Source organism: Streptomyces sp. A0642, from assembly GCF_004795105.1.
GTDB lineage: Bacteria > Actinomycetota > Actinomycetes > Streptomycetales > Streptomycetaceae > Streptomyces.
Map to the genome: position 1 here is coordinate 55,869 of NZ_SSBL01000016.1, position 57,671 is coordinate 113,539.

Below are 57,671 nucleotides of genomic sequence, written 5' to 3' on the forward strand. Positions count from 1 at the left end.
GGGAACCTGGCGACCGTGCTGATGTACACCGACCTCATGTACGCGGCCGTGCTGTACGGGACCCCGGCGGCAGCCCGCCGCATCCCGGTGACCACGTTCCTGATCACGGTCGGTGTCACCATCGGCTTCCTCGCCTGGCTCCGCGACGCCGAGGCCGTGCTCATCGGCATCGTCACCGGGCTGGTCTCGTTCGCGCCCGCGCTCACCGGCGTCAGCGTGCGCAACCACCGCGACGCCGCGGAGACCGCCCGGCTGCGCGCCGATCAGACCGCCCTGCTGGCCGAGATGGACCGCGTACAGGCGGTGACCGCCGAACGCGCCCGGATGGCACGCGAACTGCACGACATGGTCGCCAACCACCTCTCCGCCATCGCCATTCACTCCACCGCCGCGCTCTCCATCGACGATCCGGCGACGTCCCGCGACGCCCTCGGCGTCATCCGCGAGAACAGCGTCGACGGTCTGGCCGAAATGCGCCGTCTGATCGGGCTGTTGCGCACCGGCGCGCGGGACGCGGTGCCGAGCAGCTCGCCGACACTGGCCTCGCTGGACGCCCTCGTCGAGCAGCATCGTACGAACGCCGCGTCCAGCGGACTGACCTGCACTCTGGACGACGCCCGCACCGATTCCGGCCGGCTGCCCGCCCCCGTCGAGCTGGCTGCGTACCGCATCGTCCAGGAGTCCCTCACCAACGCGCTCAAGCACGCCGCGCCCGGACCGGTCACGGTACGGCTGGGGCAGACGGGAGAGCTGCTGACGGTGGAGGTGGCCAGCGTCCTCGGGGACCGGCCGGGGCCCCGCGCGCCGGGGTCGGGGGCCGGGCTGATCGGGATGCGGGAGCGCGTCGCGCTGCTCGGCGGGGAGTTCGAGGCGGGCCCGGCGCCCCCGGACGACGGGCGGAAGATCTGGCGGGTACGGGCCCACCTGCCCGTGACGGAAGGAAGCGTGAGGGAATGACGATCCGGGTTCTGGTGGCCGAGGACCAGTCGGCCGTACGGGCGGGGCTGGTGCTCATCCTGGGCAGCGCACCGGACATCGAGGTCGTCGCGGAGGCGGGCGATGGCGAGGAGGCCGTCAAGCTGGCCCGCGAACTGCGCCCGGATCTGGTGCTGATGGACATCCAGATGCCCCGGCTCGACGGGGTTTCCGCGACGAAGCAGGTGGTCGCGGAGGGGCTGGCGGACGTCCTGGTGCTGACGACGTTCGACCTGGACGCGTACGTGTTCGGCGCGCTGCGGGCGGGGGCGTCGGGCTTCCTGCTGAAGGACACCGAGGCGCGCGGGCTGATCGAGGCGGTCCGTACGGTGGCGCGCGGCGAGGGCCTGATCGCCCCGTCGGTGACGCGCCGGCTGATCGCGGAGTTCGCCGGGACCGCCGCGGCCGCGCAGTCGGCCAGTGCCGACCGGGCGGTGCTGGACGCGCTCACCCGGCGTGAGCGCGAGGTGCTCGGCTGTCTCGGGGAGGGCATGGCGAACGCGGAGATCGCGGTCCGGCTGTCGATGGCCGAGGCGACGGTGAAGACGCACGTCAGCCGGTTGCTGGGGAAGCTGGGGCTGCGCAGCCGGGTCCAGGCGGCGGTCCTGGCGCAGGAGTTGGGCGTCTGAGGTTTATCCGGGCACGACTCCGAACTTTGGTCTGGACCTCTTGACGATTGGTCCAGACCTTCCTAATCTCACCGAGCACACTGCGGTGAGCCCGCCATGACAAGCCGGGCTCTGGGCGGCGCAGGGTTTGCAGTCCACGGATCACCCCCCATATCTGGCCGGACCTCACCCGAGGAGCACCGTTGAGCACTGAGACCCCCCGCCGGACCCGATTCAGAATCGGGGCCGGAAAAGCCACCAGATCCCGAGCAGTCGCGGGCCTCACCGCCCTGCTCCTCCCGCTGGCCGCGCTGGTCGGCATGGCCTCCCCCGCCGAGGCAGCCACCTCCGCCACCGCCACGTACGTCAAGAAGTCCGACTGGGGCAGTGGCTTCGAGGGCCAGTGGACGGTGAAGAACACCGGCACCACCTCCCTGTCCTCCTGGACCATCGAGTGGGACTTCCCCTCCGGCACCGCGGTCGGCTCCGCCTGGGACGCCACCGTCACCAGCTCCGGAACCCACTGGACGGCCAAGAACCTCGGCTGGAACGGCACCGTCGCACCCGGAGCCAGCGTCAGCTTCGGCTTCAACGGCACCGGCTCCGGCTCCCCCAGCGGCTGCAAGCTGAACGGCGCGTCCTGCGACGGCGGCAGCGTCCCCGGCGACAACGCCCCCTCGGCGCCGGGCACGCCCACCGCCAGCGGGATCACCGACACCTCCGCGAAGATCAGCTGGAGCGCCGCCACCGACGACCACGGCATCAAGAACTACGACGTCCTGCGGGACGGCGCCGTCGTCGCCACGGTCACCGGCACCACGTACACGAACTCCGGCCTCACCGCGGGCACCGACTACTCGTACACCGTCCGGGCCCGGGACACCGCCGACCAGACCGGCCCCGCCAGCGGCGCGGTCAAGGTGCACACCACCGGCGGCGGAGGCACCGACCCCGGCACGGGCACCGGTGACAAGGTCAACCTCGGCTACTTCGCCGAGTGGGGCGTCTACGGCCGGAACTACCACGTCAAGAACCTGGACACCTCCGGCTCCGCCGCGAAGATCACGCACATCAACTACGCCTTCGGCAACGTCCAGAACGGCAAGTGCACCATCGGCGACTCCTACGCCGACTACGACAAGGCGTACACCGCCGACCAGTCCGTCGACGGCGTCGCCGACACCTGGGACCAGCCGCTGCGCGGCAGCTTCAACCAGCTGCGCAAGCTGAAGGCGAAGTACCCGCACATCAAGGTCCTGTGGTCGTTCGGCGGCTGGACCTGGTCGGGCGGCTTCGGCCAGGCCGCCCAGAACCCGGCCGCGTTCGCCCAGTCCTGCTACGACCTGGTCGAGGACCCCCGTTGGGCCGATGTCTTCGACGGCATCGACATCGACTGGGAGTACCCCAACGCCTGCGGCCTGACCTGTGACACCAGCGGTCCGGCCTCGCTGAAGGCCCTCACCTCCGCACTGCGTACGAAGTTCGGCAGCAGCAACCTGGTGACCGCGGCCATCACGGCCGACGGCTCGGCGGGCGGCAAGATCGACCTCGCGGACTACGCGGGCGCCGCTCAGTCGCTGAACTGGTACAACGTGATGACGTACGACTTCTTCGGCGCCTGGGATGCGAAGGGCCCGACCGCCCCGCACTCCCCGCTCACCTCGTACAGCGGCATCCCGAAGGCCGGCTTCACCGCGACCGAGGCCATCGCCAAGCTGAAGGCCCAGGGCGTCCCCGCCTCGAAGCTGCTGCTCGGCATCGGCTTCTACGGCCGCGGCTGGACCGGCGTCACCCAGGACGCGCCCGGCGGCACCGCCACCGGCGCGGCGCCCGGCACGTACGAGGCCGGGATCGAGGACTACAAGGTCCTCAAGAACAGCTGCCCCTCCACCGGCACGATCGCGGGCACGGCGTACGCGCACTGCGGCACCAACTGGTGGAGCTACGACACCCCGGCCACCATCACGTCCAAGATGACGTGGGCGAAGAACCAGGGCCTGGGAGGCGCGTTCTTCTGGGAGTTCAGCGGAGACACCAGCAACGGTGAGCTCGTGAGCGCGATGAACAACGGTCTCAAGTAGTCCCGGCCGCACAGCTCGTCGCGTAACCCCCCGGAAAAAGCACCGGGGAGACAGGTCCGCCCCCTGTCTCCCCGGTTTTCGTCTGTCCCGCGGCCGCAGGCCACGTGGGCCCTCCCCCGGACGCAGTCCGGGGGCCCCAACCAGCGACAGCCCTCTGCTCAGGCCACATCGACTCTCCCCCAGACTCCGTCCGGGGGGACCCCCAACCAGCGACAGCCCTCTGTTCAGGCCACATTGACTCTCCCCCAGACTCCGTCCGGGGGGACCCCCAACCAGCGACAGCCTTCTATTCAGGCCACATCGACTCTCCCCCAGACTCCGTCCGGGGGGACCCCCAACCAGCGACAGCCCTCTGCTCAGGCCACATTGACTCGCTGGCCGGGCGGGGCTGCCTCCAGCCAGGCGAGGAATCCGGTGAGAGCGTCCTCGGTCATCGCTAGCTCCAGGCGGGTCTCCCGGTGGAGGCAGCCGAGGATGACGGCGTCGGAGAGCAGCGCGAGCTCCTCCTCGCCCTCGGGCAGCCGGCGGGCGACCACCTCGATCGAGGCGCGCTCCAGCACCCGGCGGGGTCGCGGGGAGTAGCTGAAGACCCGGAACCAGTTCAGCTTGTCGCCGCTGTACCGGGCGACTCCGTAGACCCAGCCCTTGCCCGAGAGATCGGGCTCCGCCGGCACGTCCCACCGCAGGCTGCAGTCGAAGGTCCCGCCGGAGCGCTGAATCAGCCGCCGGCGCAGACCGAAGACGAAGAGCCCCAACAGGACCAGTGCGACGACGAGCCCGCCCACCCACAGCGCGAGGACCATCTCCACCGACCTCCTCGCGTCATCGAGTAAACGGATACCGCACGAACCGCACCTGCACCTGCATCGCCTCAGCCGCGACACGGTCTGGAGAGGTCTCCAGCTCGGGCCGCGGCTGAGGGTAAAGCCGTTTCGCGGGGTGGCTAGTGAACCGCCACCGCACGCAGTCGCACATCGGCGCGGCGCTCGGCAGCGCTGTCCGTGTCCGACTTCGCACGCTCGAACGCACGCTCCGCGCGCTCGACATCGATCTCGTCCGCCAGCTCGGCGATCTCCGCCAGGAGCGACAGCTTGTCGTCCGCGAAGGAGATGAAACCGCCGTGCACGGCGGCGACGACAGTGGAGCCGTCGCTCGTACGGATCGTCACCGGGCCCGATTCCAGCACACCCAGGAGCGGCTGGTGACCGGGCATGACGCCGATGTCGCCGGACGTGGTACGTGCGACAACGAGGGTGGCCTCGCCGGACCAGACACTGCGGTCCGCGGCGACCAGCTCGACATGCAGCTCAGCAGCCAAGGGTGGCTCCTCGGGTCACCACCCGGCGGTCGTGCCGGGTGTTGGGTCAATTCTACGGGGCGTGGTGAGGGGGGCGGGACACACCCACCCCCCTCGGTGAGCCGGAGGCTCAGGAGACGCCGAGCTCCTTGGCGTTGGCCTTGAGGTCCTCGATGCCACCGCACATGAAGAACGCCTGCTCGGGGAAGTGGTCGTACTCCCCGTCACAGATCGCGTTGAACGCGGCGATCGACTCGTCGAGCGGAACGTCCGAACCGTCCAGGCCGGTGAACTGCTTCGCGGCGTGGGTGTTCTGCGACAGGAAGCGCTCGACGCGACGGGCACGGTGGACAACGAGCTTGTCCTCCTCGCCCAGCTCGTCGATACCGAGGATCGCGATGATGTCCTGGAGGTCCTTGTACTTCTGCAGGATCCCCTTGACGCGGCTGGCCGTGTCGTAGTGGTCCTGCGCGATGTAGCGCGGGTCCAGGATGCGGGACGTGGAGTCCAGCGGGTCCACGGCCGGGTAGATGCCCTTCTCGGAGATCGGACGGGAGAGAACCGTCGTCGCGTCGAGGTGGGCGAACGTGGTGGCCGGGGCCGGGTCGGTCAGGTCGTCCGCGGGGACGTAGATCGCCTGCATCGAGGTGATCGAGTGACCACGCGTCGAGGTGATGCGCTCCTGGAGCACACCCATCTCGTCGGCCAGGGTCGGCTGGTAACCCACCGCGGACGGCATGCGGCCGAGCAGCGTGGAGACCTCGGAACCGGCCTGCGTGAAGCGGAAGATGTTGTCGATGAAGAGCAGCACGTCCTGCTTCTGCACATCGCGGAAGTACTCCGCCATGGTCAGGGCGGACAGGGCCACGCGAAGACGCGTGCCCGGCGGCTCGTCCATCTGGCCGAAGACCAGCGCGGTCTTCTCCAGAACGCCCGAGTCCGTCATCTCGTCGATGAGGTCGTTGCCCTCACGGGTGCGCTCACCGACGCCGGCGAACACCGACACACCGTCGTGCAGCTTCGCCACACGCATGATCATTTCCTGGATGAGGACCGTCTTGCCGACGCCCGCACCACCGAACAGACCGATCTTGCCGCCCTTGACGTACGGGGTCAGCAGGTCGACGACCTTCAGGCCGGTCTCGAACATCTCGGTCTTCGACTCGAGCTGGTCGAAGGCCGGGGCCTTGCGGTGGATCGGCCAGCGCTCGGTGATCTGCGCCTCGGCCTCCGGCTCGTTCAGGATCTGGCCGAGGGTGTTGAACACCTTGCCCTTGGTGATGTCACCGACGGGGACGGTGATGCCCGCACCCGTGTCGGTCACCGGGGCCTGGCGGACCAGACCGTCGGTGGGCTGCATCGAGATCGCGCGGACCACGCCGTCACCCAGGTGCTGGGCGACCTCGAGGGTCAGCGTCTTACGAGCGCCGGCCTCGGCCGGGTCGTCGACCTCGACGTGCAGGGCGTTGTAGATCTCCGGCATCGCGTCGACGGGGAACTCCACGTCGACGACCGGGCCGATGACCCGGGCGACGCGGCCCGTGGCAGCGGCCGTCTCAACTGTCGTCGTCATTACTTGTCACTCCCCGCGGACGCGTCGGCCAGCGCACCTGCACCGCCGACGATCTCGCTGATTTCCTGGGTGATTTCGGCCTGGCGGGCCGCGTTGGCAAGCCGGGAGAGGCTCTTGATCAGGTCCCCGGCGTTGTCGGTCGCCGACTTCATCGCGCGGCGGCGGGCGGCGTGCTCGGAAGCGGCCGCCTGCAGCAGTGCGTTGTAGATACGGCTCTCGACGTAGCGCGGCAGGAGGGCGTCGAGGACGTCCTCCGCCGACGGCTCGAAGTCGAACAGCGGAAGGATCTCGTCCTTCGCGCGGCTCTCCGTCGCGACCTCGTCGAGCGAGAGCGGCAGCATCCGGCCGTCGACCGCGTTCTGCGTCATCATCGACACGAACTCCGTGAAGACGATGTGCAGCTCGTCGACGCCACCCTCGGCCGTGTCCTTGGTGATGGACTCGATCAAGGGCGCGGCGATCTTCTTGGCGTCCGCGTACTCCGGGCTGTCCGTGAAGCCGGTCCACGACTCCACGACCTTGCGCTCGCGGAAGCCGTAGTAGGCGACACCCTTACGGCCGACGATGTACGTGTCGACCTCCTTGCCCTCGGCCGCCAGCCGCTCCCGCAGCTTCTCCGCGGCCTTGATGGCGTTGGAGGAGTAGCCGCCGGCCAGACCGCGGTCGCTCGTGAGGAGCAGGACCGCGGCCCGCACCGGGGCCTCGGCCTCGGTGGTGAGCGGGTGCTTGGTGTTGGAGCCGGTCGCCACCGCGGTCACCGCACGGGTGAGCTCGGTCGCGTACGGCATCGACGCCGCCACCTTGCGCTGCGCCTTGACGATGCGCGAGGCGGCGATCATCTCCATCGCCTTGGTGATCTTCTTGGTCGCGGTGACGGCTTGGATGCGGCGCTTGTAAACGCGAAGCTGAGCGCCCATCGATCAGCCCTCGCCCAGGAGCTTGCCGTCCGAGGTCTCGAACTGCTGCTTGAAGGCGGCGATCGCGTCGGCGATCGACTGCAGCGTGTCGTCGGACATCTTGCCGCCCTCGGCGATGCTGGTCAGGAGGTCCTTGCGCTCGCGGCGCAGGTACTCCAGCAGCTCGCTCTCGAAGCGACGGATGTCCTCGACCGGGACGTCGTCCATCTTGCCCGTGGTGCCGGCCCAGACGGAGACGACCTGCTCCTCCATCGGGAACGGGGCGTACTGGGGCTGCTTCAGCAGTTCGACCATGCGCTTACCGCGCTCCAGCGACGCCTTGGAGGCCGCGTCCAGGTCGGAACCGAAGGCGGCGAACGCCTCCAGCTCACGGAACTGGGCGAGGTCCACGCGCAGACGGCCGGAGACCTGCTTCATGGCCTTGTGCTGGGCGGAGCCACCGACGCGGGAGACCGAGATACCGACGTTGAGCGCCGGACGCTGACCCGCGTTGAACAGGTCGGACTCCAGGAAGCACTGGCCGTCGGTGATGGAGATGACGTTGGTCGGAATGAACGCCGACACGTCGTTCGCCTTGGTCTCGACGATCGGGAGGCCCGTCATCGAACCGGCGCCCATGTCGTCGGAGAGCTTGGCGCAGCGCTCCAGCAGACGCGAGTGCAGGTAGAAGACGTCGCCCGGGTAGGCCTCACGGCCCGGCGGACGGCGCAGCAGAAGCGACACGGCGCGGTAGGCGTCGGCCTGCTTCGAGAGGTCGTCGAAGATGATGAGGACGTGCTTGCCGTCGTACATCCAGTGCTGGCCGATGGCCGAACCGGTGTACGGCGCCAGGTACTTGAAGCCGGCCGGGTCGGACGCCGGGGCGGCGACGATGGTCGTGTACTCGAGCGCGCCGGCCTCTTCCAGGGCACCTCGCACGGAGGCGATGGTGGAGCCCTTCTGACCGATGGCGACGTAGATGCAGCGCACCTGCTTGTTCACGTCGCCCGAGCGCCAGTTGTCGCGCTGGTTGATGATCGTGTCGACGGCCAGCGCGGTCTTACCCGTCTGACGGTCGCCGATGATCAGCTGACGCTGGCCGCGGCCGATCGGCACCATGGCGTCGACGGCCTTGTAGCCGGTCTGCATCGGCTCGTGCACCGACTTGCGGACCATGACGCCAGGGGCCTGCAGTTCGAGGGCGCGACGACCTTCGGTCGCGATCTCGCCGAGGCCGTCGATCGGGTTGCCGAGCGGGTCGACGACGCGGCCGAGGTAACCCTCGCCGACGCCGACGGAGAGCACCTCACCGGTGCGCTGCACCGGCTGGCCCTCCTCGATTCCGCTGAACTCGCCGAGGACGATCGCACCGATCTCGCGCTCTTCGAGGTTGAGGGCGAGACCGAGGGTTCCGTCCTCGAACTTCAGCAGTTCGTTCGCCATGGCGGAGGGCAGGCCCTCCACCTTTGCGATGCCGTCGCCGGCAACGCTGACCGTTCCGACCTCCTCGCGCGAGGCCGCGTCCGGCTGGTACGACTGGACAAAGTTCTCCAGTGCGTCCCGGATCTCCTCCGGCCGGATCGTGAGCTCCGCCATCTGGGTTCCCTGCTCTCCTTGTTGGGCCCGAAGTTTCTTAAGGGGGTCTGGGGGCCGACCCCCAGGAATCTTCTGCAATTTCTGCACGGCCCAACCGGGCCGCTGGTCTTGCTCTGGTTCTGTTGGGTACGTCGCGCTGCGTCAGCCGGCCATGCGACGGGTCGCCTCGTCGAGGCGCTCCGCGATGGTGCCGTTGATGACCTCGTCGCCGACCCGCACCGCGATCCCGCCGAGGACCTCGGGGTCCACGTCGAGGCTCAGGTGCATCTGCCGGCCGTAGATCTTCGCCAGGGCGGCGCCGAGGCGCTGCTTCTGGCGGTCACTGAGCGGCACGGCCGAGGTGACGACTGCGACCACGCGGTCCCGGCGGTCCGCGGCGAGCTTGGAGAGGGACTCGAGTCCCGCTTCCAGGCTACGTCCCCGGGGCTGGGTGACAAGCCGCACGACGATGCGCTCGGTGGTGGGCCGCGCCTTTCCGCCGAGCAGGCTGCGGAGCAGCTCGCCCTTGGCGGCGGCGGACGCGGTCCGGCTGGTCAGCGCGGAGCGCAGCTCGGTGTCCGAGGCCACGATCCGGCCGAACCGGAACAGCTCGTCCTCGACGTCGTCGAGGTCTCCGCTGCGCTGGGCGGCGGTGAGGTCGGCGGTGTTCGCCAGCTCCTCGACCGAGTCGACCAGGTCACGCGACTGCGACCAGCGCGAGCGGACCATGCCGGAGACCAGGTCGACGGCTTCGCCGCCCACCTGACCGCGCAGCAGCCGCCCGGCCAGCTCGGCCCTGGCCTCGCCGGCCTGCGCCGGGTCGGTCAGGACCCGGCGCAGCGACACCTCGCGGTGCAGCAGCGCCGTGACGCCGGCCAGGTCCTCGGCGAGCTTCGCCGCGTCGACCGACGTGTTGTCGGTCAGTGCGTCGAGGCGCTCGCGTGCGGCAGCCAGTGCCTCGCGGCTCGCGCTGTTCATCGGACTGCCTCGGCCTTCGCCTCGAGCTCGTCGAGGAACCGGTCGACGGTGCCGCTCTGCCGGGCGTGGTCCTCGAGGGACTCGCCGACGAGCTTGCCGGCCAGGTCGGTGGCGAGCTTGCCCACGTCCTGGCGCAGCGCGGACGCCGCGGCCTTGCGGTCGGCCTCGATCTGGGCGTGGCCGGCAGCGACGATCTCCTCGCGCTGCCGCTGGCCCTCGGCCCTCATCTCCTGCAGGATCACGGCGCCCTGCTCCTGCGCCTCCTGGCGCAGACGAGCGGCTTCGTGGCGGGCCTCGGCGAGCTGAGCCTTGTACTGCTCAAGAACGCTCTGGGCCTCGGTCTGGGCCGCATCGGCCTTTTCGATACCGCCTTCGATGGCCTCGCGGCGCTCTTCCAGAACCTTGTTGATGTTCGGGAGGAGCTTCTTGGCGAGGAAGCCGAAGACGATGACGAAAGCGATGAGGCCAATGACGAGCTCAGGGATCGGCGGGATGAGCGGGTTTTCCGCTTCCTCCGCCGCGAGCTGAACCAGGGGGTTCACGTCAGTGCCTTCCGTCGAATGGGCTGTTCGCGACCGGTCAGGAGGTCGGGTAGACGAACGGCATGACCAGACCGATCAGGGCGAGCGCCTCACAGAAGGCGAAGCCGAGGATCTGGTTGGCGCGGATGAGGCCGGCGGCCTCGGGCTGACGGGCCAGCGCCTGGGTGCCGTTACCGAAGATGATGCCGATGCCGACGCCGGGGCCGATCGCGGCGAGGCCGTAACCGATCGAGCCGAGGTTGCCCTTGATTTCGACGCCGGCGGCGAGGGTCTGGAGAGCGGACATGCCGGTTCTTCCTTCTCTTTCAATGTCCGGTGGGGGTTGGCCACCGGGTGCTTCAGGAGGGAGGTGCTCAGTGCCCCTTGGCGAGAGCGCCCTGGATGTAGCTGCAGGCCAGCAGCACGAACACGTAGGCCTGGACAGCCTGGATGAAGAGCTCGAAGGCCGTCATCACGAGGACCATCACGAACGACACGCCCGCGTAGGCGATACCGATGCCGTTGAGCATGTACCAGCTGGCGATCGTGAAGAGCAGCAGGAGCGTGTGGCCCGCGAACATGTTGGCGAAGAGTCGGACCGCGTGCGTGAACGGCCGGACCAGCAGGTTCGAGAACAACTCGATGGTCATCGAGAGCGGCAGGACCCCGCCGAGGCTCTTGTCGTAGCCCGTGAAGTTCTTGAAGGCTCCGACGAAACCGTGCTTCTTGAAGGTCAGGCTGACCCACAGGATGTAGACGATCCCGGCCAGAACGGCGGGGTACGAAATGATCGCCGTCACGGGGAACTGCGCGATCGGGATGATGGACCAGAGGTTCATCATCCAGATGACGAAGAACAGCGAGACCATCAGCGGCACGTACTTCTCGCCGTCGCGCTTGCCGATCGTCTCGTAGACGATGCCGCGACGGATGAAGTCGTAACCGGCCTCGGCGGTCATCTGGAGCTTGCCGGGCACCAACTTCGGCTTACGGAAGGCGGCCCAGAAGAAGCCGACGATGATGACCGAGCCGAGCAGGGCCAGCAGCATCGTCTTGTTGAAGTACACGTTGCTGTCCGCGTCGCCCCAGAGGGGCTCGAACAGGAACGAGTGCAGGCCGGGTGCCGGAAAGCCACAACCGTCGAAGAGGTGGCAGTCGGTCTCGAAGGCGAGCACCTGTGTCGGGTCAGCACTCACCGCGGGCTCCTTCAGCGTGGCGCATAGGTACGGCAACCTCGTTGTGTCGGCGCGGCGCGCAGCCGCGGTTCGGCACTGGACTGGTGTTTCGGATGTGTGGGCGGCAGTCAGGCATGTGAGCCTCGCGATCGGGCAGGCGTCAGCTCACATGCCCGCGCCCGCAGTGCCGCAGTTGGAACCGGACGATAGCAGGGTCCTGAACCCGCACTTATTCCGCCCCTACCCTTCACGCTCCGGACCCCGGATTCTTGGGCTTCTCGTCCTTGTCGGACTCGGGTTCCACGTAAAGGATCTTGGCCTTCATGTGCGCACGCGCCTGTGCGCCGATCCATACGAGGGTCGTCGCGACCAGAGTGATCGCGAAGGCCTTCGGGTTGAACAGCGAGGTGTTCTTGAATACGGCGACAAAGATGAACAGCAGCAGGAGTTGCGCCGTGTACAGCGCGAGTCCCATCGCCTGGAAGAGGTGAGGCATGGACCGGGCGGTCCGTTGCAGGACCATCAGTCCGATCCCCATGAAGAGGATGACCACGATCGTCGCAACGATCGCGCCCAGGGCTCCCTTGCCGCCCGCGACGCCGCCGCTGATCGCGGCGGCGACCGCGCCTGCGACAGCGGTGGGTACGGCGGCCTGGAGGAGAGTCCGGACGTCGTTGGACGGCATGGCGGCAGCTCCGCTTACTGGGGGGTGGGCAGTGTGTCGTCATGGACGAGCGTAGGCCCGGTCCGAGTCGAAGCCTCGGGGCCAAAGGACCGTGCTACTCAGGTCCTTCGGCTCTGTCACCGGGTTCGTGAACGGTATCACAAACTATTTGATGAGGTCTTTACCTAGAAAGTGTGCTTGCTGTCACACGTGAGAGCTAATCAGCGCGTGTGAGCAAGACAACTCAACAGCTTGTCTGGTATTGCCCCTTGATGACCGAATCAACGACGCGTCGAATCAGCCTTGCGCCGATCCGCGAAGCGCGAACGGTGGCCGATCGCTGTCGCTCCGTTGACGCCGGACACTCCCGCGGCGATCGGGGCCTGCGGCGCGGGGTCGTGACCATTGTGCCCCATCTGATCATCCAGGGGCCCCTGTTGGCTCTCCAGCGCCTGCGAAGGGTCCACCTGGGACTCCGCCCCGCGGCGGCGCCGGCGGCGGTAGCGCGGCGGCACGAACCGCTCGGCCCAGCGCGGGGCCCGCGGGGTGAAGCGGGGCATCAGCAGCAGGATCAGGCCGAGCGCGCTCAGTCCCACGATCAGGAGCACGATCCACATCGACGTCGAGTGCACCGAGTAGCCGACGGCTCCGAAGGCGATCAGGGCCGACCAGAAGTACATGATCAGCACCGACCGGCTGTGCGAATGGCCGATCTCCAGCAGCCGGTGGTGCAGATGGCCGCGGTCCGCGGCGAACGGCGACTGCCCGTTCCAGGTGCGCCGCACGATCGCCAGGACCAGGTCCGCCGCCGGGATGGCGATGATCGTCAGCGGCAGGAGCAGCGGGATGAAGACCGGCAGCATCGCGTGCGTCGCCTGCCGTTCGCTTCCCGCGAAGAGCTTCATCGCGTCCGGGTCGACCTGTCCCGTGACGGAGATCGCGCCGGCCGCGAGGACCAGACCGATCAGCATCGACCCGGAGTCGCCCATGAAGATCCGCGCGGGGTGCATGTTGTGCGGCAGGAACCCGAGGCACATGCCCATCAGGATCGCCGTGAAGAGCGTCGCGGGGGCGGCCGCCTCGATCCCGTACCCGTACCAGAGCCGGTAGGTGTACAGGAACAGCGCGGCCGAGGCGATGCACACCATGCCGGCCGCCAGGCCGTCCAGACCGTCGACGAAGTTGACCGCGTTGATGGTGATGACGACGAGGGCGACCGTCAGCAGCGTGCCCTGCCACTGGGTGAGCGGGACCGTGCCGACACCCGGGATCGGCAGCCACAGGATCGTGAGGCCCTGGAGCACCATGACGGCGGCGGCGATCATCTGCCCGCCGAGCTTGATCAGGGCGTCGATCTCGAACTTGTCGTCCAGGACGCCGATCAGCCAGATCAGGGCCGCCCCGGAGAGCAGCGCCCGCGGTTCGCTGGAGAGCTCGAAGACGCCGTCGAGGTTGGCCAGGTGATCGGCGACGATCAGCCCGGCGCACAGCCCGCCGAACATGGCGATGCCACCGAGCCTCGGTGTCGGTTCGCGGTGGACGTCGCGCGCACGGATCGCGGGCATCGCCCCCACCGCGATGGCGAACTTGCGCACCGGGCCGGTGAGCAGATACGTCACCGCTGCCGTGACACAGAGCGTCAGCAAGTAATCACGCACGGGCTGCCCCACAAATGTCGCCGGCCATCTCAGCCCACACCTTAGCCCGACCGGCGTGCCGGTCGGGCCTCACCAGGTCGGCCTCATGGTTGAGGACACGCAGGCCCTCCCGATGGTTGCAGCAGCTGCCGCCCATACGGACATGAGGGCCATTTCACCCCGGGTACGGCGGGTGCTTCGCCGCCATCTCCCGCACCTCGGTGAGCACGTCGCCCTCCTCGCGGACCGCGGCCCCGAACAGCGCGGCGAGGCGGGCCATGTCGGACTCGTCCAGGCCCTGGGTGGTGACGGCCGCGGTGCCGAGCCTGATGCCGCGGGCGTCTCCGTACGGAAGCGCGCAGGTGTCCAGGACCAGACCGGCGGCGGCCAGCCGGGCCCGGGCCGTGGGGCCGTCGACGCCGAGCGGGGCCGGGTCCGCGACGATGAGGTGGGTGTCCGTGCCGCCGGTGGTGACGTCGAAGCCCTCGGCCTCCAGGCCGGCGGCCAGGGCCCGGGCGTGCGCCACCACCTGGTGGGCGTACGCGGCGAAGGCGGGAGCGGCGGCCTCACCGAAGGCGACGGCCTTGGCAGCCACGGTGTGCATCTGGGCGCCGCCCTGCGTGAAGGGGAAGACGGCCCGGTCGATCCGCTCCGCCAGCTCCGCGCCGCACAGGATCATGCCGCCGCGCGGCCCGCGCAGCACCTTGTGCGTGGTGGCGCAGACCACGTCCGCGTACGGCACGGGACTGGGCGCCGCTCCCCCGGCGATCAGACCCATCGGGTGGGCGGAGTCGGCGATGAGGTAGGCGCCGACCTCGTCGCAGATCTCCCGGAACAGTTCGTGGTCGGGGTGGCGGGGGTAGGAGATCGAGCCGCTGACGATCGCCTTGGGCCGATGCGTGCGGGCCAGGGTGCGGACCTGGTGGTAGTCGATCAGACCGCTCTCGGAGTCCACCCCGTAGCCGATGAACTCGAACCAGCGGCCGGAGAAGTTGGCGGGCGAGCCGTGCGTGAGGTGTCCGCCGTACGGGAGTCCCATCGCGAGCACCGTGTCACCGGGCCGCAGCAGCGCCGCGTACGCCGCGAGGACGGCGGAGGAGCCGGAGTGGGGCTGCACGTTGGCGTGCTCGGCGCCGAAGAGCGAGGTGGCGCGGGCGATCGCGATGCGCTCGGCCGCGTCCGCCTGTTCGCAGCCGCCATGGTGGCGGGCACCGGGATAGCCCTCGGCGTACTTGTTGGCCAGCGGGGAGCCGAGGGCGGCCAGGACGGCGGGCGAGGTGAAGTTCTCAGCCGCGGTCAGCTGCAGGGTGCCGGACTGCCGGCGGAGCTCCCCCACCAGCACGTCGGCGATCTCCGGATCCTCGCGGAGCAGGGCGCCGAAGTCCTGGGGCAGGGCGGTGACGGCGGAGGGTGCGGCGGCTGTGGTGACCGGCATCGGGGGCTCCGGACCTGGGAAGGGGCGACGCCTGGGGGGTGACGTCAGCTCCAATGTAGGCCCGTGACGGGTCCGCTGCCCGCTCTCGTGGGCCGTGGCGCACCCGACCGGCCCAGGAGTCCCGGCCCCGGCCGATCGTCCGTCAGCGCGGGGCCGGTGGCTCCCCGCTCAGCGCGGCGCGGAGACGCCGGTCAGCGCGGTGACGACCGGGTCCAGGGCCTGGTTGATCTCGTCGCCGATGGACCGGAAGAAGGTGATGGGGGCGCCGTAGGGGTCGTAGACCTCGTCGGCCTCGGCGGTCGGGGCGAGCAGCCAGCCGCGCAGCGCCGCGGCGGCGCGGACCAGGGCGCGGGCGCGCTCGACGACGCCCTCGTCGCGCGCGTCGGGCAGCGTGGCGGGGTCTATCGCCCGGACCAGCCGGGTGAACTCCTTGAGCGTGAAGGTGCGCAGTCCGGCCGAGTGCCCCATCGAGATCACCTGCGCCCGGTGGTCACGGGTGGCGGTGAGCACCAGGTCGGCGCGGATCACGTGCTCGTCGAGCAGTTCCCGGCCGGTGAATCCGGTGGCGTCGGCGCCGAAGTCGGCGAGGACCACCTCCGCGTTGGCCTCCATCGGAGCACCCTCGTGCCCCCAGGTGCCGGCGCTCTCCACGATCAGCCCGCCCAGGAGCGGGTCGCCCAGGCGGTCCACGAGGGCATGCCGCGTCAGCCGCTCGGTGATCGGTGAGCGGCAGACGTTGCCGGTGCTGACGTGGAGGATGCGGAAGGTGTCGGTCCGCCCCGCTATGCCACGCCCCTCAGGGGCGGTCAATTGGCCACCTCGAGGTCGGGTACCACCTTGCGCAGCTCCTCCGCGGAGAGCGCGCCGGCGCGCAGCAGGACCGGCACCTTGCCGGTGACGTCGACGATCGAGGACGGGACGATGCCCGGGGTCGGACCGCCGTCGAGGTACACGGACACGGAGTCGCCGAGCATCTCCTGGGCGGCGTCGCAGTCCTCCGGCGACGGGTGTCCGGTGAGGTTGGCGCTGGAGACGGCCATCGGGCCGACCTCCGTGAGCAGCTCGATGGCGACCGGGTGCAGCGGCATCCGGACGGCGACGGTGCCGCGGGTGTCGCCGAGGTCCCACTGGAGCGAGGGCTGGTGCTTGGCGACGAGCGTGAGCGCTCCCGGCCAGAACGCGTCCACCAGCTCCCACGCCTGCTCCGAGAAGTCGGTGACCAGGCCGTGGAGGGTGTTCGGCGAGCCGATGAGGACGGGCGTCGGCATGTTGCGGCCCCGGCCCTTGGCGGCCAGGAGGTCGACGACGCCCTCGGAACTGAAGGCGTCCGCACCGATCCCGTACACGGTGTCGGTGGGCAGCACGACCAGTTCGCCGCGGCGGACGGCGGACGCGGCCTCGCGCAGACCCGTCGTACGGTCCGTGGCGTCGTTGCAGTCGTATCGCCGTGCCATCAGCCGGCCTCCTCAAGCGTGTACGGGTAGGGCTGGTACGGGTCGTCGCCGCGGGTCACGGCATGGCCTTGCGGGCCGTGGCGAAGCGGGGCCGCCGGTTCAGGTCGGGGTGGTCGGCCGCGTCGGCCCAGCCCCGCTCCTCGGTGAAGATCCACGGCACCTGGCCGCCCTGGGTGTCGGCGTGCTCGATGACGACGAGGCCGCCGGGACGCAGCAGACGGTGGGCGGTGCGCTCGATGCCGCGGATGGTGTCGAGGCCGTCCTCACCAGAGAACAGAGCCATCTCGGGGTCGTGGTCGCGGGCCTCCGGCGCCACGTACTCCCATTCGGTGAGCGGGATGTACGGCGGGTTGGAGATGACCAGGTCGACCTGGCCGTCGAGCTCGGGAAGGGCCGTCAGGGCGTCGCCGCGATGCACGGTGACCCTGGAGTCCTCGGCGTTCTTCCTGGTCCACTTGAGGGCGTCCTCGGACAGCTCCACGGCGTGCACGCGTGAGCGCGGCACCTCCTGGGCCATGGCGAGGGCGATGGCGCCCGATCCGGTGCACAGGTCGACGATCAGCGGCTCGACGACGTCCATCGCGCGGACGGCGTCTATCGCCCAGCCGACGACCGACTCGGTCTCGGGGCGGGGGACGAAGACGCCGGGGCCCACCTGGAGCTCCAGGTAGCGGAAGAAGGCGCGGCCGGTGATGTGCTGGAGCGGTTCGCGGGCCTCGCGCCGGGCGATGGTCTCCCAGTAGCGGGCGTCGAAGTCGGCGTCCGGCACGTTGTGCAGCTCGCCCCGCTTGACGCCGTGCACGAAAGCGGCGAGTTCCTCCGCGTCGAATCGCGGTGAAGGGACACCGGCGTCGGCCAGCCGCTGGGTGGCCTGGGCCACCTCGGCGAGCAGCAGGTTCATCGCGGTTCTCCGTACGGGTTCACGAGCGGGGCGGGGCGGTGGCTCTTATGCGGCGGCGAGCTTGGCCGCCGAGTCGGCGTCGACACAGGCCTGGATCACCGCGTCCAGGTCCCCGTCGAGCACCTGGTCCAAGTTGTACGCCTTGAAGCCGACGCGGTGGTCCGAGATCCGGTTTTCCGGGTAGTTGTACGTACGGATCTTCTCGGACCGGTCGACCGTCCGCACCTGGCTGCGGCGCACGTCCGACGCTTCCTGTTCGGCGGCCTCCTGGGCGGCGGCGAGGAGCCGTGAACGCAGGATACGCATGGCCTGCTCCTTGTTCTGGAGCTGGCTCTTCTCGTTCTGGCAGGAGGCGACGACACCGGTGGGCAGGTGCGTGATGCGGACCGCGGAGTCGGTGGTGTTGACGGACTGTCCGCCGGGGCCCGAGGAGCGGTACACGTCGATACGGAGATCGTTGGCGTGGATCTCGACGTCGACCTCCTCGGCCTCGGGCGTGACGAGCACACCGGCGGCGGAGGTGTGGATGCGGCCCTGGGACTCGGTGGAGGGCACGCGCTGCACGCGGTGCACGCCGCCCTCGTACTTCATGCGGGCCCAGACGCCCTGGCCGGGCTCGGTGGCCCCGTTGCCGCCCTTGGTCTTCACGGCGACCTGGACGTCCTTGTAGCCGCCCAGCTCGGACTCGGTGGAGTCGATGATCTCGGTCTTCCAGCCGACGCGCTCGGCGTAGCGCAGGTACATGCGCAGCAGGTCACCGGCGAACAGGGCGGACTCGTCGCCGCCGGCGCCCGCCTTGATCTCCAGGAGCACGTCCTTGTCGTCGCTGGGGTCGCGGGGAACGAGCAGGAGGCGGAGCTTCTCGGTGAGCTCCTCGCGCTCCTTCTCCAGTTCCTTGACCTCGGCGGCGAAGTCCGGGTCGTCGGCGGCGAACTCGCGGGCGGTCTCGATGTCGTCGCCGGTCTGCTTCCAGGAGCGGTAGGTCGCGACGATCGGAGTCAGCTCGGCGTAGCGCTTGTTGAGCTTGCGCGCGTTCGCCTGGTCGGCGTGGACCGACGGATCCGCGAGCTTCTTCTCGAGATCGGACTGTTCGCCGATCAGTTCCTCGACCGCCTCGAACATCTACGGGCTCCTGGTTTCTTCGCTCATCGTGCCTGCCGGCCGGCGGGTGCCTGCCGGGCGGGATACGGGGTTCGCCGTCGTCCCGGCCGGAAAAAAACGCCGGTCCCGGCGCCCCCGGGAAGAGGGCGCCAAGGACCGGCGCAGTGGCTCGCTACTTGCTGGCGGAGCCGGCGGCCTTGCCGAAGCGGGCCTCGAAGCGGGCCACGCGGCCACCGGTGTCGAGGATCTTCTGCTTGCCCGTGTAGAACGGGTGGCACTCGGAGCAGACGTCGGCACGGATGGCGCCGCTGTCCAGGGTGGACCGGGTGGTGAACGACGCGCCACAGGTGCAGCTGACCTGCGTCTCGACGTACTGGGGGTGAATGTCGCGCTTCAAGGGTTTCTCCTAGGTTCGGGAGGGCGCCGGGTCGTACGCGCGGATTGCGCGTCCGTGAACCGGGGCCGACGTACCAGTCTGCCAGGACTGGCCGTATCTCCCAAAACGAGGGTCGGCCGCCCGCTATTCCCGGTGCCGGTCGCGCGTCGGGTCGTCACTGCACGATCTGTCCGGCGGCGCCCTTGTCGCCCGCCGACTTCTCGGTGGCGGAGGCGGGGATCGGCCGGTCGTCGAGGAGCGCCTTCCACACCTGTCGGCCGGCCTCCTCCTGCGGGACGACCCGGTTGGGGTCGGCCGGGTCGTACTCCACGGGGAGCGTCACCATCTGGACGTCGTCGGAGCCCAGCCCCTTGAGGCCGCTCGCGAACCCGGCGAGCTTCTTGACCGAGCCGAGGTCGGAGTCGGTGGTGATGGCCTTGGTGGCGGTGTCGGCGATGCCGTACAGCTTGGTGCCGCCCAGGACGCCCACGCTCTTGGCCTGCTTCATCAGGGCCTTGATGAAGGACTGCTGGAGCTGGATGCGGCCGAGGTCGCTGCCGTCGCCGACGCTCTTGCGGGTGCGGACGAGGCCGAGCGACTGTTCACCGTCGAGGGTGTGGGTGCCGGGTTCGAGGTTCAGATGGCTCTTGGAGTCGTTGATCGCCTGCTTGGTGGTGATCTCGACCCCGCCGAGCTTGTCGATCAGATGCTTGAAGCCGGTGAAGTCGACCTCGATGTAGTGGTCCATGCGGATCCCGGACATCGACTCGACGGTCTTGACCGCGCAGGCCGGTCCGCCGACCTCGTACGCCGTGTTGAACATCGCGCGCTGCTCGCCGGCGACTGGCTGTCCGCTCTCGTCACCGGTGCATCCGGGCCGGCTCACGAGGGTGTCGCGCGGGATCGAGACGACACTCGCCGTCTTGTGGCCCTTGTTGACGTGCACGACCATCGCGGTGTCCGAGCGGGCGCCGCCCTGGTCCTCGCCGTACGCGGAGTTCGCGCCGGAGCGGGAGTCCGAGCCGAGCACGAGGATGTCCTCGGAGCCGTTGTCGACGTTGTCGGGGCGGTCCTTGCCGAGGGCGTTGTTGATGTCGACGGCCTTGAGGTTGCCGTTGAGGTGGACGTACGCGTAACCGAGCCCGGCCCCGCCCACGACGATCACACCGGCGAGGCTCCACGCGGCGACCACGGTTGCCCTGCGGCGGCGGGACGGCTTCCTCCGGCGTCTGCCGGTGGCCCGTATTCGGCTGTTGCTCCCGCTCTGCTCGCTCATCCGGCTCCCTCGTTCCTCAGCTGCTCCCGGCTGCCCCCAGCAGTGGTGTGCGGGCCTGTGTGCCGCTCGTCGCTCCTCAGTGGTGACGCGGCGGCGACAAGAAGGGTTGCACAGGGCCCTGGGGCCCCCGGGTGGGACGGAGGGCCGTTCCACGAGGTGCGGAGACGGCCGGTGACCCGGCGCTCACCTGCGGTTTCGTGCCCGTTGCAGGCACTATGGCGCGGCTTCCCGGCCGGCCGGCCGTGTGGCGAAGGTCTCGGGCCGGGGCGTACGGCACAGGGCCGCCCCCGGCACCGGAGTGGCGGGGGCGGCCCTGTGTACGGCCGAGCGGCTACGACTAGTCGTTGTTGCCCGGGGCCGGGGTCGTCTTCTGGATCTGGAGCAGGAACTCCGCGTTGGACTGGGTCTTCTTCATCCGGTCCAGGAGGAGCTCGATCGCCTGCTGCTGGTCCAGCGCGTGGAGCACCCGGCGCAGCTTCCAGACAATCGCCAACTCGTCGCTGCCGAGCAGGATTTCTTCCTTACGGGTGCTGGACGCGTCGACGTCCACCGCCGGGAAGATGCGCTTGTCGGAGAGCTTGCGGTCGAGCTTGAGCTCCATGTTGCCGGTGCCCTTGAACTCCTCGAAGATCACCTCGTCCATGCGCGAGCCGGTCTCGACGAGCGCGGTGGCCAGGATGGTCAGCGAACCGCCGTCCTCGATGTTGCGCGCCGCACCGAAGAAGCGCTTCGGCGGGTAGAGCGCGGTCGAGTCGACACCACCGGACAGGATGCGTCCGGAGGCCGGGGCGGCGAGGTTGTACGCACGTCCCAGACGGGTGATCGAGTCCAGCAGGACGACGACGTCGTGACCCAACTCCACGAGACGCTTGGCGCGCTCGATGGCCAGCTCGGCGACGGTCGTGTGGTCCTCGGCGGGACGGTCGAAGGTCGAGGAGATGACCTCGCCCTTCACCGACCGCTGCATGTCGGTGACCTCTTCCGGACGCTCGTCGACCAGGACGACCATCAGGTGGCACTCGGGGCTGTTGACCGTGATCGCGTTGGCGATCGCCTGCAGGATCATGGTCTTACCGGTCTTCGGCGGGGCCACGATCAGGCCTCGCTGGCCCTTGCCGATGGGCGCGACCATGTCGATGATCCGCGTCGTCAGGACGTTGGAGTCGGTCTCCAGACGGAGTCTGTCCTGCGGGTACAGCGGGGTCAGCTTCTGGAACTCGGGCCGGCCCCGGCCGGACTCCATGCCGTTGACCGAGTCGAGGCGGACCAGCGCGTTGAACTTCTCGCGGCGCTCGCCGTCCTTGGGCTGGCGGACGGCACCGGTGACGTGGTCGCCCTTGCGCAGGCCGCTCTTGCGGACCTGGGCGAGGGAGACGTACACGTCGTTCGGGCCCGGCAGGTAGCCGGAGGTCCGGATGAACGCGTAGTTGTCGAGGATGTCCAGGATGCCCGCGACGGGGATCAGGACGTCGTCGTCGGTGACCGGCGGTGCGTCGCTCGCGAAGTCGTCGCGCCCGCGACGGCCGCGGCGGTCGCGGTAGCGGCCCCGGCGGCCACGACGGCCGCCCTCGTCGTCGAAGCCGTCGTCCTGCGGTCCGCCGCCGCCCTGCTGGCCCTGGTTCTGCCCCTGGCCGCCCTGGCCGCCGCCCTGGCCACCCTGGCCGCCGCCCTGACGCCGGCCCTGGCCGCCCTGGCCGCCGCCCTGCTCGTCGCCCTTGCCGCGACGGTCGCGCTGGCGCTCGCGGCGCTCGCCGCGTTCGCCCCGCTCACCGCGCTGGCCGCGGTCCTGGCGGTCGCCCCGACGCCCCTCGGCGTTGTCGGCGGCTGCTTCGGCCCTGGACTCGGAACGGTCCTCGGCAGGAGCCTCGTGTTTCGGCTCGTCCTGCACGCGCTCCTTGACCTGCACCTTGGCGTCCGCCTTGGTGTCCGGGCTGCCCGCCTGCGCGGTCGCACGGCGCCGACGACGCTCGCCCGCGGGCTGGTCGTCGCTGGCCGGCTGGCCCGGGATGTCGATCTGCTGCTGGGCCGTGGCCTTCTCGGCGGGTGCGGCGGCCGGGGTCTCGTCCCCGGCGCCGGTGCGCGCCTTGGAGGTGGCCCGGCGCTTCGGCTTGGTCTCCGCCTCTTCGGCGGGGGCCGCGGTGGCCTTGGCCTTGGGGGCGGAGGAGCCGCCGGCCTGGGTCTCCTTGATGACCTCGATCAGCTGGCTCTTGCGCATCCGCGCAGTGCCCTTGATGCCGAGGCCGGACGCGACCTGCTGCAGCTCGGCCAGGACCATGCCGTCAAGGCCGGTGCCGGAGCGGCGGCGCCGTGCGGTGGTGCCAGTGGCAGCACCTTCGGCGGGCGCGGCGCTGTCGACGCTCTTGTCGGCAGTCACGCCCATCAGATCGGTGGTGTCGCTCACGAAGGGTCCTTCCCTGGAGCGGACGTCGGCCTTCTGGCTCGGCGACCGGTTGTGCTGTCCGACTGCGGTCTTCGGTGCGGACCGTGCCGGGGCGGTGGTCCGCCGGATAGGTACGGCGGAGAGATGAAGGTGTGCTGGGGCCCGGCGCGAGCATCCCCCTGCTCGGCCCACTCCTGGACGAGCGAGGGGTGTCGTGCCGGTTCCGGAGCGTGCTCGAAACTGCTCAGGCAGGCTGCTCAGGCAGTTGGGGAGGCTCCCGGAAGAAATGGTGGTCCCGGAAAGGGACACGAAGCAACGCGCCACATAGACGTCGATTGCAGACTTGAGGTTAACACTACCGGCTCCAACAAACATTCCCCCTCTCACTCACCGGCAATCACTTCGCGCCGAGGCGCGAGAGCAATCACTTGGTGCTAAGGCGCGAGCGGCAGGACGCTCGCACCCTGGGCGTCGAGGGCGAGCCTGTTGGCCGCCCATCCTTCGCCCGCCAGCCGTGCGACCTTGTCGGCCGCACCGTCCTCGGCCAGCGCGAGCACGGTGGGCCCGGCGCCGGAGATGACCGCGGGGACCCCGTCCGCGCGCAGCCTGTTCACGAGTTCCACGCTCTGCGGCATCGCCGGAGCGCGGTACTCCTGGTGGAGCCGGTCCTCGGTGGCCGTGAGCAGCAGCTCGGGGCGCCTGGTCAGGGCCTCGACGAGGAGGGCTGCGCGGCCGGCGTTGAAGGCGGCGTCGACGTGCGGGACGGTGCGCGGCAGCAGTCCGCGGGCGGTCTCGGTGAGCACCGGCTTGCCGGGGACGAAGACCACCGGAACGATGGAGTCAGCGGGGTCCATCCTCAGCGCGCGGGCCGATCCGCCGTCCATCCACGCCAGCGTGAACCCGCCGAGCAGGCAGGCCGCGACGTTGTCCGGGTGGCCCTCGATCTCGGTGGCGAGCTCCAGGAGGGCCGCGTCGTCCAGCCGGGCGTCACCGCCGGTCGTCACCGCGCGGGCGGCGACGATGCCGGCGCAGATGGCGGCGGAGGACGAGCCGAGGCCGCGGCCGTGCGGGATGCGGTTGGCGCAGACGATCTCCAGCCCGCGGGGCTGTCCGCCGAGCAGGTCGAAGGCGGTGCGCAGGGACCGTACGAGGAGGTGCTTCTCGTCGCGGGGCAGCGTGTCCGCGCCCTCGCCGGCGATGTCGATGTGCAGCCCGGAGTCGGCGACCCGGACGACGACGTCGTCGTACAGACCCAGCGACAGGCCGAGGGCGTCGAAACCGGGGCCCAGGTTGGCGCTGGTTGCGGGGACGCGCACCCGGACGGCGGCGGCTCGGAAGGCGGGACCGGCCATCGCTCTGACGACTCTCCTTGTGAGGCGGCGGGGAACGGGAGGAGCTGCGGGGTCTTTCGGGGCTCTCGCGGCTCTTCGGGTTCTGCTTCTTCTGTACGGCTCTGCTGGTGGTGCGGTGGTGCGTGACTGCTCGGGGATTCCGGGGACTGGGGGTGTGCGGGGATTCTTCGGGGCGGTGCGGCGGCGGGTGCTGCCCGACCCCGGAGAGGAAGCGGCGGCCGCAACGGCCCGAGCACCCCGGCATATGCGGCGGGGGCGGGTTGGGTACAGCTTATCGAAGGAAGGTTCTGTCGCGACATAGGGCGCACAGGAGGCGCACGATGCGTGTCGCACCCCTTCGGTGCGCTCTCGCCCCCAAAAGGGGCGTTTGAGCCGTCCCTCTGACGAACCGTTGCCGCGGCCGCACCCGGGGCCCGTCGTCCGGACCGGGGGTGCGGCCGCCCTGCGGCGGGGTGGGACTACGCGAGGCCCAGCTTCTCGGCGGCGGCGGCCGCGTCGACCGGGACGGTGACCGGCTGGGGTGCGCCGGCGACGGCCCAGTCCGGGTCCTTGAGCCCGTTGCCCGTGACCGTGCAGACGATCTTCTGGCCGGGGTCGACCTTGCCCTCTTCGGCGGCCTTGAGCAGACCGGCGACGGACGCGGCCGACGCGGGCTCCACGAAGACGCCCTCCTGAGAGGCCAACAGGCGGTAAGCGGCGAGGATCTGCCGGTCCGTCACCTCGTCGATGAAGCCGCCCGACTCGTCCCGCGCGGCCAGCGCGTACTGCCAGGAGGCCGGGTTGCCGATCCGGATCGCGGTGGCGATGGTCGACGGGTCCTTGACGATCTCGCCGCGCACGATGGGCGCGGACCCGGAGGCCTGGAAGCCCCACATCCGCGGCTTGTGCGTGGAGAGGCCGTCCCCCGCGTACTCGGTGTATCCCTTCCAGTACGCGGTGATGTTGCCCGCGTTGCCGACCGGGAGGACGTGGATGTCCGGGGCGTCGCCGAGCGCGTCGACGATCTCGAAGGCCGCGGTCTTCTGCCCCTCGATGCGCACCGGGTTGACCGAATTGACCAGCGCCACCGGGTAGTTGTCCGAGAGCGAGCGGGCCAGCGTCAGACAGTCGTCGAAGTTGCCGTCGACCTGGAGGATCTTGGCGCCGTGGATGAGCGCCTGGCCCATCTTGCCGAGTGCGATCTTGCCCTGCGGCACGAGGACGGCGCAGACCATTCCGGCCCGTACCGCGTACGCGGCGGCGGAGGCGGAGGTGTTGCCGGTGGAGGCGCAGATGACGGCCTGCGCACCTTCCTCCTTGGCCCGGGTGATGGCCATGGTCATGCCGCGGTCCTTGAAGGAACCGGTGGGGTTGGCGCCCTCGACCTTGAGGTGCACCTCGCAGCCCGTGCGCTCGGAGAGGACCTGAGCGGGAACGAGCGGCGTGCCGCCCTCACGGAGCGTGACGACAGGCGTCGCGCTCGTGACCGGCAGACGGTCCCGGTACTCCTCGATGATGCCGCGCCACTGGTGGGTGCCCTTGGTGGTCATGGGTCCTTACTCCCCTTCAACACGCATGATGCTGGCGACACCGCGCACGGTGTCGAGCTTGCGCAGCGCCTCGACGGTCCCGGAAAGGGCGGCGTCGGGCGCGCGGTGGGTGACGACGACGAGCGAAGCCTCGCCGCCGTCCTGCTCGATGCCGGCTTCGTCGCCGCCGCTCGAGTTCCGGCTCTGCTGGCGGACCGTATCGATCGATACGCCCTGTTCGGCGAAGACCGTCGCGACCTGGGCGAGAACGCCAGGCTTGTCGGCCACGTCGAGGCTGATGTGGTACCGCGTGACGACGTCGCCCATGGGGCTCACCGGCAGACGCGTGTACGCGGACTCCCCGGGCCCGGGGGCCTCGTTGAGCTTGTTGCGGCAGACCGCGACGAGGTCGCCGAGGACCGCGGAGGCGGTCGGGGCGCCACCGGCGCCGGGGCCGTAGAACATCAGCTGCCCGGCGGCCTCGGCCTCGACGAACACCGCGTTGTACGCCTCGCGGACGGAGGCCAGCGGGTGGCTGAGGGGGATCATCGCGGGGTGCACGCGGGCGGTGACGGACCGGCCGTCGGCGGCGCGCTCGCAGATGGCGAGGAGTTTGACGGTGCAGCCCATGCGGCGGGCCGAGGCGATGTCGGCGGCGGTGACCTCGGTGATGCCCTCGCGGTGCACGTCGCCGATCCTCACCCGGGTGTGGAACGCGATTCCGGCGAGGATCGCGGCCTTCGCCGCGGCGTCGAAGCCCTCGACGTCGGCGGTCGGGTCGGCCTCGGCGTACCCGAGGGCGGTGGCCTCGTCGAGCGCCTCGGAGTAGCCGGCGCCGCTCGTGTCCATCTTGTCGAGGATGAAGTTAGTGGTGCCGTTGACGATGCCGAGGACCCGGTTGACCTTGTCGCCGGCGAGGGACTCGCGCAGCGGCCGTACGAGCGGGATGGCGCCGGCCACGGCGGCCTCGTAGTAGAGGTCCCGGCCGTGCCGCTCGGCGGCGGCGTGCAGGGCGGCGCCGTCCTCGGCGAGCAGCGCCTTGTTGGCGGAGACGACGCTCGCGCCGTGCTCGAAGGCGGTGGTGATGAGGGTGCGGGCGGGCTCGATGCCCCCGATCACCTCGATGACCACATCGATGTCGCCCCGTTTGACCAGGGCGGTCGCGTCCGTGGTGATCAGCGCGGGGTCGATGCCCGCACGGACCTTGGAGGGCCGGCGCACGGCGACGCCGGCGAGCTCCACCGGTGCGCCGATGCGCGCGGCGAGGTCGTCGGCGTGCGTCGTCATGATGCGGGCCACCTCTGAGCCGACGACTCCACAGCCCAGCAGCGCCACCTTCAGCGGACGCGTACGCATCATCCGACCTCGTTTCCTTTACATCTGATGTGTGAACCAGTCTCACTCACCGGACGGGGGTTTCCGCCACCCGTCCGGATCCTGAGATGTTTGGTGGGATCCCGGGGTCTCCCCCGGGAAATAAGGCATCACCCGACGTCGAGACGCAGAAGATCTTCCTCCGTTTCGCGCCGGACGATGACGCGCGCCTGCCCGTCGCGCACCGCGACGACGGGCGGGCGCAGGGCGTGGTTGTAGTTGCTCGCCATGGAACGGCAGTACGCGCCGGTGGCGGGTACCGCGATCAGGTCGCCGGGGGCCAGGTCCGACGGCAGGAACGCGTCCTTGACCACGATGTCGCCGCTCTCGCAGTGCTTGCCGACGACCCGGACGAGCATGGGCTCGGCGTCCGAGGTCCGCGAGACGAGCGAGACGCTGTACTCGGCGTCGTACAGCGCGGTGCGGATGTTGTCGGACATGCCGCCGTCGACGCTGACGTAGGTGCGCAGCCCCTCCAGGGGCTTGATGGTGCCGACCTCGTACAGCGTGAAGGCCGTGGGTCCGACGATGGCGCGGCCGGGCTCGACGGAGATCCGGGGGGTGGCGAGGCCGGCGGCCTCGCACTCGCGGGTCACGATGTCGCCGAGCGCCTTGGCGATCTCGTGCGGCTCGCGCGGGTCGTCCTCGGAGGTGTACGCGATGCCGAGGCCGCCGCCGAGGTCGATCTCGGGCAGTTCCACGCCGTGCTCGTCGCGCACCTCGGCGAGCAGCTGGACCACGCGCCGGGCGGAGACCTCGAAGCCGGCCATGTCGAAGATCTGCGAGCCGATGTGGGAGTGGATGCCGATGAGTTCGAGCCCGTCGAGGGTGAGGGCGCGCCGGACGGCCTCGGCGGCCTGCCCGCCGGCCAGCGCGATGCCGAACTTCTGGTCCTCGTGCGCGGTGGCGATGAACTCGTGGGTGTGCGCCTCGACGCCGACGGTCACCCGGATCTGTACGCGCTGGCGCTTGCCGAGGCGCTGCGCGATGTGGGCGACGCGGACGATCTCCTGGAAGGAGTCGAGGACGATCCTGCCGACGCCGGCCGCGACGGCCCGCTCGATCTCGTCGACCGACTTGTTGTTCCCGTGGAAGGCGATGCGCTCGGCGGGCATTCCCGCGTCCAGCGCGGTGGTCAGCTCGCCGCCGGAGCAGACGTCGAGGTTGAGGCCCTCCTCCTTGAGCCAGCGGACGACCGCGCGGGAGAGGAAGGCCTTGCCGGCGTAGAAGACGTCGGCGCCGGGTCCGAAGGCGTCGGACCAGGCGCGGCAGCGGGCCCGGAAGTCGGACTCGTCGAGGAAGTACGCCGGGGTGCCGAACTCCTCGGCCAGCTTGGCTACTTCGAGCCCTCCGACGGTCAGGGCGCCGTGTTCGTCGCGGGCGACGGTACGGGCCCACACCTTCTCGTCGAGGACGTTGAGGTCCTCGGCGGGGGCGGTGTAGTGGCCCTCGGTCATGACGTCGGCGTGACGGGGCCCGGCGGGGTGTGCGGATCGGCTCATGGTGGTGCTCTGCTCTCTCGGGTCTCTCAGAGGTATAGGGGTGCGCTGATACCGAGCAGGGACAGGCCGCCGGCCAGCACCGTCCCGGCGGCCTCGGCGAGGGCGAGCCGGGAGCGGTGGGCGGCCGAGGGTTTCTCGTCCCCGACGGGAAGCGGTGAGGCGGCGTCGTGGAAGTCGAAGAACGCCTGCGCGACCGCTTCGAGGTGCCGGGCGAGCCGGTCGGGGGCGCGGTGGCGCGCGGCGGCGAGGAGCACGGCGGGATGGTCGGCGAGGAGGGTGAGGAGGGCCCGCGTCCGGGGCGCCGGGGTGGGGCCGGCGGGCTCCTCGCCGGGGGCGCTCGTGATGCCGAGGAGGGTCGCGCCGCGGGTCAGCGCATGGGTGCGGGCGTGCGCGTAACGGACCAGGAACAGCGGGTTGGCCTCGCCCTGGACGAGCAGCTCGCCGCCGAGCGGGGCCCGGTCGTGACCGGCGGGCCGCAGCAGCCCCCAGCGGGACGCGTCGGGCCCGAGCCGGTCGAGCAGCTCCCCGGCGGTGGCGCCCGCGGGCACCGGCCGGATCTCCGTCACGGGGGCGGTCGGCCGTCCCGGGGCGTCGGCGGGAATGCCCAGCCGCGCCCACTCCGGGTCGGCCGCCCCGTCGCACAGGACGTCCACGTGCGCGCCCTGGGCCCGGGCGAGCGCGCCGACGGTGTGAGCGGTGACCGCGGCCCGGACCTCGGGTGCGTGGCGGAGCGCGGTCGCTTCCCCGGCGAGGGCGTCCCCGTGCCCGTACCGCAGGCCCTGTTCGCGCACCCGGTGCAGGAGCCCGCGTACGTCGGCGGATGCGTCGAGCGTGAAGTTCAGGAACCCGGGCCCGGTGATCTCGACACGCCCGATGCCGGGCGCCCCGGCCATCCGCTCCCGCAGGATCTCGGCGACCTCGCGCGCGGTCAGGGCGGCGGGCCCGGCCAGCTGGAGGGCGACGGCGCTGGCGTAGTCGCCGCGTCCGCCGGGCCGCGTCCTCTCCACTCGCACGCGCGCGGGCACGGGCGCGCGCAAGGCGTTCTCGTCGACCGCGCGGCGCACTGCGCGCAGCACGGTCAGGGAGAGATCGGCGGGGGTCACGGGACAAGCGTAGGGGAGGGAGGGGGGCCTTTCGCGAACGCGTTTCGCCATCCGGTCAGCCGGCGGCACTCTCCGCCCGGCCGGCTCCCCGTCTGCCGTCGAGCACGGGCGGGCGCCCGCGCTCCGTCAACTCCCGTACGACCCGCACGAGCTCGCTCGGCTCGAAGGGCTTGGCGAGGAACGCGTCGACCCCTGCGGCCACGCCGTTGTCCACCTCGTACGGCGTGCAGGCGCTGACGATCGCCACGGGCAGATGCCGGGTGCGCGGATCGGAGCGCAGTCTGGTGGCCGTCTGCAGACCGTCCATCCGGGGCATCACGACATCGAGGGTGATCACGTCCGGGCTGACCCGATGGACCAGATCCAGACACTCGACACCATCGGCCGCGGTCACGACCTCGAAGCCCTCCAGCTCGAGATTGACCCTGATCAACTGCCGGATGACCTTGTTGTCGTCGACAACAAGCACGCGGCCGGACGCCCCAGACACCCTTCGAGAGTAGGCGCGGCGGAGTGGCTGCGTCCGGGTTTTGCCCACTTCCGTCCCCGGGGCGGGTGGCGGCAGGGTGGCCGGATGTGTGTACGAGCGGCAGGGGCGGGCCCGCGGCGCCCGGCGGAGCGTGGAAATACCTGTTCACGGGCACCCGGCGGAAGCTGGTAGTGTTTCACCCGTCGCAGAGCAGCACAGCGACACGCCCCCGTAGCTCAGGGGATAGAGCATCGGCCTCCGGAGCCGGGTGCGCAGGTTCGAATCCTGCCGGGGGCACTTCGCAGGAAGTGCCGAAAAGACCCTCTCGCCAGTGGAAACACCAGGCAGAGGGTCTTTTTCTTATGCCGTCCTTGCCGCGCCGGGCCGATCGGGCGGGAGGGGCCGGCACCGGGGCGTCCCGGTGCCGGCCCGCCCGCGGGTCAGGCCACCGGCAGCCCCGGCGCCGGGTAGCCGTCCATCAGCGCCTTCACCTCGGCACGCACCGCGGTGACGGTGGACTCGTCGCCGGTGCGGGCCGCTCCGACCACGCGGTCGATCCAGTTCGCGACCGTGGCCATCTCGGAGGCGGGGATGCCGCGCGAGGTCAGGGCCGGGGTGCCGATGCGGATGCCGGAGGGGTCGAAGGGCTTACGGGGGTCGTACGGGACGGTGTTGTAGTTGACGACGATGCCGGCACGGTCCAGCGCCTTGGCCGCGGTCTTGCCGGGGACGTCCTTGTTCGTGAGGTCGATCAGCAGCAGGTGGTTGTCGGTGCCGCCGGAGACGAGGTCGAAGCCGCGGACCGCCAGCTCCTCCCCCAGGGTCCGGGCGTTGGTGACCACGTCGTGGGCGTAGGTCCGGAAGTCCGGGGTGGCGGCTTCCCGGAGGGCCACGCCGATGGCTGCCGTGGTCTGGTTGTGCGGGCCGCCCTGGAGGCCGGGGAAGACGGCTCGGTCGAGGGCGCGGGCATGCTCGGCGCGGCTCAGCAGCATCGCGCCGCGCGGGCCGCGCAGGGTCTTGTGGGTGGTGGTGGAGACGACGTCGACGTGCGGGGCGGGCGAGGGGTGCGCACCTCCGGCGATCAGGCCGGCGATGTGGGCGACGTCCGCGACCAGGACCGCCCCCACCTCGCGGGCGATCTCGGCGAAGCCGGCGAAGTCGATCTCCCGGGGGACCGCGGTGCCGCCGCAGAAGATCAGCTTCGGGCGCTCGGCGAGGGCCAGGTCGCGGACCTCGTCCAGGTCGACGCGTCCGGTGTCGCGCCGCACCCCGTACTGGACGCCGTTGAACCAGGTGCCGGTGGCCGAGACGCCCCAGCCGTGCGTGAGGTGGCCGCCCATGGGGAGCGACATGCCGAGCACGGTGTCGCCGGGCTTGAGGAAGGCCAGGTACACGGCGAGGTTGGCCGGTGAGCCCGAGTACGGCTGCACTTGGCGTGGTCCATGCCGAAGAGGGTCCTGGCCCGCTCGGCCGTGAGGGTCTCGACCTGGTCGATGATCTGCTGGCCCTCGTAGTACCGCTTGCCGGGGTAGCCCTCGGAGTACTTGTTCTGGAGCACGGTCCCCGAGGCTTCGAGCACGGCTGCCGAGACGTAGTTCTCGCTGGGGATCAGGCGGAGGGTGTCGGCCTGGAGCTGCTCCTCGGCGGCCACCAGGGCGGCCAGCTCCGGATCGGCTGCCGCCAGGGCGGGGTGGCGGGGGTGCGAGGGTACGGATGCGGTCACGGGATCCTCCCGGGTCGGTCGCATTGCTGCGGCGTGGACCCGGATGCCCAGGCGGACGGCTCTCCGGCGATGACGCCCCCGGGCGGGCCCGGGGTGTGCCGCTCCCTCGTGGTCGATTCCACTGAGCACCCCGTGGGGGCGCGCGCCAGTCGCAGCGATGCGTACCTTACCGGGCGCGGCCGTCCGGGCGCCCGCCCGGCGTTGCCGCGAGTGTCAACTTCCGTCCTTGTTTCCACCCCTTCGCGGGCGCATGGGCGGTGATGAACGGGGGCAGATTCACCGGGGAAGACGTGGGCTCGACGGTTGGGGGACCGATGGAGTCGGGGGATCAGGGGACGGCCGGGGACTCTGCGGAACGGCCGGGTGGGGTGCCACCGGTGCCGGGGTACGCGCCGCGGGCAGGAGGGACGCCGGACCAGGCGCCGCCAGGTCCTGTCCCGGCGGTACCACCGTCCGGGCCGGTGCCGCCGGGCGCGGCGGTGCGGGCCTTGGCTGTCGCGTTGCTCAACCTCACCGGTCTCGGCCTTGGATATGTGCTGATGGGCCGGTGGTTGCGGGCCATTCTGTGCGGGGTGGCGACGGGCTGGATGCTGTTCGCGGCGCTGCCCGCCGACCCTGACGGGGTGTCCGGGGGCCTGGTCGCCGGCTATCTGCTGGTGCTGGCCGTCGCCGCCCTCGACGGGGCGTGGACGGCACGGCGGGCGGCGGTGGGCGGATCGTGGCGGCCCGTGGTGGCGGCGTGCGCGGGGCTGGTCCTGCTGGCCGTTCCGGCGGGCGGTGCGGTGTATTACGACTCCGCGCGGGACGAGGCGGTCGAGCAGATGCTGCTCGACCGGCTGGACGAGGGAGACCGGGCGGTGGAGACCGCGTCGGCGAAGTCCTTCGACGCGGGGCGGACGGACTACCGTTCGGCCCTCGCCGTCTACCGCGAGCTCGGTGAGGACCATCCGGGATCACGGGCCGGGAAACTCGTGCCCGGGCGGCTGGACGCGTTCTACAAGGCCATAGCGGCGCCTTACCGGCAGAAGAAGCACTGCGAAGCCATCGAACCGCTGACCTATCTGCGCTCCGTGCCCGATTCGATCGATGCCGCGCTGCTGGGCAAGCTGGCCCGGTATCCCGACGAGCCGCTGGCCGATTCGATGTACGCGTGCGGTGTCTCACAGCTGCGGGACGGGACGGCCGAGCTCAGCGGCGGGGCACTGGGTGAGCTGCTGCGCACCTTCCCGGGGTCACCGCAGGCCGGGAAGGTCGGATCCGCCGTCTCGGAGGAGATCACGGCGCGGACGGACGCGGTGCGCGGAAGCGATCCCTGCGCGGCGACGGAGGATCTCCGCCAACTGCGTTCCTCGGTGGCCGCGTTGCAGGACAAGGACATCTCGGCGCTGGCACTGACCGCGGACGGGGGCATCAGGAACGGGGTGTACGCCTGCGGTCTGGACGAGTTCAAGGACAAGCAGTTCGAAGAGGCCCGCAAGACGCTGACCGGCTTCGCCGACACCTACAGGAAGGACGAACGCAGGGCACGGGCCAAGGACATCGCGATCGCCGCCGAGATAGCCGACACCCGCGCGGCAGCCGGAAAACGGCTGCCTCCCGCGCACGCGCCGGGCGGTTCCCGCATGGAGCTCGTCATCTCCAACGACGCTCCGGACGGGGTCGAGGTCCTGTACACCGGACCGGTCACGGGCCGGGTGGACATCAAGGGGTGCGGCAGTTGCACGCCGTACTCCTGGTCCTTGGGGGCGCTGCGTGCCTGCAAGGCGGCGGGCAAGAGCTATCCGCAGGTGACGCTGCGGCTGCCCGCCGGTGAGTACCACTTCCTGTACAAGCACCGGGTCGGCTCCGGGGGTTCCGGGATCACCGGAGCCGGTGTCAGCAGTTACGCGGACGGTTCGACGATCCAGCCCGGCTACCGGTACACCGGCTGTACCTACGTGACCAGTTCGCCTTCGTTCGGCGGCGGCCTGACGGACACCGTCTCCACCGGCTGACACGGCCCCGGCCTTCCGCGGGCCCTGACGAGCCGTCGCGAGGCTCCCGGGATGCCACCGGCGTGGCCCGGGGGTGCCGCCGGGATGCGGCCAACAGGCCCACCGGCAGGGCGGCATGCCGCGGAGGCAGAGGTCTCGCGGCCCGCCGGGCAGGACCTGCCGGGCCGCCGGGGTCGCTCGGGTGCCAGGGCGCCGGGTCGCCACAGTCGCTCGGGTGCCGGGGCGCCGGGCCGCGCCGAGGGGCCGAGGTCACCGGACCGCCACTCCCCGGGGTCGCTCAGGCCGCCGGGCCGCCGGACCTCCGCACCCCCGGACCGCCTGGCCTCCCGACCTCCGCGCCCCCGGACCGCCTGGCCTCCCGACCTCCGGGCCTCCGAGCCGCCGGGCCTCCGGGCCGCCTGGCCTCGCGCCTCCGGATCGCCGGGGTCGCTCAGGCCGCCGGACCTCCGGGCCGCCAAACCGCCGGGACCTCCGGGCCTCCGGGCCTCGCGCCCCCGGACCGCCTGGCCACCAGGCCTCCAGGCCACCTGGCAAGGGCTCCGGCGTCTCCAAGGCTGTCGGCAAACGTGGTCCGCTCCGGCGATTCCGTACGAACCGGCCGCTGTCCGGCTCCCCTTGGCCGAGTCTTGGGGAACGCATGCCCCCTACATGAGGTGTTCCTCGCCAGAGTGGCGCATTACATGTGCACATCATCCGGCACATGCTCCACACGCGAGACCCACATCGCAGGGGGTTGTTTTGAGAATCAGCCGCGCCCGACGACGCGCCGCGCTGAGCATGGCGGCGACACTGCCGCTGCTCGCCGGTGCGCTCGCCCTCGGGATACCCGACGCCAGCGCGGATTCCGCGCCCGGCGGAAGGGACGCGCTGCAGGGCTCCAAACCGGCCTGGGCCACCGCCTCGGCCGATCAGGGGGCCACGGCCGACAGCGCGAAGGTCAGCGTCCGGGTCCACCTCGCCGGACGGGACGCGAAGGGCCTGGCCGCCTACGCGTCCGCCGTGTCGGACCCGCGGTCGCCCTCGTACGGGAAGTACCTGAGCGCCGCACAGGCGCAGGCCCGGTTCGGGGCCACGCAGGATCAGATCGACCGGGTCAGCAGGTGGCTGGAGTCCAGTGGGCTGACCGTCACCGGAGCCAACCGCCACTACGTCTCGGCGACCGGCGAAGCGGCCCGGGCGGAGAAGGCGTTCAGCACCCGGCTGCGCAACTACCGCAGGGGCGGCCACACCTACCGTGCCCCGTCCTCCACGGCCTCGGTGCCGGCCGCGCTGAGCGAGGCCGTGCTTGCCGTCTCCGGCCTGGACAACGCACCGCACAAGTCGACGCACGACGAGGTGCTGCCGCCGCCGGACTCGGTGTTCCGCAACTCGGGGCCGTTCTCCTCCTCCTTCGGGTCGGCGACCGCTTCCACCCTGCCGAGCGCGTACGGGGCCAAGGTTCCGTACGCGATCAAGGGCTACACGGGCAGGCAGTTGCGTGCCGCGTACGGGGCCGGAGACTTCACCGGCAAGGGGGTGACCGTCGCCATCACCGACGCGTACGCCTCCCCCACCATCGCGAAGGACGCCGCCGAGTACGCGAAGCGCAACGGCGACGCGCCCTACCGGCGCGGGCAGCTCAGCCAGGTGCTGCCGGACGACTACACGAAGACCGAGGAGTGCGGAGCCTCCGGCTGGTACGGCGAGGAGACCCTCGACGTCGAGGCCGTGCACGCGCTCGCGCCGGACGCCGGCATCGTCTACGTGGGCGGCGCGTCCTGCTACGACAACGATCTGCTGGACTCGCTGAACAAGGTCGTCGACTCCCGGCTCGCGGACATCGTCTCCAACTCGTGGGGCGACATCGAGGCCAACCAGACCCCCGACCTGGCGCTCGCCTACGACCAGGTGTTCAAGATGGGCGCGGTCGAGGGCATCGGCTTCTACTTCTCCTCGGGCGACGACGGCGACAACGTCGCGTCCACGGGCACCAAGCAGATCGACGTTCCCTCCAACTCCGCCTGGGTGACCTCGGTCGGCGGCACGTCACTGGCTGTCGGCAAGAACAACACGTACCAGTGGGAGACCGGCTGGGGCACCCTGAACGCTCCGCTGGCGGCGGACGGCACGAGTTGGACGGGCTTCCCCGGCGCGTACACCTCGGGCGCGGGCGGCGGCACCAGCTCCACCGTGAAGCAGCCGTTCTACCAGCGCGGCGTCGTGCCGGACTCGCTGGCGAAGGCGAACGGGAAGACACGGATGCGTACGGCCCCGGACATCGCGGCCGTCGCCGACCCGAACACCGGCTTCCTGGTGGGGCAGACCCAGACGCTGCCGGACGGATCACTGGGCTACGACGAGTACCGCATCGGCGGTACGTCGCTGGCGGCGCCGGTCATCGCCGGTGTCCAGGCCCTGGCGCAGCAGGCGCGGCACGGGTGGCCGATCGGCTTCGCCAACCCGGCGATCTACGCCCGCTACGACACGAAGGCGTACCACGACGTGACGGACCACCCGCTGGGCGCCGACCGTGATCTCGCGGTCGCCCGGGTGGACTTCATCAACGGCTACGACGCGACGGACGGCCTGCGGACCTCGGTGCGCAGCCTGGGCAAGGACGCCTCGCTGGCGGCGGTGAGCGGGTACGACGACGTCACGGGTGTCGGCACGCCGGCCTCCGGCTATGTGAGCTCCTACCGCAGGCGCTGACCCCTCCGCGGGCAGGGGGACGGGGGGCGGGCCGGCCGTCGCGGGGCTACAGCCCCGTGACGGCCGGCCCGTCACGCGGAGGCCCGCTTCCGCGGGGCGCTCTTGGTCCCGCCCTGCTTCTTGGCCGCAGTCGTCTTCCCGGACGCGGCGCTCTTGGACGTGCCGGCCCCGGTCTCGGTCTTCTTCGCGCCCGACCGGCTGCCGGACGCCTTCTTCCTCGCCGGTCCGCTCCCGCCCGCCGTGGACTTCCTGGCTGGTTCGCTCCCGCCCGCCGTGGACTTCTTCGCCCCCGAGGACTTGGGCGAGGAGGCGGACTTCCGGGCGCCGCCGCCGTCCGGTCCGGAGGAGGAGCGCGACACCGACTTGCCCGTGGGGGTCTTGCGGGTGGTGGAGCCCGACGGTTTGCGGTCCGCGAGCGAGGTGACCTTCGCGACCGATTCCCCCTGGTGGTCCCCCTCGTCCTCGCCGCGCGCCTCCTTCGCCGCCCGGACGCTGTTCTCCAGAGCCGCGAGCAGGTCGATGACCTTGCCGCCGGAGTCGCCGGGCTCCGGTGGGCTCAGCGTCTCGCCGGACGCCTTGGCCGCGATGAGTTCCTCGACCGCCTCGCGGTAGTCGTCGTGCAGCGAGTCCAGGTCGACCTCGCCGAGCGTGTTCATCAGGGCGTCCACCAGGTCGAGTTCGGCGTCGCGGACCGAGACGTCGCCCTCCGGGGCGACCCCTTCGGGTGCGCGGATCTCGTCGGGCCAGAGCAGTCCGTGCATCGCGATCACGTCGTCGACGACCCGCAGCATCCCCAGGCGCTCGCGCCCACGCAGCGCGTACTTGGCCAGGGCGACCTTCCGGCTCCGCTTCAGGGCCTCGCGCAGCAGTGTGTACGGCTTGGCGGCCGGCACCCCGTTGGCGGAGAGGTAGTAGGCCGCGTCCATCTGGAGCGGGTCGATGGAATCGGCCGGTACGAAGGCGACGATCTCGATCGTCTTGGCGGTGGGCAGCGGAAGCGAGCCGAGGTCCTCGTCGGTGATCGGGATCATCGAGCCGTCCGCGTCCTCGTACGCCTTGCCGATCTCGCCGGAGGCCACCTCCTCGCCGTCCAGTTCGCACACCTTGCGGTAGCGGATGCGGCCGCCGTCGGCGAGGTGGACCTGGCGGAAGGAGACCGAGTGGTTCTCGGTGGCGTTGATCAGCTTGATCGGAATGCTGACCAGCCCGAAGGAGATGGCACCGTTCCATATGGACCTCACCGGTCACCCCTTGTGTGCGTTCTGTACCTATGAATCCCGTTTTCGTGTGATTCTTATCGTATGACGCCGATCACAGTGGTGGAGGGGCGGCGGGTGTCGCTCAGCAACCTGGACAAGGTGCTGTATCCGGCCACCGGCACCACCAAGGGCGAGGTTCTGCACTACTACGCGGCCACGGCCACCGAGGTGCTGCTGGCGCATCTGCGGGACCGGCCCCTGTCCTTCCTCCGCTATCCGGACGGGCCGGACGGGCAGCAGTTCTTCACGAAGAGCCCGCCGCCCGGTACGCCGTCCTGGGTACACACCGCCCCCGTGCCGCACCACGAGAAGGAGGAGGCCAGGCAGGTCGTCGTGCAGGACCTCCCCTCGCTGATGTGGGCGGCCAATCTGGTGGTGGAGTTCCACACGCCGCAGTGGCGCGCCGGCGCTCCGGGGGTGGCCGACCGGATGGTGTTCGACCTGGACCCGGGGGCGCCCGCCACCGTCGTGGAGTGCTGCGCGGTCGCGCTCTGGCTGCGGGAGCGACTGGCCGCCGACGGACTGGAGGCGTACGGGAAGACGTCCGGGTCCAAGGGCCTGCATCTGCTCGTACCCGTGGAGCCCACCGCCTCCGCGCAGGTGTCGGCCTACGCCAAGCGGCTCGCCGTCCGGGCGGAGAAGGAGCTTCCGGAGCTGGTGGTGCACCGGATGAAGCGGGCCCTGCGGCCGGGCAAGGTGTTCGTCGATTTCAGCCAGAACGCGGCGGCGAAGACCACGGCCACGCCCTACACCCTGCGCGCACGGGCCGAACCGGCCGTCTCCGCTCCGGTCACCTGGGAGGAGATCGAGACCTGCCGCTCGCCCGGGGACCTCGCCTTCCTGGCCGGTGACATGGCGGAGCGGCTCCACCGGTACGGTGATCTGCTCGCGCCGCTCAACGACCCGGGCCAGGGACGGCCGGTTCCCGGCAGTCCGTAGAACCGCGCCGGGGGCAGCCGAGTCGCCGCAGTCCGCAGAACCGCGCCGGGGAGCCGCTTCCGGACACCCGGCAGGGGCCCCTGGCCGGGACATACCGCATCGGTGGCGGTGTTGTCATGTCCAAGAGCAAAAGGCGCGATGGGGCGGGTGGATTGTCCGAGCGGTGGTGCACACTCTGCGCAGACACTGCTTCGTGGGAAACCGTGGGGAGGCGATGGCGTGTTCGCGGGGATCGACGAGGTCGACTGGGCCTCGATGGAGCATGCGTACGGGCCTGCGGACGATGTGCCGGACCTGTTGCGGGGGCTGGCGTCCGCCGATCCGTCGGAGCGGGAGGCCGCGCTGGACGGAATGTACGGAGCGGTCCACCACCAGGGTGACGTCTACGCCTGCACGCTCGCCTGCATCCCCTTCCTCTTCGAGCTGGTCGTCGATCCGGCCGTGCCGGACCGCGGGGGCATCGTCGAGCTGCTGACCAGCATCGGCGGCATCGACATAGACGAGGACGACATCGGCGAGGCGGAGGACGAAGCGGAGGCCGAGGGCGCCGCGAACTACGCGATGGCGGCGGCGGCCGTCAGCGCGGGCGCCGGGGTCTTCTTCGCCCTGATGGCCGATGACGATCCGGGGGTGCGGGTCTCCGCCCCGCTGGCGCTGGCCACCCTCCACGGCAGTCCGGCCCGCGTCCTGGCCCTGCTGCGTGAGCGGCTGACGGCCGAACCGGACGACGAGGTGCGGCTCGCCCTGATCGAGGCGGCGGGGCGGCTGGCCCTGCGGCACGGCCCACTGACCGGCCGGATCGCCGACTGGCTGAGCCGGCTGGCCGCCGAGGCGAACCCGCCCGGGCTGCGGCTGGCGGCCCTGGCCCAGCTGGCGCGGTGTGCGCCCGGGGCCTTGCCGGGTGATGTGGTGCGGGTGGTGGCGGGGCTGCTGCGGCAGCTGCGTTCTGCCGCCGGGACGCCGGAGGTTTCCGCCGCAGGCTCCCGGGCGCTCGGGGCAGCGGCGGATCCCGCCCCCGCCGAGGCCGCGCCGGTGGCGCTGGTGGGGCAGCTGCGGGCCCTGTCGGCCGAGGACAGGGCCGGGCGCACGGCGCCCTGGACGGCCGATCTGCTGCGCACGCTGCACGTCGGCCTCGACGACCGGGTCGCCGACCGGACGGCGCTGCTGGCCGACCAGCTGTGCAGCCCCGACCCGGGACAGCGCATCGACGCCGTCCGGATGACCGGCGGACTGATACGGGCCTGGCGCGGTTCCTACGGGGAGCTCGTCCGCCTCGTGGGCGAGCAGCTCGTCTCGAAGGAGCCGAGACTGGCCGAGGCCGCCTCGCACGTCCTGGAGGAGCTCTTCGGCCTCGCCGCCCCGGCGGGGGACGCGCTGGCGGCCCGGGTGGCGGCCGATCCGGGCGCGTGGGTGAAGGAGTGGGCGAGCGGGCCTCCGGGGCTCGGCAGTGCGGTGAAGGCGCTGGCCCGGCTGGGCGACGCACGGGCGGTGCCGGCCCTGGCGGCGGCGCTGGAGCGGCCCGAGGTGCCGCACGACGCGGGATACGCCATCGGGCACCTGGGTCCGGCCGCCGCACCGCTGGCCGGGGTGCTGCGCCGCCGGCTGAGCGAGGTCCGGCTGGACGAGGAGGCGTACGACCGGGCGAGCCCGCTCCTCGCCGGGCTGACCGCGCTCCGGGCGGGCGAGGCGGCTCCGGAGGTGCTGCGCATCCTGCGCGGGGCGCCCGAGTACCGGGGCGAGTGGCTGCGTACGGCGGCGTTGCGGGCGCTCGGCGCGTTCGGTCCGGCGGCGCACTGCGCGGTACCGGACCTGCGGGCCCTGGTCCGCCGCCCCGGGACGGCGGGGGCCGTGGAGGCCGCCGAGGCGCTGTGGGCCGTCGACGGGGACGCCGCGGCGGTGCTGCCGGTCCTGATCGAGGGGCTCCAGGCGGAGCACGCGCGCGAACGGCGGGCGGCGGCGAGCGCCCTGGGCCGGCTCGGCCCCCACGCGGCGGTGACCGCGCCGCGGCTGCGGGCGCTGCTGCTCCATGAGGAGCTGTGGCTGCGGGTGGACGCGGCGATCGCTCTGTGGGAGGTTTCCGGACGGGCCGCGGAGTCCGTTCCGGTACTCCTCGCGGCCTGGGAGAAGAACCGTCACGTCAGGGTCCGGGTGGCCGAATGCCTGGCGCGCACGGGGGCTGCTGGTGCGGGGTCGGACGCGGCACGGGTGCTGCGCGCCGAACTCGCCTCCGTACGCCGCCACCACGCGATGGACGGCGGATACGGCAGCCACGACACGTACGAGGACGAAAAGCTGCTGGCGCTCTGCCGCCGGGCGCTCCTGGGGAATACGGGGAAGGGACCCACGACATGATCATTTTCGGTACGCGAGGCTATCTCTACCAACTGGCGGTCCTGACGCTGGTGTGCGGCTGGTGCGGGAATCCGGCGGCCCACACCCTGCGCAAGCGGGTGACGAAGTTCACGCTGTTCTTCGTGCCGCTGTTCCCCTTCTCGACGAAGTACGCCACCCAGTGCACCTTCTGCGGCGGTGAGCAGAAGATCCCCAAGGAGCAGGCCGACCAGCTGCTGGCGCAGCACGTGGCCGCGCAGGACGGGAACCCCTTCGGTCAGTCCCCGCAGCAGCCGGGCTACGCTCCGGGCACGCAGGGCCAGGGCCAGAACCCGTATCAGCGCTGAAGCAGCGGTACGGAACGGCGGTATCGAAGTATCAGCATCAAATACGCATAAGAGACTTCCTTCCGAATAAGGTCTACGGAGCCGGGGCCGTGCGCACGCGCGGCCCGGCCCGGCCGTCGGAACGGGAGGAAGACATGCGTCCGCAGCACCGGACGGGGCGCCGCGCCGCCGCCGCCGCCGTGGCTCTCACGGGCGCCGCACTGCTGGCCGCCTGCGGAACCGGCGGTGAGCTGAGGAGCGCCGGACCCGCCCCGGACGCCATCGGCCCCGCCCGCCTCTGGCCGGAGCTGCCGCCCGCGTCCGCCGCCCCGTACGACTACGGCGAGGGCGAGACCGCGCACATCCCCGGGATCACCGTCCCGGGCGGCGACGTGCGCCGGGTGGACCCGGTGGCGGTGGTGCGGGCGGGGCTGAACGCCCGCCCGGACCGGTCCAGCGGCACGGCCGCGTTCCCGGCCGAGACGGTACGGCGGATCAACGCCTGCCGGACCGCGCCCGCGTCCTGCCCGGTGCTGAAGCCGTACTACCGGGATCTGACGGGCGACGGCCGGGACGAGATGGTGCTCGGCATCCAGCTGGCCGACCGGCAGCTCTCCGTGCGCGTCTACATGCCGGAGCCGAGCGGACTCACCCGGATCATGTCGACCTCCGACGCGGTGATCAGCGTGGAACTGGCGGGGCGGGACCTGATCATGCGGGCGCCGTCGGCCATCACCGGGTACGAGTACCGCACGGCCTGGTCCTGGGACGACCAGCAGCGCGCCATGCTGCCCACGCAGGACGAGATCCTGCGGATGACCCCGCGGGACGGTCCGGGCCGGCGTCACACCCCGAGCGCCCGGCCCTCCGCCCGGCCGACCGCGGACGCGAGCCCGTCGCCCGCCCCCGTCGCGCCCACCGCGGCCCCGTCGGCGCCCGTGACCGCGGAGCGCCGGTGAGAGGCCGGCGGACCGGCGCGGCCCGGGTCCGCCGGCCCGGGCTGTGGCGGCGGCTGCCCGCCTGGACGGCGACGCTCACCTGGAAGTCCGCGGTCTTCATCACCGTGATGTGCTGCGTGCTGGCGGCGCTGCTCGGCGTGCTGGTGCACACCGCGGTCACCCGGCAGACGGTCGGCCACGCCCGGGAGAAGGCCCTGTCCCGGCTGGAGGACGCCACCGCCGCCTACCAGGCGGGCGGGGCGCTGCCGCCGCGTTCCGGGCTCGATCCGCCGGGGCTCCCGGCGTCGCTGCGCGCCCTGGCGGTGGGCGGCGAGCGGGGCACGATGGTCGCCGACCACCGCGGCCGCGCCACGATGTGGGCCGCCGCACCGGCCGACGGCCACGCCCTGGCGACGCAGGTCGACTACAGCCAGAGCGCCCGCACGATCAACGGCCTGGACGGGGCGATCGTCGGCTCCTCGCTGCTGGCGATCGGCGCCACGCTGCTCGTCGGCGCGTTCTCCGTCACCCGGGTCACCCGGCGGCTGCACCAGACCGCGCGGGTGGCCCGCCGGATCGGTGCCGGCGATCTGGACGCCCGCGTCAACGACCCCCGCACGGCCGACCCCTCGCGCCGGCAGGACGAGGTCGCGATCGTCGCCGGAGCGCTGGACACCATGGCCTCGACGCTCCAGCGCAAGCTCGTGGCCGAACAGCGCTTCACCGCCGATGTCGCGCACGAGCTGCGCACCCCGCTGACCGGCCTGTCGGCCGCCGCCGAACTGCTGCCGCCGGGCCGCCCGTCGGAGCTGGTCCAGGACCGGGTCCGGGCGCTGCGCGCCCTCACGGAGGACCTGCTGGAGATCTCCCGGCTCGACGCCCGTACCGAGCAGGTCGATCTCGCCGTGCACGAACTGGCGCCGCTCGCCGAGCGGGTGGCGCGTGCCGCGGGCCCCGGCACCGAGGTCAGGATCGTGCCGGACGGCCCGCCGGTGCGGGTCGAGACGGACAGGCGGCGACTGGAGCGGGTGCTCGGCAATCTGGTCGGCAACGCGCACCGGCACGGCCGCCCGCCGGTCGTGCTGACGGTCGACGGGCCGGTGGTGACCGTGCGCGACCACGGGGAGGGCTTCCCCGGCTATCTGATCGCGGGCGGACCGCAGCGCTTCCGCACGGAGGGCGGCACGAAGGGGCACGGTCTCGGGCTGACCATCGCCGTGGGGCAGGCGGAGGTGATGGGGGCCGGGCTGGCCTTCGAGAACGCGCCGGACGGCGGGGCGGTGGCCCGGCTGACGCTGCCGGAGTACGTACCGCCGGACGACGACGCGGAGCCGCCGCCCGCGGTCGCCTGACGGCGGCCGGCCGGCACCCGGCCCACGCACCTCTCCACCTGGACATAAGGGAAATACCACCCACCTCTTGCTACGTTGCGTGGCATGACCGCAACGACGGCGGACGCACCCCCGCCCGAGCTGCGCCTGCCCAAGCGGCGCGGCGTAGAACTATCGCTCCTCATCGGGGCCGTCCTCATCTCCGTCTACGGCTACGCCGCCGTCGGTCTGGCCCACGACGACGCGGTCCCCCCGGACGTCGCCGGATACGGCGGCGGACTCGGACTGCTCGCCCTCCTCGCCCATCTCGCCGTCCGCTTCCGCGCCCCGTACGCGGATCCGCTGCTGCTGCCCATCGCCGTGCTGCTCAACGGCGTGGGCCTGGTGCTGATCTACCGGCTCGACCTGGAGACTCCGAGGGACCAGGCCGCGCCCACCCAGCTGATCTGGTCCACGCTCGGCGTGGCGTTCTTCATCGGGGTGGTGGTGTTCCTGCGCGACCACCGGGTCCTCCAGCGCTACGCCTACCTCTCGGTCGCCGCGGCCCTCGTCCTGATGATCGTGCCGATCTTCTTCCCGGCGGTGAACGGCGCCAAGATCTGGATCAGGATCGGCGGATTCTCCTTCCAGCCCGGCGAGTTCGCCAAGATCCTGCTCGCCGTGTTCTTCGCCGCCTACCTCGCGGCGAACCACAACGCGCTCGCGTACACCGGCCGCCGGATCTGGAAGCTCCAGCTCCCCACCGGCCGGGTGCTCGGCCCGATCGTGGCGATCTGGCTGCTCAGCGTCGGCGTCCTGGTCCTGGAGCGCGATCTGGGCACCTCGCTGCTGTTCTTCGGCCTGTTCGTGATCCTGCTGTACGTGGCGACCGGCCGGACCGGCTGGATCGCGGTCGGCCTGCTGCTGGCCGCCGTCGGGGCGTTCGTCGTCGGCTCCTTCGAACCCCATGTGCACAGCCGGGTGCAGGACTGGCTCGACCCGTTCGCCTCCATCGACGCCGGCCGGGGGCCGGGGCAGCTCGCCCAGTCGCTGTTCGCCTTCGCCGCCGGGGGGATGCTCGGCACCGGGCTGGGACTCGGCCACTCCATCCTCATCGGCTTCGCCGCCAAGTCCGACTTCATCCTGGCGACGGCCGGCGAGGAGCTCGGCCTGACCGGGCTGACCGCGCTCTTCCTGCTGTACGCGCTGCTGGTGGCGCGCGGCTACCGGGCCGGGCTCGCCCTGCGGGACGCGTTCGGGCGGCTGCTGTCGATCGGTCTCGCCTCGATCCTGGCGCTCCAGGTGTTCGTGATCGCGGGCGGGGTGATGGGGCTGATCCCGCTGACCGGCATGGCGATGCCGTTCCTCGCGCAGGGCGGCTCCTCGGTGGTCACCAACTGGATCATCGTGGCCCTGCTGATCCGGGTCAGCGACGTGGCCCGCAGACCCCATCCCGACAGGGCGGAGACCGGAGTCGTCGCCCCGGCCCTGGAGGACGAGCTGTGAACCCGCACCCGCCGACCGCCCGGGGGACCCTGGCATGATCCGCCACATCCGCCACGCCGCCGCGTTCTGTCTGCTGCTGCTCGTGGCCCTCCTGGTGAACGCCGCCCGCGTCCAGGTCTTCGAGGCCGACGAGCTCGACGACAACCCCGCCAACCGCCGTACCACCATCGCCCGTTACGACCAGCCGCGCGGCGACATCCTGGTCGGCGGCCGGTCCGTCACGGGCTCGAAGGACACCGGCGACCAGCTCGCGTACGAGCGCACCTACCGCAATGGGCCGCTGTACGCCCCGGTGACGGGATACGCCTCGCAGACGTACGGCACCACCCTCATCGAGAACGCCGAGGACGGGATCCTCTCCGGCACCGACTCCCTGCTCGCCCCGCTCCCCCTCTGGAACGACATCACCCGCGGCCGGCAGCCGGGCGGCGATGTCGTCACCACGATCAAGGACTCCGTGCAGCGCGCCGCGTACGAGGGGCTCGGCGGCCGGCGGGGCGCGGTCGCGGCCGTCGATCCGACGAGCGGCGAGGTCCTGGCCCTGGTCTCGACCCCGTCGTACGACCCCGGGCGGCTCTCCGGCACCGGTTCGTCCGTCACCGACGCCTGGCGGGAGCTCAACGCGTCCGGAAGTCAGCCGATGCTGAACCGGGCCATCCGGCAGACGTATCCGCCCGGCTCCACCTTCAAGATCGTGACGGCCGCGGCGGCGCTGGACGCGGAGGTCGTCACCGATCCGGACGCCGAGACCGACACCCCTTCGCCCTACGTCCTGCCGGGCACCTCGACCACCCTGCCCAACGAGGCCCGGGGCTGCGAGCAGGCGTCGCTGGCCGAGGCGATCCGGGTCTCGTGCAACACCGTGATGGCGCACCTCGGGGTGGAGGTCGGGCTGGACGGCATGGTGGAGGCGGTCGGCAGGTTCGGATTCAACGACACGGAGCTGAAGATCCCCTCCCGGGTGGCGAAGAGCAATTTCGACACGGAGATGAGTGACGACCAGCTGGCGCTGTCCTCCATCGGTCAGTTCGACACGACGGCGACCCCGCTCCAGATGGCGATGGTGGCCTCGGCCGTGGCCAACGGCGGCGACCTCATGTATCCGCACCTGGTCGACCGTACGACGACGCAACGAGGCTCCACCGTCCGTACCACCGGCTCGCGTTCGTACCACCGGGCGATGAACCCGATGACGGCGATGCGGCTGCGGCAGATGATGATCGACGTGGTGCAGGACGGCACGGGCGCCAACGCGGCCATCGACGGGGTGACGGTCGGCGGCAAGACGGGAACGGCCCAGCACGGCATCGACAACTCCGGCACGCCGTACGCCTGGTTCATCTCCTGGGCGCAGGCTCCGGACACCGGGCGGCCCGCCGTCGCCGTCGCGGTGGTCGTCGAGGACGCCTCCGCCGACCGGGCCGACATCAGCGGCGGGGGCAGTGCCGCGCCGATCGCCCGTTCCGTGATGGAGGCGGCCCTGGAAGACTGATCCGGTGACGGATTCCAGGGACGTCCCCGGGGCGCTGGCCGCGATCGAGAGGGAGGATCCGCGGCTCTGCGCGTTCACCGGCGTCTGGCGCGAGGAGGCCCTCGCCAGGCTGCCGGCGGCGGCCCGGCTCCCCCTCCGCGGCCTGCCGTTCGCGGTGAAGGGCCCCGCCGGGATCCGTTCGTACGCCGCCCGGCGGCTGATCGCGGCCGGCGGCGTCCCGGTCGGCTCGACCTCCGTCCCGGGCCCCGGCACGCACTGGCAGACCTGGGGTCTCGGCACGCACGGCCGCACCGTCAACCCGTGGCGGGCGGACCGGACGCCGGGCGGCTCGTCGGCGGGCTCGGCGGTGGCCGTCGCGGCGGATCTCGTGGACCTGGCGACCGGCAGCGACGGGGCGGGATCGGTGCGCATCCCGGCCGCCTGGTGCGGGGTGTTCGGGCTGAAGACGACCAACGGGCTGCTGCCCTCCCCCGACCGCTCGGGCCTCGCGTCCGCGGGAGTCCTGACCCCGACGGCCGCGCAGGCGCGGGCCTACCTGGCTCACGTCCTGGACGCTCCCGCGCACGAGCCGGTCGCGGGCGGACCGCCCCTGCCCGCCGCCTACAGCCCGGACCTGGGGTTCGCCGACGTCGACCCGGAGGTGGCGGCGGTGGTGCGCGCCGCGGTGCGGCGGCTGGCCGGTGCGGGCGTGGTGCGGCTCGCGGACGGCGGCTGCGCGCTGCTGGACCCGGGGGCGGCCTGGCAGGCGGTGCGGAAGGGGGAGGTGCCGCAGCACCTCGGGGAGCTCCGGCGCGAGAACGACCGGAGACTGGACGCCTTCTTCGAGGGCACGCCGCTGCTTCTCACCCCCGTCACGCCCAACCGCCCGCACGGCCACGACGGTCCGGGGGCCCTCTTCTCCACCTCGCTGACCTGGGCGTTCAACCTGAGCGGGCATCCGGCGGCAAGCGTGCCCGCCGGGTTCACCCCGGACGGCTGCCCGGTCGGGCTCCAACTCGTGGCCCGGCGGGGCGCGGACGCCTCGCTGCTCGCCATGGCCTGCGCGGTGGAGAAGGCCCTGGGTCCCCTGCGGCCCTGACGGGCGGAACCCGGCGCCGGAGCCCGGCCGGCCGATGTCAGCCGGCCTCGGCCCCGGCTATCGGCTTGCGGGACTCGGCCCTGACCTTGGCGGTGTCCAGCGCGGCCTTTTCGAGGTCGATCTTCTCCGGGGCCTGGAGCGCGGTCTCGGCGGTGACGACGGCGACGAAGGACGCGGTGTTCGCGTCGCCCCACGCGCACATCGGGAGGGTGCTGCTGACGGCGCCCTCCGTGGACCGGACGACCTGGCAGGACACCGTGATGTCGTATCCCGCGGGGGTGAACTCCCGGGCGGGTACGGCGATGGTCATGCCCTTGTTCTGCACCGCCCCCTCCAGGATCTTGTCCCGGGTGAAGGCGGGCCCCTTGATGCGGCCCCACATCCCGGAGACGACCAGGGTGCCGCCGCTCTCGGAGGTGTACTGCGTGACGACGGCCTTGGCGTCACGGATGGACGGGTCGTAGGTCTGCTCGATGTCCCGCCCGTCGGTCGCCGAGGAGTCCTTGAGCAGGGTGTATTCGCCGTCCAGGAGCTTCTTCGGCACGGTCAGCCGGTATTCGGCCGCCGGGAAGCCGCCGGCCGACGGGATCCCGCCCCCCTTCGCCTCGTCCATCAGCCGCGAAATGCCGAACGCGAGAGCGCCGGCCACCACCATGGCGCCGACGGTGATCCCGACGATCAGCCCGGTGCGCTTCCTCCTCGGCGGCGGCTTCCCGGGGAACCCGGGCGTGCCCGGTGCGGGAGCGCCCCAGGGCTGGGGCGCCTGCGGATACCCGTAGGGCGGCTGCCCGGGCGCCGGCTGCTGCGCGTACGGAGGGTGCTGGGGCTGCGGCTGGTGCTGCGGGGGTCCGTACGGGCCCTGCGGCGCTCCGTACGGGCCCTGCGGGGGCGGGGGCGTGGTCATGGAGGCCAAATTACGTCATGTACACGAACACCGTTTCGAGCCCCCGGGCCGGGCTGGGCCGACCCGGCCGGGCCGTGCGTCAGCTCAGGGGCTCGCGGCGTCGCAGCCACTCGGCCGGCACGCCCTCGACCCCCGTGACCGCGCCGACCACCCCGCCGGTGATGGCGCACGTGGTGTCGACGTCCCCGAGTCCTTCGGCGGTGGACCAGAGCGCCGCCTCCAGGTCGCCGGGGTGCCGGGCGGCGGTCCACAGGGCGAACGGCACGGTGTCCTCCGCGCGGATGCGCTGCCCGTTGCCCAGCAGATCGGCGGCCTTCCACGGTGCGGTGCCGAAGGGGACGTCCGCGGCGCGCAGCAGCCCCTCCCGCACGGCCCCGGCGGGGGTCCGGCCGGCGACCCGGGAGAGGGTGAACTCGCCCCGTACCGCCAGCGCGGCGGCAACGGCGACCGCCACCGCGCCCGCGATCCCCTCCGGGTGGGCGTGGGTGACCTCCGCCTGGAGCGCCGCCTGTTCGGCCGCGTGGCCGACGTCGCGGTGGAAGCGCGCGCCGAGCGGGGCGACCCGCATCGCGGCGCCGTTGCCGAGGCTCCCGCCCTCGAACAGTCCGGGGGCCAGCGTCCGCCAGTCGGCAGGGGATGCCAGCAGCTGGGGCAGCAGCAGGTGCATGCCGTGGCCGTACCCACGGGCCCGATCGGCATCGAAGGCGAGCGCGAAGTGCAGCGCGAGCCGGTCCTGCTCGACCTCCCCGTGCTCGTCGAGCGTCCGCTGCAGCGCACGGGCCAGGGCGGTGTCGTCGGTCCAGTGCCAGACGGGCTCGTGCGGTGTGCGGCGCGCCCTGATCTCCCGGGCCGCCTGCCGGGGCTCGCGGAAGAGGGGGAACCACCGCTCGCCGAAGGCGTCCCCGAGCGCGAGGCCTTCGAGGCTGCGGCGGGCCGCGGCCGGATCCGGGGAGACGGCGGTGGTCGGCATGGCCCCATCCTCCCGCCGGCAGACCGGGACCGTCCACCGGATTCCGGCCGGCCCGTGAATCTCCGCGGAGCCGTGTGATGTGATCCTGGGCCCATGAACGACCGTCCCGGCCTTGTCGTCGTAGCGCCTGATGTCCGCACGCTCTCCACCGTGGACGGGCTGTCCGCGCTGCTCATCGACTACCACCTCCGGACGGAGACGGAGAAGGGCCGGCCGGTCGCCGGCGCGGCGGAGCTGCCCGAGCGGTACCGGGCGGAGGCCGAGGATCCGGAGGGCGCGTTCGCCGAGGCCGTCGTGCTCGTCGCGCTGGACGGGGGGACCGCGGTCGGCTGCCTCGTGGTGACCGCCCCCGCGGACGGCCGGACGGAGATCAAACGCCTGTGGACGGACCCCGGTCACCGCGGCCGGGGCGTCGCGTCGGCCCTGCTCGACGCCGCCCTCGCGCAGGCCGCGCGGAGCGGGGCCCGTGCCGTCCGCCTGTCGGTGTGGCGGTGGCGCACCGGAGCCGTCTCGCTCTACGAACGGTTCGGCTTCGCCGTCACCGAGTCGTGGGACGAGCGGGCTGAACTGATCTGCATGGAAAGGGCTGTCGAGCCGCAGACTCCTGTACACGGCTGAGCAGTTGGCAGATCGTTGCTGCCGCGACGGAAGAGAACAGCACGACGCACTGGCCCGGAGGCATCAGCGCTCTCACCCTGTTCACCGAGGACCTGGAGGAGACGAAACGGTTCTACCGGGAGGTCTTCGGGCTGCCGGTGACCTACGAGGACGACGCCTCGGCCGTGTTCACCTTCGGCAACACGCTCATCAACCTGCTGCGGACCACCGCCGCGCCCGGGCTGATCCGGCCGGCGGACGTCGCCGGCCCGGACACCGGCGTCCGGATGCAGTTGACGCTCCCCGTGGACGACGTGGACGCCATGTGCGAGGTGCTTGCCGAGCGCGGGGTGACGCTGCTGAACGGGCCGGTGGACCGGCCCTGGGGCATCCGGACCGCGAGCTTCCGCGATCCCGGCGGGCACATCCGGGAGATCGCGCGGTGAGGGGGACGCAGGCTGCGGGCGGGACCCCGGCCACGGCTTCCGGCACCGGCCGGCGCCGTCGGGGTGCCCGACCGCTGCCTGCGTCTCACGCGGCCGACGGGTCCGCGGCGCCCTCCGCTATCGCCTCCGCGACCTCCGCGACCCGCGCCTGCTCCTCCGCCTCGAAGCGCTCCTGGTCCAACTGCTCGGCGATCTCCTCGTCCTGGGCCATCAGCAGGTCCAGGTTCGAGTCGCCGAGGTCGAAGACCCCCATGTCGACGTACGCCTTCTGCAGGCGTTCGCCCCACAGGCCGATGTCCTTCACGCACGGGACGATGCGGCTGAACAGCAGCTTGCGGAAGAGCTGGAGGAACTCCGAGTGCTCGGAGAGGTCCTTCGCCTCCTGCTTGGCGATGCCGAAGTTCTCCAGCACCTCCACCCCGCTGAGCCGGTCGCGCATCAGGTAGCAGCCCTCGATCACGAACTCCTCGCGTTCGCGCAGTTCGGCGTCGCTCAGCTGCTTGTAGTAGTCGCGCAGCGCCATCCGGCCGAAGGCGACATGGCGGGCCTCGTCCTGCATGACGTACGCGAGGATCTGCTTGGGCAGCGGCTGGGTCGTGGTGTCGCGGATCATGCCGAACGCGGCCAGGGCCAGGCCCTCGATGAGGACCTGCATGCCGAGGTAGGGCATGTCCCAGCGGGAGTCGCGCAGGGTGTCGCCGAGCAGCCCCTGCAGGTTGTCGTTGATCGGGTACAGCATCCCGACCTTCTCGTGCAGGAACCGGCCGTAGATCTCCGCGTGCCGGGCCTCGTCCATGGTCTGCGTCGCGGAGTAGAACTTGGCGTCCAGGTCGGGGACCGACTCCACGATCCGGGCCGCGCAGACCATGGCGCCCTGCTCGCCGTGGAGGAACTGGCTGAACTGCCAGGAGGTGTAGTGCTTGCGCAGCTCCCCCCGGTCCTTCTCCGTCATCTTCGCCCAGTGCGGGGTGCCGTACAGCGTGAGGGCCTCGTCGGGGGTGCCGAGCGGGTCGGCGGGGTCGACCTCGATGCTCCAGTCGATGCGCTTGTTGCCGTCCCACTGCTTGTCCTTGCCCTTCTGGTACAGGGCGAGGAGCCGTTCACGGCCGTCGTCGTAGTCCCAGCTGAAGCGGGCGGCGCCCGAGGCGGGCACCGTCCACAGCGGCTGCTCGGGGGCGGTGGTGTAGAGGTCGTGTGTCGACACGGACGGCTCCTTCGCCTCGCAGAGATCCGGTAAGTCGCCTGACGCCCGGCTCAGTTGGCAGGTTCACACGTTGGTAGACGCCGGGTCAACAAGTCGCGCGCAAGGGATTGACGAGCTTGCTGACAAGCAGTCTCATAGGGGGTGACCGTCGGTAATACGTAGGAGAGGTGCGTCCAGCCATGACGACCGTGACCGAACGCGACGTGCAGGTGCTCCGCGACGCACTCGGCCCGCTCCGCGACCGCGAGCAGATCGCCGAGCGGCTCCTGGAGGCTTCCGCGAAGCACTCCTTCGACCCGGACAAGGAGCTCGACTGGGAGGCGGCGGCCGAGGACGGGAAGTGGTTCTGGCCGCCCGAGCTGGTCTCCCTCTACGACACCCCGATGTGGCGGAAGATGTCCGAGGAGCAGCGGCAGGACCTGGCCCGGCACGAGGCCGCCTCGCTCGCCTCGCTGGGCATCTGGTTCGAGATCATCCTCATGCAGTTGCTGGTCCGCCACATCTACGACAAGCCGGTGGTCAGCAACCACGTGCGCTACGCGCTCACCGAGATCGCCGACGAGTGCCGGCACTCGATGATGTTCGGCCGGATGATCACCTGGGGCGGCGCCCCCTGCTACCCGGTGCCCCGCAGGTACCACAATCTGGCCCGGGTCCTGAAGACCGTCTCCACCACGCCCGGTTCCTTCGCGGCGACGCTGCTCGGCGAGGAGATCCTCGACTGGATGCAGCGGCTGACCTTCCCCGACGAGCGGGTCCAGACCCTGGTGCGCGGTGTCACCCGCATCCACGTGGTCGAGGAGGCGCGGCACGTCCGCTACGCCCGCGAGGAGCTGCGCCGCCAGATGGTGACCGCCCCGCGCTGGGAGCGCGAACTCACCCGGGTGAGCTGCGGGGAGGCGGCGCGCGTGTTCTCCGTCTGCTTCGTCAATCCGCAGGTGTACGAGAACGTCGGCCTGGACCGGCAGGAGGCCGTGGCCCAGGTGAGGGCGAGCGGCCACCGGGCTGAGGTCATGCAGTCGGGCGCCAGGCGGCTGACGGACTTCTTCGACGACATCGGGGTTCTCAACGGGGTGGGACGCAGGCTGTGGAAGAGCTCGGGCCTGCTCGCCTGACGCTCCCGGTCGTGGGACCGGCCCGCACATGAGGGGTGGAAGAAGGAACGGGGCCGGGTGCGTACCGCTGCGAGGCGGAGGATCGAGGCCTGACGGAGTCATGGTGAGGGACGACAAGGCGGCAGATGTGCGCACCCGGCCCCGCGACCCCGCCCCCCAGGGGCCGGCCGGGCTTAGGCTGGCCGTCATGACCCCTGCCGCAGCCGCGCCGCCCAGCCGTGCGTACCGAAGGCTCAGCGTCGAGGAGCGCCGCACCCAGCTCCTCGGCGCGGCGCTCACCCTGTTCGCCAACCGGGCCCCCGACGAGGTCTCGCTGGACGAGGTCGCGACGGTGGCCGGCGTGTCGCGTCCGCTGGTCTACCGCTACTTCCCGGGCGGGCGTCAGCAGTTGTACGAGGCCGCGCTCCGGTCCGCCGCGGAGCAGCTGAAGCTGTGCTTCTCCGAACCGCCGGTGGGCCCGCCCACGGAACGGGTCAGGCGCGTCCTCGACCGCTATCTCGCCTTCGTCGACGAGCACGACGCCGGCTTCAGCGCCCTGCTGCGCGGGGGCAGCGTCGCCGAGACGTCCCGCACGAGCACGATCGTCGACGAGGTGCGGCGCGCGGCGGCCGACCAGATCCTCCTGCACCTGGGCCGGGGCGCCGGCAGCGAACCCGCGCCCCGGCTGCGGATGATGGTGCGCACCTGGATCGCCGCGGTCGAGGCCGCCTCGCTGATCTGGCTGGACGAGGGGAAGCAGCCGGCCGCGTCCGAGTTGCGCGACTGGCTCGTCGACCAGTTCATCGGGCTGCTCGCGGTCACGGCGGCCACGGACCCGGAGACGGCGTCCGCGGTGGCCGCGCTGCTGCCCCTGGAGACCGCGGCCGGACCGGCCGGACGGCTGGCGGACCGGCTGACGCCGCTGATCGGCGCGGCGGCGCATCTGCTGCCGCCGGGCTGACCCGGCCGGCGCGGTGCGCCTCCGCAGCCGCCGGACCGGGCCGGTCCGCGCGCGGCGGCCCGTCCGCCGCCGCCGGACCGATCGGTCAGACTGGGGCGGTGAGAAGCGAGAACGTCCCCTTCACCGGCGGCCCGCTGGACGGGCGGGCCCTGCCCGTCCTCGTCGGCGCGACCGGCCACCCGCCCAAGTGGTACGAGGTCCCGGTCCCGTCCCCCGACGGCGGACCGGCCACCGTGCACGCCTACCGGAGGGTCCCGGCCGGATACACCAAGCGGCTGGGGATCCAGCGGGGCTGGGTGTACGAGTACGCCCCGGACGGGCGCGAACGCCACCGCCCCAAGTGGCCCTGGTCGAAGACGGGGTGAGACGGGAGGGCAGGACGTCCTAAGATCGGCAGTCCGGTCCGAGGGACGGTCACAAGGGGGTGCGCCATGGAGGCGCTGCGTCAGGACGATCCACGCCGCTTCGGCCCGTACACCGTGCTGGCGCGGTTCCGTGAGACGGCCGCCGCCGTCCAGTACCTCGCGCACGGCGCGGCTCCGGACGACCTCGTCGTCATCACCGCGGCCCGCCCGGAACTGGCCGCACTGCCCGCGTTCCGGCGGCGGTTCCACGCGGAGGCGCGTACCGCCGACCGGCTGGCCGGCGGCTGGGTGGAGGCGCGGCTGGAGACGCCCGCCGGGGGGTCCGATGACGACGACGCGCTGTGGACGGCCTCGGTGTACGTCCCGGCGCTGACCCTCGCCGAGGCGGTCGACCTCGCCGGGCCGCTGCCCGAGCGCGCGGTCCGGATACTGGGCGCGGGCATCGCCGAGACGCTCTCCCGGGTCCATGCGACGGGAGCCGTGCTGCAGGGGCTCGCGCCCAGGACGGTGCTGCTGGCCGAGGACGGGCCGCGGCTCACCGCCTTCGGGCCCCTGGGCGCGGCGGCCGACGCCGAGGCCCGGCCGGGCGGCCAGCTCTCCGTACGGCTCGGTTATCTGACGCCCGAGCAGGTCGCGGGCAAGGAGGCGGGGCCCGCCTCCGACCTCTTCGTGCTGGGCCTGCTGCTGGCGTACGCGGCGACGGGCAGCACCCCGCTGGCGGACGGCCCGGCCGCCGAGGCCGCCGAGAGGATCGCGCACACCGACCCCCGGCTGGACGCCGTGCCGGACGCGTTGCGGGACCTGGTCGCGCGCTGCCTGGCGAAGGACCCGGCCGACCGTCCCACCGCGGGCGCGGTGGCGGCGGAGCTGGCGCTGGAGGGTGCGGCCGGACTGGCCAGGGGCGGCTGGCTGCCGGAGGCGCTGACGGCCGCGGTGGCCGGACAGAACGCCCGGGCACGGGAGTCGGCGGCCGCGGCGGACGCCCCGGACGTCCAGGACACCCCGCCCGCTGCCCACCACGACACCCGGACCGCGCAGCTGGGGGTCATCGACCACCAGGCCGTCCGGCCCGACCGGGTGACCACCCAGCTCGCCATGCCGCCCGAACCGCAGGCGCCGGGCGCGCCGGACACGGAGCCGGTGGGCGCCGCCGCCGCGTCTTCGGCCCCGCAGCCCCGGGCGCTCCCCGCCCCCGGACCCGCGGCGCCCCTCCCCGCCCCCGGACCCGCGGCGCCCCTCCCCGCCCCTGCTCCCCAGGCTCCCGCCGGGCGGGTCCCCGTGGACCGCCGGACCCTGCTCGTCGGCGCCGCCGCCGGAGCCGTCGGCCTCCTGGCAGGCGGCGGTGGGGTGCTCGCGTTCGGCTCCGGGGACGACGCCGGGCCCACAGCCGACCCCAAGCCCGCACCGAGCCCCAGCAAGCCGGTCGTCGCCGGGCTGCCTCCCCGGCCGGACTGGATCTACACCCACCCGGCGGCCGAACCGGCCCCCCTCACCGCCGCCCTCTGGAACGAACGGCTGCTGGTGCTGACCGGGGACACCCAGGCGTCCGCCGTCGATCTCGGCACCGGGCGCCGGGTCTGGGAGAGCCCGGACGCCGCCAAGGGCCAGGCCGCCCTGGCCGCCGGAAAGGAACTCTGCTTCGTCGCCGGGCCCTCCGAGTTCCTGTGGCTGTCCGCGAAGGACGGCCGGGTGGCCCACCGGGTGGCCTACGCCGACGGGTTCGAGGGCGCCCCGCACCTGTCGGTGTCCCGGCTCGTCGGATCGTCCGGTCCGCAGCTGTGGTTCACCGGTGCGCACGAGGTCACCGTGAAGGCCCCCAAGCCCAAGAAGGGCAAGAAGCCCGGCAAGGACAGGAAGGTCGTCAGGTCCCATCTGTTCGGGTACGACATCGAGCAGCGCAAGGAGCTGTGGCGGACGCCCGTGCCCACCGGCCGCGGTCCGGCGGCGCCCGTGTACCGCCTCGTGGCGGTCCGGGAGGACGCCGTCGTCGTACGGCAGGACCGGCTGACGCTCACCCCCGCCGATGTGCGGGCGGCCAAGGGGAAGGCGCTGTTCCGCAGCTTCGACCGGACGACCGGGAAGCAGCAGTGGGCCAAGGCCTTCGGCACGGTCTCTCCGGAAGCGGCGGCCGGCGGGGGTGCGGACGGGGTGCTGTACGCGTCGGTCGGCGACGACCTGCGGGCGTTCGAGACCCCGGCCGGCCGGCCGAAGTGGACGCTGAACGGCACGCCGGGTTCCTTCTTCGGGACCTCCGTCGAGACCGGCGCACTGCTCCACATCACCAACAGCAGCCAGGAGGTGGGCGTGGTCGACCGGGAGACCGGGAAGCTGCGCTGGCGGCGCTCCACCGAGGCGGTGGCGGGCGGGTCGGCTCCCGCGGTCACGGTCAGCGGCTCGGGCGCCACACTGCTCGCGGCCGGTCCGGGGCAGGTCACCGCGTTCGCGGCGGCCGACGGGCGGCGGCTCTGGAAGTTCCAGGACATCGGGGCCCAGGACCCGAAGGGGGCCACGGTCACCGCGCCGTACCAGGTGCTCGCCCACGGGAAGCACGCGATTGTCCGGCGCGACCGCATGGTCTACGCGTTCCCGGTCGCCTGAGCGGACCGGCGGGGCGGCCGGTCGGCGGTACGTCGCGGGCCGCCCCGCCGCCTTCCGGGGGAATCGGTCCGCCGCCACGCCCGGAGGTCCTTGCGTCACCCGACGGCGAGTGAGCGTATGTGAGGAATTGCGCTCACTCATGGGGTAGTCGCACGATTCACCCCGTTTCCGGAGGTGGTGTCGTGTCGGGCAAACTCTTGCGCTCCCTCGGCACGGCGGCGCTGGCCGCCGTCGTCCTGACCGCGCCGGCCGCGGCCGCCGCGGCCCCCTCGCCGGACCCCGAGGCCCCCGCCGCCCCGGCTGCCGGCCCCGAGGCGGCGCCCGGCGGCGTCCGGGGGCTGCTGAAGGAACTCCAGCGGCTGTACCAGCAGACCGAGGAGGCCACCGAGACCTACAACGGGACGGCGGCCGAGCTGAAGAAGCGGACCGCTGAGGCGAAGAAGCTGGACGCCGCGCTCGCCGCCGCCCGGCTCTCGCTGTCCCGCAGCCGCGACGCGGCCGGGCGGCTGGCCCGTGAGCAGTACCAGGGCAGGTCCGACCTCTCCCCGTACCTGCGGCTGCTGCTGATGCGCGATCCCGAGTACGCCCTGGACCAGGGCCAGGTCGTCCAGCGGCTGGCCGCCGGGCGGGTGGCGACCGTGAAGCGGCTGGGCGCGGCCGAGAAGCGCGCGGCCGAGCTGGCGAAGCAGTCCCGCACGGTGCTGGACAGGCAACGGGTCCTGGCGGCACGGCAGAAG

General features: G+C 71.7%; 49 protein-coding genes, 1 tRNA gene and 1 pseudogene (2 of these 51 cut by a window edge). 21 read left to right on the plus strand and 30 right to left on the minus strand.

The genetic code is table 11. The annotated features are described in order from the left end of the window. The 3 genes from E6R60_RS24255 to E6R60_RS24265 form a co-directional block, all read left to right on the plus strand. Window positions 1-957 carry the 3' portion of a histidine kinase gene (locus tag E6R60_RS24255; RefSeq protein ID WP_136328749.1) on the plus strand. It extends 261 nt beyond the left edge of the window, so the window shows 957 of its 1,218 coding nt (coding positions 262-1,218); the start codon falls outside the window, past its left edge; its stop codon occupies window positions 955-957. Beyond that, window positions 954-1,604 (plus strand): response regulator transcription factor, encoded by a 651-nt coding sequence (locus E6R60_RS24260; RefSeq protein WP_136328750.1) that lies wholly within the window; start codon window positions 954-956, stop codon window positions 1,602-1,604. Before E6R60_RS24255 ends, E6R60_RS24260 begins: the two co-directional genes overlap by 4 nt. Window positions 1,605-1,786: 182 nt before the next feature. Then, window positions 1,787-3,664 (plus strand): glycoside hydrolase family 18 chitinase, encoded by a 1,878-nt coding sequence (locus tag E6R60_RS24265; protein ID WP_136328751.1) that lies wholly within the window; start codon window positions 1,787-1,789, stop codon window positions 3,662-3,664. 356 nt (window positions 3,665-4,020) lie between these two features. Here the strand turns inward: E6R60_RS24265 and E6R60_RS24270 are convergent, their stop codons facing one another. The 25 genes from E6R60_RS24270 to E6R60_RS24390 form a co-directional block, all read right to left on the minus strand. Beyond that, window positions 4,021-4,467, minus strand: coding sequence for a DUF2550 domain-containing protein (locus E6R60_RS24270; RefSeq protein ID WP_136328828.1), 447 nt, complete (start codon window positions 4,465-4,467; stop codon window positions 4,021-4,023). A 140-nt stretch (window positions 4,468-4,607) separates the two neighbouring features. Then, a complete protein-coding gene (locus E6R60_RS24275; protein WP_136328752.1) occupies window positions 4,608-4,982 on the minus strand; it encodes a F0F1 ATP synthase subunit epsilon in 375 nt (124 codons plus the stop codon). Between the two features lie 109 nt (window positions 4,983-5,091). Beyond that, window positions 5,092-6,534, minus strand: a complete 1,443-nt coding sequence (atpD, locus tag E6R60_RS24280) for a F0F1 ATP synthase subunit beta (protein WP_136328753.1) — start codon at window positions 6,532-6,534, stop codon at window positions 5,092-5,094. Beyond that, window positions 6,534-7,451 (minus strand): F0F1 ATP synthase subunit gamma, encoded by a 918-nt coding sequence (locus tag E6R60_RS24285; RefSeq protein WP_136328754.1) that lies wholly within the window; start codon window positions 7,449-7,451, stop codon window positions 6,534-6,536. The genes atpD and E6R60_RS24285 overlap by 1 nt, the downstream gene beginning before the upstream one ends. Window positions 7,452-7,454: 3 nt before the next feature. Continuing rightward, window positions 7,455-9,026 carry a F0F1 ATP synthase subunit alpha gene (atpA, locus tag E6R60_RS24290; protein ID WP_136328755.1) on the minus strand — a complete coding sequence of 524 codons (1,572 nt, stop codon included), beginning with the start codon at window positions 9,024-9,026 and terminating at the stop codon, window positions 7,455-7,457. Between the two features lie 141 nt (window positions 9,027-9,167). Beyond that, complete coding sequence (locus tag E6R60_RS24295; protein WP_136328756.1) at window positions 9,168-9,983, minus strand: F0F1 ATP synthase subunit delta; 816 nt, start codon at window positions 9,981-9,983, stop codon at window positions 9,168-9,170. After that, complete coding sequence (locus tag E6R60_RS24300; RefSeq protein WP_136328757.1) at window positions 9,980-10,525, minus strand: F0F1 ATP synthase subunit B; 546 nt, start codon at window positions 10,523-10,525, stop codon at window positions 9,980-9,982. Before E6R60_RS24300 ends, E6R60_RS24295 begins: the two co-directional genes overlap by 4 nt. 37 nt (window positions 10,526-10,562) lie before the next feature. Beyond that, window positions 10,563-10,811, minus strand: coding sequence for an ATP synthase F0 subunit C (gene atpE, locus E6R60_RS24305; RefSeq protein WP_018102636.1), 249 nt, complete (start codon window positions 10,809-10,811; stop codon window positions 10,563-10,565). 67 nt (window positions 10,812-10,878) lie between these two features. Beyond that, entirely contained in the window at window positions 10,879-11,700 is an 822-nt protein-coding gene (gene atpB / locus E6R60_RS24310) for a F0F1 ATP synthase subunit A (RefSeq protein WP_206309500.1), read from the minus strand. A gap of 226 nt (window positions 11,701-11,926) precedes the next feature. After that, window positions 11,927-12,364: a hypothetical protein gene (locus E6R60_RS24315; RefSeq protein ID WP_136328758.1), complete on the minus strand. Its 438-nt coding sequence runs from the start codon at window positions 12,362-12,364 to the stop codon at window positions 11,927-11,929. Window positions 12,365-12,624: 260 nt separating this feature from the next. Continuing rightward, window positions 12,625-14,013, minus strand: a complete 1,389-nt coding sequence (locus tag E6R60_RS24320; RefSeq protein WP_136328759.1) for an MraY family glycosyltransferase — start codon at window positions 14,011-14,013, stop codon at window positions 12,625-12,627. Between the two features lie 142 nt (window positions 14,014-14,155). Then, window positions 14,156-15,415 carry a serine hydroxymethyltransferase gene (locus tag E6R60_RS24325; protein WP_136328760.1) on the minus strand — a complete coding sequence of 420 codons (1,260 nt, stop codon included), beginning with the start codon at window positions 15,413-15,415 and terminating at the stop codon, window positions 14,156-14,158. Between the two features lie 168 nt (window positions 15,416-15,583). Beyond that, complete coding sequence (locus E6R60_RS24330) at window positions 15,584-16,225, minus strand: protein-tyrosine-phosphatase (protein ID WP_136328761.1); 642 nt, start codon at window positions 16,223-16,225, stop codon at window positions 15,584-15,586. Then, the gene (locus E6R60_RS24335; protein ID WP_136328762.1) at window positions 16,222-16,869 is read right to left on the minus strand and encodes an L-threonylcarbamoyladenylate synthase; all 648 of its coding nucleotides are present in this window, start codon (window positions 16,867-16,869) and stop codon (window positions 16,222-16,224) included. Before E6R60_RS24335 ends, E6R60_RS24330 begins: the two co-directional genes overlap by 4 nt. Before the next feature lie 55 nt (window positions 16,870-16,924). Next, window positions 16,925-17,770, minus strand: a complete 846-nt coding sequence (gene prmC / locus E6R60_RS24340; RefSeq protein ID WP_136328763.1) for a peptide chain release factor N(5)-glutamine methyltransferase — start codon at window positions 17,768-17,770, stop codon at window positions 16,925-16,927. Window positions 17,771-17,815: 45 nt separating this feature from the next. Then, complete coding sequence (gene prfA / locus E6R60_RS24345; RefSeq protein WP_136328764.1) at window positions 17,816-18,892, minus strand: peptide chain release factor 1; 1,077 nt, start codon at window positions 18,890-18,892, stop codon at window positions 17,816-17,818. Between the two features lie 151 nt (window positions 18,893-19,043). Next, on the minus strand, window positions 19,044-19,268 hold the full coding sequence (rpmE, locus tag E6R60_RS24350) for a 50S ribosomal protein L31 (protein ID WP_136328765.1): 225 nt from the start codon (window positions 19,266-19,268) through the stop codon (window positions 19,044-19,046). A gap of 154 nt (window positions 19,269-19,422) precedes the next feature. Continuing rightward, window positions 19,423-20,523 (minus strand): LCP family protein, encoded by a 1,101-nt coding sequence (locus tag E6R60_RS24355; protein ID WP_136328766.1) that lies wholly within the window; start codon window positions 20,521-20,523, stop codon window positions 19,423-19,425. A 337-nt stretch (window positions 20,524-20,860) separates the two neighbouring features. Next, window positions 20,861-22,924: a transcription termination factor Rho gene (gene rho, locus E6R60_RS24360; protein ID WP_136328767.1), complete on the minus strand. Its 2,064-nt coding sequence runs from the start codon at window positions 22,922-22,924 to the stop codon at window positions 20,861-20,863. A 413-nt stretch (window positions 22,925-23,337) separates the two neighbouring features. After that, window positions 23,338-24,255, minus strand: a complete 918-nt coding sequence (gene thrB / locus E6R60_RS24365; RefSeq protein ID WP_136328768.1) for a homoserine kinase — start codon at window positions 24,253-24,255, stop codon at window positions 23,338-23,340. A 458-nt stretch (window positions 24,256-24,713) separates the two neighbouring features. Beyond that, entirely contained in the window at window positions 24,714-25,784 is a 1,071-nt protein-coding gene (gene thrC / locus E6R60_RS24370) for a threonine synthase (RefSeq protein WP_136328769.1), read from the minus strand. A gap of 6 nt (window positions 25,785-25,790) precedes the next feature. Beyond that, window positions 25,791-27,122 carry a homoserine dehydrogenase gene (locus E6R60_RS24375; RefSeq protein WP_206309501.1) on the minus strand — a complete coding sequence of 444 codons (1,332 nt, stop codon included), beginning with the start codon at window positions 27,120-27,122 and terminating at the stop codon, window positions 25,791-25,793. Between the two features lie 125 nt (window positions 27,123-27,247). Beyond that, window positions 27,248-28,639: a diaminopimelate decarboxylase gene (lysA, locus tag E6R60_RS24380; protein WP_136328770.1), complete on the minus strand. Its 1,392-nt coding sequence runs from the start codon at window positions 28,637-28,639 to the stop codon at window positions 27,248-27,250. Window positions 28,640-28,665: 26 nt separating this feature from the next. Beyond that, window positions 28,666-29,742 carry an ArgS-related anticodon-binding protein NrtL gene (nrtL, locus tag E6R60_RS24385; protein ID WP_136328771.1) on the minus strand — a complete coding sequence of 359 codons (1,077 nt, stop codon included), beginning with the start codon at window positions 29,740-29,742 and terminating at the stop codon, window positions 28,666-28,668. Window positions 29,743-29,797: 55 nt separating this feature from the next. Continuing rightward, on the minus strand, window positions 29,798-30,232 hold the full coding sequence (locus tag E6R60_RS24390) for a response regulator (RefSeq protein WP_240802661.1): 435 nt from the start codon (window positions 30,230-30,232) through the stop codon (window positions 29,798-29,800). A 204-nt stretch (window positions 30,233-30,436) separates the two neighbouring features. Between E6R60_RS24390 and E6R60_RS24395 the strand changes: the two genes are divergently transcribed. Then, a tRNA-Arg gene (locus E6R60_RS24395) sits at window positions 30,437-30,508 on the plus strand. 143 nt (window positions 30,509-30,651) lie between these two features. On the opposite strand, the pseudogene glyA reads toward E6R60_RS24395, so the two are convergent. Further along, a pseudogene (gene glyA / locus E6R60_RS24400) lies at window positions 30,652-31,958 on the minus strand (serine hydroxymethyltransferase). A 455-nt stretch (window positions 31,959-32,413) separates the two neighbouring features. Between glyA and E6R60_RS24405 the strand changes: the two are divergent. Both E6R60_RS24405 and E6R60_RS24410 read left to right on the plus strand, forming a co-directional pair. Continuing rightward, the gene (locus E6R60_RS24405; protein ID WP_240802666.1) at window positions 32,414-33,928 is read left to right on the plus strand and encodes a hypothetical protein; all 1,515 of its coding nucleotides are present in this window, start codon (window positions 32,414-32,416) and stop codon (window positions 33,926-33,928) included. A gap of 777 nt (window positions 33,929-34,705) precedes the next feature. Beyond that, entirely contained in the window at window positions 34,706-36,616 is a 1,911-nt protein-coding gene (locus E6R60_RS24410; RefSeq protein WP_136328832.1) for a S53 family peptidase, read from the plus strand. A 71-nt stretch (window positions 36,617-36,687) separates the two neighbouring features. Here E6R60_RS24410 and E6R60_RS24415 read toward each other — a convergent pair whose 3' ends face one another. After that, on the minus strand, window positions 36,688-37,857 hold the full coding sequence (locus E6R60_RS24415; RefSeq protein WP_136328773.1) for a Ku protein: 1,170 nt from the start codon (window positions 37,855-37,857) through the stop codon (window positions 36,688-36,690). Window positions 37,858-37,917: 60 nt separating this feature from the next. Here E6R60_RS24415 and ligD point away from each other — a divergent pair, with 60 nt between their 5' ends. The 8 genes from ligD (at window position 37,918) to E6R60_RS24455 (ending at window position 47,795) form a co-directional block, all read left to right on the plus strand. After that, window positions 37,918-38,814 (plus strand): non-homologous end-joining DNA ligase, encoded by an 897-nt coding sequence (ligD, locus tag E6R60_RS24420; RefSeq protein WP_136328774.1) that lies wholly within the window; start codon window positions 37,918-37,920, stop codon window positions 38,812-38,814. Between the two features lie 219 nt (window positions 38,815-39,033). After that, the gene (locus E6R60_RS24425; RefSeq protein WP_136328775.1) at window positions 39,034-41,166 is read left to right on the plus strand and encodes a PBS lyase; all 2,133 of its coding nucleotides are present in this window, start codon (window positions 39,034-39,036) and stop codon (window positions 41,164-41,166) included. Beyond that, window positions 41,163-41,492, plus strand: coding sequence for a zinc-ribbon domain-containing protein (locus tag E6R60_RS24430; protein ID WP_136328776.1), 330 nt, complete (start codon window positions 41,163-41,165; stop codon window positions 41,490-41,492). Before E6R60_RS24425 ends, E6R60_RS24430 begins: the two co-directional genes overlap by 4 nt. Window positions 41,493-41,626: 134 nt before the next feature. Next, window positions 41,627-42,430: a hypothetical protein gene (locus tag E6R60_RS24435; RefSeq protein ID WP_136328777.1), complete on the plus strand. Its 804-nt coding sequence runs from the start codon at window positions 41,627-41,629 to the stop codon at window positions 42,428-42,430. After that, a complete protein-coding gene (locus E6R60_RS24440) occupies window positions 42,427-43,761 on the plus strand; it encodes a HAMP domain-containing sensor histidine kinase (RefSeq protein WP_136328778.1) in 1,335 nt (444 codons plus the stop codon). The genes E6R60_RS24435 and E6R60_RS24440 overlap by 4 nt, the downstream gene beginning before the upstream one ends. Window positions 43,762-43,845: 84 nt before the next feature. Next, a complete protein-coding gene (locus E6R60_RS24445; RefSeq protein WP_136328779.1) occupies window positions 43,846-45,225 on the plus strand; it encodes an FtsW/RodA/SpoVE family cell cycle protein in 1,380 nt (459 codons plus the stop codon). A 34-nt stretch (window positions 45,226-45,259) separates the two neighbouring features. Next, entirely contained in the window at window positions 45,260-46,717 is a 1,458-nt protein-coding gene (locus tag E6R60_RS24450; protein ID WP_136328780.1) for a penicillin-binding transpeptidase domain-containing protein, read from the plus strand. A 4-nt stretch (window positions 46,718-46,721) separates the two neighbouring features. Beyond that, the gene (locus E6R60_RS24455; protein ID WP_136328781.1) at window positions 46,722-47,795 is read left to right on the plus strand and encodes an amidase family protein; all 1,074 of its coding nucleotides are present in this window, start codon (window positions 46,722-46,724) and stop codon (window positions 47,793-47,795) included. A gap of 37 nt (window positions 47,796-47,832) precedes the next feature. Here the strand turns inward: E6R60_RS24455 and E6R60_RS24460 are convergent, their stop codons facing one another. Both E6R60_RS24460 and E6R60_RS24465 read right to left on the minus strand, forming a co-directional pair. After that, complete coding sequence (locus E6R60_RS24460; RefSeq protein WP_136328782.1) at window positions 47,833-48,699, minus strand: hypothetical protein; 867 nt, start codon at window positions 48,697-48,699, stop codon at window positions 47,833-47,835. 79 nt (window positions 48,700-48,778) lie between these two features. Continuing rightward, the gene (locus E6R60_RS24465) at window positions 48,779-49,669 is read right to left on the minus strand and encodes an ADP-ribosylglycohydrolase family protein (RefSeq protein ID WP_136328783.1); all 891 of its coding nucleotides are present in this window, start codon (window positions 49,667-49,669) and stop codon (window positions 48,779-48,781) included. 93 nt (window positions 49,670-49,762) lie between these two features. On the opposite strand from E6R60_RS24465, the gene E6R60_RS24470 reads away from it, so the two are divergent. Further along, window positions 49,763-50,287 (plus strand): GNAT family N-acetyltransferase, encoded by a 525-nt coding sequence (locus tag E6R60_RS24470; RefSeq protein ID WP_136328784.1) that lies wholly within the window; start codon window positions 49,763-49,765, stop codon window positions 50,285-50,287. A gap of 62 nt (window positions 50,288-50,349) precedes the next feature. Continuing rightward, window positions 50,350-50,712 carry a VOC family protein gene (locus E6R60_RS24475; RefSeq protein ID WP_136328785.1) on the plus strand — a complete coding sequence of 121 codons (363 nt, stop codon included), beginning with the start codon at window positions 50,350-50,352 and terminating at the stop codon, window positions 50,710-50,712. An 85-nt stretch (window positions 50,713-50,797) separates the two neighbouring features. Here the strand turns inward: E6R60_RS24475 and E6R60_RS24480 are convergent, their stop codons facing one another. Then, the gene (locus E6R60_RS24480) at window positions 50,798-51,916 is read right to left on the minus strand and encodes a ferritin-like domain-containing protein (RefSeq protein WP_136328786.1); all 1,119 of its coding nucleotides are present in this window, start codon (window positions 51,914-51,916) and stop codon (window positions 50,798-50,800) included. 179 nt (window positions 51,917-52,095) lie between these two features. On the opposite strand from E6R60_RS24480, the gene E6R60_RS24485 reads away from it, so the two are divergent. From E6R60_RS24485 to E6R60_RS24505, 5 genes are all read left to right on the plus strand, one after another. After that, the gene (locus tag E6R60_RS24485; protein ID WP_136328787.1) at window positions 52,096-53,031 is read left to right on the plus strand and encodes a diiron oxygenase; all 936 of its coding nucleotides are present in this window, start codon (window positions 52,096-52,098) and stop codon (window positions 53,029-53,031) included. Between the two features lie 187 nt (window positions 53,032-53,218). Beyond that, window positions 53,219-53,971, plus strand: coding sequence for a TetR/AcrR family transcriptional regulator (locus E6R60_RS24490; protein WP_136328788.1), 753 nt, complete (start codon window positions 53,219-53,221; stop codon window positions 53,969-53,971). A 98-nt stretch (window positions 53,972-54,069) separates the two neighbouring features. Then, entirely contained in the window at window positions 54,070-54,336 is a 267-nt protein-coding gene (locus tag E6R60_RS24495) for a hypothetical protein (protein ID WP_136328789.1), read from the plus strand. A 66-nt stretch (window positions 54,337-54,402) separates the two neighbouring features. Next, entirely contained in the window at window positions 54,403-56,934 is a 2,532-nt protein-coding gene (locus E6R60_RS24500) for a PQQ-binding-like beta-propeller repeat protein (protein ID WP_136328790.1), read from the plus strand. Between the two features lie 182 nt (window positions 56,935-57,116). Next, window positions 57,117-57,671, plus strand: the 5' portion of a protein-coding gene (locus E6R60_RS24505; protein WP_136328791.1) for a C40 family peptidase. Its footprint extends 621 nt past the window's final position; the window shows 555 of its 1,176 coding nt (coding positions 1-555); it begins with the start codon at window positions 57,117-57,119; the stop codon falls past the right edge of the window.

Excerpts from the sequence above, each read along its gene's own strand:
- E6R60_RS24485 (WP_136328787.1), top strand. The coding sequence starts at position 52,096 with ATGACGACCGTGACCGAACGCGACGTGCAGGTGCTCCGCGACGCACTC.
- E6R60_RS24355 (WP_136328766.1), bottom strand. The coding sequence starts at position 20,523 with ATGAGCGAGCAGAGCGGGAGCAACAGCCGAATACGGGCCACCGGCAGA.
- E6R60_RS24410 (WP_136328832.1), top strand. The coding sequence starts at position 34,706 with ATGGCGGCGACACTGCCGCTGCTCGCCGGTGCGCTCGCCCTCGGGATA.
- E6R60_RS24325 (WP_136328760.1), bottom strand. The coding sequence starts at position 15,415 with ATGCCGGTCACCACAGCCGCCGCACCCTCCGCCGTCACCGCCCTGCCC.
- E6R60_RS24335 (WP_136328762.1), bottom strand. The coding sequence starts at position 16,869 with ATGGCACGGCGATACGACTGCAACGACGCCACGGACCGTACGACGGGT.
- E6R60_RS24460 (WP_136328782.1), bottom strand. The coding sequence starts at position 48,699 with ATGACCACGCCCCCGCCCCCGCAGGGCCCGTACGGAGCGCCGCAGGGC.
- lysA (WP_136328770.1), bottom strand. The coding sequence starts at position 28,639 with ATGAGCCGATCCGCACACCCCGCCGGGCCCCGTCACGCCGACGTCATG.
- prmC (WP_136328763.1), bottom strand. The coding sequence starts at position 17,770 with ATGAACCTGCTGCTCGCCGAGGTGGCCCAGGCCACCCAGCGGCTGGCC.
- thrC (WP_136328769.1), bottom strand. The coding sequence starts at position 25,784 with ATGACCACCAAGGGCACCCACCAGTGGCGCGGCATCATCGAGGAGTAC.
- atpA (WP_136328755.1), bottom strand. The coding sequence starts at position 9,026 with ATGGCGGAGCTCACGATCCGGCCGGAGGAGATCCGGGACGCACTGGAG.
- E6R60_RS24375 (WP_206309501.1), bottom strand. The coding sequence starts at position 27,122 with ATGATGCGTACGCGTCCGCTGAAGGTGGCGCTGCTGGGCTGTGGAGTC.
- atpE (WP_018102636.1), bottom strand. The coding sequence starts at position 10,811 with ATGTCCGCTCTCCAGACCCTCGCCGCCGGCGTCGAAATCAAGGGCAAC.
- E6R60_RS24260 (WP_136328750.1), top strand. The coding sequence starts at position 954 with ATGACGATCCGGGTTCTGGTGGCCGAGGACCAGTCGGCCGTACGGGCG.
- ligD (WP_136328774.1), top strand. The coding sequence starts at position 37,918 with ATGACGCCGATCACAGTGGTGGAGGGGCGGCGGGTGTCGCTCAGCAAC.
- prfA (WP_136328764.1), bottom strand. The coding sequence starts at position 18,892 with ATGTTCGAGGCGGTCGAGGAACTGATCGGCGAACAGTCCGATCTCGAG.
- E6R60_RS24270 (WP_136328828.1), bottom strand. The coding sequence starts at position 4,467 with ATGGTCCTCGCGCTGTGGGTGGGCGGGCTCGTCGTCGCACTGGTCCTG.
- E6R60_RS24500 (WP_136328790.1), top strand. The coding sequence starts at position 54,403 with ATGGAGGCGCTGCGTCAGGACGATCCACGCCGCTTCGGCCCGTACACC.
- E6R60_RS24465 (WP_136328783.1), bottom strand. The coding sequence starts at position 49,669 with ATGCCGACCACCGCCGTCTCCCCGGATCCGGCCGCGGCCCGCCGCAGC.
- E6R60_RS24470 (WP_136328784.1), top strand. The coding sequence starts at position 49,763 with ATGAACGACCGTCCCGGCCTTGTCGTCGTAGCGCCTGATGTCCGCACG.
- E6R60_RS24430 (WP_136328776.1), top strand. The coding sequence starts at position 41,163 with ATGATCATTTTCGGTACGCGAGGCTATCTCTACCAACTGGCGGTCCTG.
- E6R60_RS24285 (WP_136328754.1), bottom strand. The coding sequence starts at position 7,451 with ATGGGCGCTCAGCTTCGCGTTTACAAGCGCCGCATCCAAGCCGTCACC.
- thrB (WP_136328768.1), bottom strand. The coding sequence starts at position 24,255 with ATGGCCGGTCCCGCCTTCCGAGCCGCCGCCGTCCGGGTGCGCGTCCCC.
- E6R60_RS24445 (WP_136328779.1), top strand. The coding sequence starts at position 43,846 with ATGACCGCAACGACGGCGGACGCACCCCCGCCCGAGCTGCGCCTGCCC.
- E6R60_RS24450 (WP_136328780.1), top strand. The coding sequence starts at position 45,260 with ATGATCCGCCACATCCGCCACGCCGCCGCGTTCTGTCTGCTGCTGCTC.
- E6R60_RS24435 (WP_136328777.1), top strand. The coding sequence starts at position 41,627 with ATGCGTCCGCAGCACCGGACGGGGCGCCGCGCCGCCGCCGCCGCCGTG.
- atpD (WP_136328753.1), bottom strand. The coding sequence starts at position 6,534 with ATGACGACGACAGTTGAGACGGCCGCTGCCACGGGCCGCGTCGCCCGG.
- E6R60_RS24295 (WP_136328756.1), bottom strand. The coding sequence starts at position 9,983 with ATGAACAGCGCGAGCCGCGAGGCACTGGCTGCCGCACGCGAGCGCCTC.
- E6R60_RS24490 (WP_136328788.1), top strand. The coding sequence starts at position 53,219 with ATGACCCCTGCCGCAGCCGCGCCGCCCAGCCGTGCGTACCGAAGGCTC.
- E6R60_RS24315 (WP_136328758.1), bottom strand. The coding sequence starts at position 12,364 with ATGCCGTCCAACGACGTCCGGACTCTCCTCCAGGCCGCCGTACCCACC.